This window comes from Marinobacter profundi (assembly GCF_002744715.1).
GTDB lineage: Bacteria > Pseudomonadota > Gammaproteobacteria > Pseudomonadales > Oleiphilaceae > Marinobacter > Marinobacter profundi.
In genome coordinates this window covers 459665-517335 of sequence record NZ_KZ319367.1, presented here as the reverse complement: position 1 = coordinate 517335, position 57671 = coordinate 459665, and the positions used below count along the sequence as shown (strand labels likewise).

Here is a 57671-nt window from a genome sequence, read left to right as displayed (position 1 = left end):
GGTGGTTACCTCGCCCTCGGGTTTGTTGTAGATGAGGACCCGGCGCACCACCTCGGCTGCGGCGGTAATGTCCAGCCGCTTGCCATCCAGCTCAAAACGGTCGGCGGTGGTCGCTTTCTGGCCGGGCGCAGCAGGTTCGCCGTTGACCATCAGCCGGCCGGTTTCCATCCAGCCTTCGATTTCGCGCCGGGATCCGACGCCGGCACGGGCCAGCAATTTCTGGATACGCTCTGCACCACCCGGTTTCGGGCTATCGGCTGCAGGCTTGGTTGATGCTGTCGGGCGATTCTTCGCCATGGTATTTCCTTAACTAAAAGCTGATGCCGCTGGCATCAGTGGAGTGTCTGATGATCGGCCGAGTCAGCATCACCGGCGTCATCGCCAGCAACGTCGTCCGGTTCGGGGGCCGGCCCGCCCGCTTCGAACTCGATCTCTGCCTGCATGTTCTTTTCGATTTCCCGGCCAATTTCCTCAAGGTCCCGCACTTCGGACAATGGCGGCAACTGGTCCAGCCCGGTCAGATTGAAATAGTCCAGGAACTGCCGGGTGGTGGCATACATTGCCGGGCGGCCGGGTACGTCACGGTGGCCAACCACCCTGACCCACTCCCGCTCCAGCAGGGTACGCACAATGTTACTGCTTACCGTAACACCCCGTATCTCTTCAATTTCGCCCCGGGTAATGGGTTGGCGATAGGCAATCAGCGCCAGGGTTTCCAGCAAGGCGCGGGAGTACCGCTGGGGTCGCTCCTCGAACAACCGTCCGACCCAGGGGGCGTATTCCTCACGGACCTGCAGCCGGTATCCGCTGGCCACTTTTTTCAGTTCGAACCCACGTCCGTCACAGGCGGCCGCCAGCTGGCACATTACGTGCTCCATCACCTGCCGGGCCGGACGCTCATGCTCGTCGAACAACTCTCGCAACTGGTCAAGATTCAGTGGCTTGCCGGCTGCAAGAAGCGCCGCCTCCGTAATTGCCTGGATCCGTCGCAGATTTTCTTCGTTCATATCGCTGTCAATCCTGCCAATTCACACGACCGCACCGACGTCCCAAGCGAGCAAGCACTCGGCGAGCGCCGACCGGTCAATTTGCCGCACGTGCCCGCAGATGGATCTGACCAAACACCTCAGTCTGCACGATCTCAACCAGTTGTTCCTTGATCAGCTCGAGGGTCGCAAGAAAGGTAACCACCACCCCCAGCCTGCCCTCTTCCGGAGTAAACAGACTCTCGAAACTGACAAAGCTGTCACCACTCAATACCGACAGGATGGCCGACATTCGCTCGCGGGTTGAGAGCTTTTCCCGCTCCACATGATGACTGGTAAACAGGTCAGCACGCATCAGGACACCCTGCAGGGCATACAGAATCTCCTTCAGGTCCACCTCGGGGTGGGGCTGGCTGTTCGGCAGCCTGGGCAGTGCGGCTGAACCGGCAAAGGTGTCCCGCTCCATCCGCGGGATTTCTTCCAGATCCTCGGCAGCCTTCTTGAAACGTTCATACTGCTGGAGACGGCGGATCAGCTCGGCCCGGGGATCGGACTCTTCGTCGTCCTCGCTCTCCTGGCGCGGCAGCAACATGCGTGACTTGATCTCGGCAAGGGTTGCGGCCATCACCAGATACTCCGCGGCGAGCTCGAAACGCATCGCCTCCACGGCACTAATGTAGTCCATGTACTGGCGGGTGATCTCGCTGACATCGATATCCAGGATGTTCATGTTCTGCCGCCGGATCAGGTAGAGCAGCAAATCCAGCGGACCTTCGAACGCTTCCAGGAACACCGCCAGCGCATCGGGCGGAATGTAGAGGTCTTTCGGGAGATCAACCAGCGGCTTCCCGGATACCCGGGCTAACGGCATACCGGACTGATCCGCCGAGCCGGACGCCACCGCAGGTTCCGTAACCTCCGCTGGCGCCGTATTGCTCATGGTGTCATCCGTCATGCTCACTCCATCTGTTCAGCCCGGCCAGGATAGCCGGGCTGGCCACCGGTTACCGGTAACCGAGCCCCATCGCCGCACGGACTTCTTCCAGGGTGTCCCGCGCTGCATCACGGGCCTGCTCGGCCCCCTCTTCAAGAATGGAGTGCACCAGGTCCCGGTTATTCTCGTACTCGCGGGCCCGCTCGTGAAGGGGCCGCTGCTCTTCGATAATGGCATCGATCAGCGGTTTCTTGCAGTCGAGGCAGCCAATGCCGGCACTGCGGCAGCCGGTCTGCACCCACTGCTGGGTATCGGCATCGGAGTAAATCTTGTGCATACCCCACACCGGGCATTTCTCCGGCTCCCCCGGATCAGTACGGCGGACCCGCTGGGGATCGGTCTGCATGGTGCGGATCTTGACGGCGACACTGTCCGGCGCTTCCCGCAGGCCGATGTAATTGTTATAGGACTTGGACATCTTCTGGCCGTCCAGCCCCGGCATCTTGGATTCCGGCGTCAGCAGCGGCTGCGGTTCCGGCAGGATCACCTTGCCGCCCCCTTCAATGTAGCCATACAGTCGCTCCCGGTCACCCAGGGAAATGTTCTGCTGCTCCTTGAGCAGAGCCCGGGCCGTTTCCAGTGCCTCCAGATCGCCCTCTTCCTGATACCGTTTCTTCAGGGTGCGATAGAGTTTGGCGTTCTTCTTGCCCATCTTCACGATGGCGCCCTCGGCCAGCTCCTCGAAGCCCGGCTCCCGGCCATAGAGATGATTGAACCGACGGGCAATCTCTCGGGTGATCTCCACATGGGACACCTGATCCGCACCCACCGGCACCTTGCCCGCGCGATACATCAGGATGTCCGCCGTCTGCAGCAGCGGGTACCCCAGGAAGCCGTAGGTCGCCAGGTCCTTTTCACGCAGTTTTTCCTGCTGGTCCTTGTAGGTTGGAATGCGCTCCAGCCAGCCCAGCGGGGTAATCATCGAAAGCAGCAGATGCAGCTCCGCATGCTCTGGCACGCGGGACTGGATAAACATGGTGGAGGACCCCGGGTTTACGCCGGCCGCCAGCCAGTCAATCACCATGTCCCATACGCTCTCCTCGATACCGGAGGGGTCGTCGTACTGGGTGGTCAACGCGTGCCAGTCTGCGACGAAGAAGAAGCACTCGAATTCATGCTGGAGTTTCACCCAGTTTTTCAGCACACCGTGATAGTGGCCGAGGTGAAGCTTGCCGGTGGGGCGCATTCCGGACAAAACCCGTTGCTGGGAATCTACAGAACTCAAAGCATGAACTCCTTCTGTTTGAATTGAGCCGACCCATCATAGAGCAGGCTGACCGGGCATTATAGTCTTATCCACCCGCCGCGTTAAGAAGCCATTGATTGCCGGCCCAAAACAAAAAGCCCCCGGGGCCGCGAGGCACCCGGGGGCTTTGAGGCGTACCGGAGGTAAAAACTTACCAGCCGGTCACTTCCTTCAGCGCCTTGCCGATTTCGGCCAGGCTGCGCACGGTTTTAACACCGGCGTCGTTCAGGGCGGCAAACTTCTCGTCTGCAGTGCCCTTGCCACCGGAGATGATGGCACCGGCGTGGCCCATACGCTTGCCAGGAGGCGCAGTTACACCCGCGATGTAAGACACCACCGGCTTGGTTACGTTCTCCTTGATGAAGGCCGCCGCCTCTTCTTCGGCGGTACCGCCGATTTCACCAATCATTACAATAGCTTCGGTCTGCGGATCTTCCTGCAGCAGCTTGAGAATGTCGATGAAGTTGGAACCCGGAATCGGGTCACCACCGATACCTACACAAGTGGACTGACCAAAGCCGAAGTCAGTGGTCTGCTTAACCGCTTCGTAAGTCAGGGTACCGGAGCGGGACACGATGCCCACCTTGCCGGGCTTGTGGATGTGGCCCGGCATGATGCCGATCTTGCACTCGCCCGGCGTGATCACGCCCGGACAGTTCGGTCCGATCATCCGCACGCCCTTGCGATCTACGTATTCCTTGGCGTACAGCATGTCGATGGTCGGGATGCCTTCAGTGATGCAGACGATCAGCTGAATGCCAGCATCGGCAGCTTCAATGATGGCGTCCTTACAGAACGGAGCCGGTACGTAGATAACAGTCGCTTCTGCACCGGTCTTCTCTACGGCGTCACGCACGGTGTTGAACACCGGCAGGCCCAGATGCTCGGTGCCGCCCTTGCCCGGGCTCACACCGCCAACCATCTTGGTACCATAGGCAATGGCTTGCTCAGAGTGGAAAGTACCCTGTGCGCCGGTAAAGCCCTGGCAGATAACCTTGGTGTCTTTATTGATCAGGATGCTCATTATTTACCCCCTGCGGCTTTAACGACTTGCTCTGCGGCATCCGCCAGACTGGTGGCGGCGATGATGTTCAGACCACTTTCCGCCAGAACCTTGGCGCCCAGGTCAGCGTTGTTGCCTTCCAGGCGGACCACAACAGGCACTTTAACGCCTACTTCTTTAACCGCACCGATGATGCCTTCGGCGATCATGTCGCAACGAACGATACCACCGAAGATGTTAACCAGAACGGCTTGTACCGCGTCGTCAGACAGGATGATCTTGAACGCTTCGGTAACGCGTTCCTTGGTCGCGCCGCCACCTACGTCCAGGAAGTTGGCAGGCTGGCCGCCGGCGAGCTTGATGATGTCCATGGTACCCATGGCCAGACCAGCGCCGTTAACCATGCAACCGATGTTGCCTTCCAGGGCGACGTAGTTCAGCTCCCAACGGGCAGCTTCTGCTTCGCGGGGATCTTCCTGGGAAGGATCGTGCATCTCGTGGATTTTCTTCTGACGGTACAGAGCGTTGCCGTCAACACCGAGCTTGGCATCCAGACAGTGCAGGTCGCCAGCCGGAGTGATCACCAGCGGGTTGATCTCAACCAGCGCCAGGTCGCACTCTTCGAACAGCTTGGCCAGACCCAGGAAGATCTTGGTGAACTGACCGATCTGCTTGCCTTCCAGGCCGAGTTTGAAGGCCAGTTCGCGGCCCTGGTACGGCTGAGCGCCTACCAGCGGATCGATTTCGGCTTTCAGGATCTTTTCCGGAGTTTCTTCGGCAACCTTCTCGATTTCCACGCCGCCTTCGGTAGACGCCATGAACACGATACGACGGGTGCCACGGTCAACAACCGCACCCAGGTACAGTTCCTGGTCGATGTCGGTGAGGGATTCAACCAGAATCTTGCTGACCGGCTGGCCTTTCTCGTCGGTCTGGTAGGTTACCAGGTTCTTGCCCAGCCAGTTCTCGGCGAAGGCACGGATCTCGTCCTTGCTCTTGACCAGCTTGACGCCACCGGCCTTACCACGGCCACCGGCATGAACCTGTGCTTTGACGACCCACGCATCACCACCGATTTCGGTAGCGGCCGCTACAGCTTCCTGAGGGGTATCGCAGGCAATGCCCTGGGATACAGGCAGGCCGTATTCAGCGAACAGCTGCTTGCCCTGATATTCATGCAAATTCATAGTTAATGTCCCGCTTTTTGATGGAGGATAACCACGTACGGAAATGAACCCGCTGAAGCGCCGTCTCTGGAGCTCCTCTTGCGAATTCGGCTTGGCGAACCGGGGATCACCTCAGCCCGCCGTGAGCGCAAACGAAAACCTGCCGTTTTTATGGCAGCGGGGCGCCGTCGTTGGCGCCCCCTGTTTCCTGTATTGCGTTACTTCTTCTTGCGACGGTTGGCAATGTGGATTGCGCCGCCGTTCACAGCCAGTGCTGCCTCGTGCACGGACTCGGACAGAGTCGGATGCGCGAAACAGGTCAGGGCCAGATCTTCTGCGCTGGAGCCGAACTCCATCGCGATCACGCCCTGGGCAACGATTTCGGATGCCTGCGGACCCACCACATGGAAGCCGAGGATACGATCGGTCTTCTCGTCAGCGATGATCTTGACCATGCCGGATGCCGCATTGGCAGCCATGGCGCGACCGTTTGCGGCGAACGGGAAGGTACCCACCTTGTAGGCCTCACCTTCTGCCTTCAGCTGCTCCTCGGTCTTGCCAACCCAGGCAACTTCCGGTGCGGTGTAGATCACGTTCGGGATGCAGTCATAGTTGACCTGCGGCTTGTGGCCGGCAATACGCTCGGCAACCATCACACCCTCTTCGGATGCCTTATGGGCCAGCATCGGGCCACGCACCACGTCACCTACCGCCCAGACACCCGGGGCTTCGGTCTTGCAGTTCTCGTCAACAAAGATAAACCCACGCTCATCCATCTTGACGCCGGAATCTTCCGACAGCAGGTTGTCGGTGTATGGACGACGGCCAACAGCCACAATCAGCTTGTCGACCTTCAGCTCCTGCTTGCCCTTGGCATCTTCGTAGGTCACGTTGACCAGCTTGCGCTTGACTTCGGCGCCGGTCACCCGACCACCGAGCACAATGTTCAGGCCCTGCTTCTGGAACTGCTTGAGTGCGTCTTTGGCGATCTGCTGGTCCACCGCCGGCAGGAAGCTGTCCTGGGCTTCCAGGATGGTCACTTCGGCACCCAGACGGGCCCAGACACTGCCCAGCTCCAGACCGATTACACCAGCACCGATGATGCCAAGGCGCTTGGGCACTTCGGTAAACTCCAGCGCGCCTTCGGAATCGGTGATGTAGCCTTCGGTCATCGGCGCAGGCGGGATCTCGATCGGCTTGGAACCGGTAGCGATGATCACGTTCTCTGCTTCGTAAGTCGTCGTCTTGCCGTCGTTAGCGGTAACTTCCACCTTGCGGTTGGCCAACAGCTTGCCGTGGCCCTGGATGGCGGTTACACCATTGGCCTTGAACAGCCCGGCGATACCACCGGTCAGCTGCTTAACGATGCCGGCCTTGCGCTCCATCATCTTGGCGACGTCCATCTGGACGTCCTTGACCATGATGCCCTGCTCGGCGTAATGGTGAGCGGTCTCCTCGAACTTGTGGGAAACCTCCAGCAGCGCCTTGGAGGGGATACATCCAACGTTGAGGCAGGTACCACCCAGTACCTGCTTGCCGTCTTCGGCAGTCCAGGACTCCACACACGCGGTCTTCAGGCCCAGCTGGGCTGCCTTGATGGCCGCTACGTAGCCGCCGGGGCCCGCACCAATGACGATTACGTCGTACTTATCAGACATTATTCAATCCTGTTTTCTGATTCGTTAAGTGTCAGGCTCAGACGTCCAGCAGAATGCGCGCCGGGTCTTCAACCATGTCCTTGATCGCTACCAGGAACTGCACCGCTTCCTTGCCGTCGATCATACGGTGATCGTAAGACAGGGCCAGGTACATCATCGGCAGGATAACAACCTGACCGTTAACCGCCATCGGGCGCTCCTGGATTTTGTGCATACCAAGGATAGCAGTCTGCGGCGGATTCAGGATCGGCGTCGACATCAGCGAGCCGAACACACCACCGTTGGAGATGGTGAAGGTGCCGCCCGTCATTTCCTCAATACCCAGCTTGCCGTCACGGGCCTTGGTGCCGTACTCGACAATCTTCTTCTCGATATCGGCCAGGCCCATGGCATCGGTGTCACGCAGCACGGGGACCACCAGACCACGGTCGCTGGACACGGCTACGCCGATGTCCTGGTAGCCGTGGTAAACCATGTCGTTGCCGTCGATGGACGCGTTAACCGCCGGGAACCGCTTGAGCGCCTCGGTAGCCGCCTTGACGAACAGGGACATGAAGCCCAGCTTGATGCCGTGACGCTTCTCGAAGCTGTCCTTGTACTGCTTGCGCAGATCCATCAGCGGCTTCATGTTGACTTCGTTGAAGGTGGTGAGCATGGCCGCGTTCTGCTGGGCACTGACCAGGCGCTTTGCAATGCTGGCACGCAGGCGGGTCATCGGTACCCGCTTCTCCGGACGCTCGCCGGCAGCCACTTCAACCTGTGGCATCTGGGCAGCAGGCTGGGCTACAGGGGCAGCGGACTTGCCGCTTTCAACGAAGTTCTGCACGTCTTCCTTGGTTACCCGGCCATCTTTGCCGGTGCCCTTGACCGCGTTCGGGTCGATATTGGCTTCTTCCGCCAGCTTGCGGGCCGCCGGGCTCAGGATGGCATCACCAGAGGCCGCGGAATTCTCTTCGGCCTGGGGCGCTGCAGCGCTCGCTTCCGCCGCGGCCGGCTTGACTTCGCCCGCTGCGCCTTCCTTGAACTGGCCGATCACCTCACCGCTTTCTACGGTGTCGCCTTCGCCTTTCAGGATCGCCTCGATCACACCGTCTGCCGGCGCGACCACTTCCAGAACCACCTTGTCGGTTTCGATATCGACAATCAGTTCGTCGCGGGCGCAGGCTTCACCAGGCTGCTTGTGCCAGGTCGCGACGGTACCCTCTGCGACCGATTCGGGAAAAACGGGGGCTTTGATTTCAATTGACATCTCGGATCCTTAATTCGGTAGCTCGTCAGATTTCGAACGCGTCGTTAACCAGGTTCTTCTGTTCTTCAATGTGCACGGACATATGACCACAGGCCGGAGCCGCTGAAGCCTCACGCCCTGCGTATTGCAGGTACAGCTTCGGGTTCTTCCGGTGCAGCGCGTTACGCATGTGATGCTGACTGCAGTACCACGCGCCCTGGTTCATGGGCTCCTCCTGACACCAGACCACGTGCTTGAGTTTGGTGTACTGACTCAGGAGTTCATCCAGGTCATCGGACGGGAACGGATACAGCTGTTCGATCCGCACAATGGCCACATCGTCGCGCTCATCAGCCTTCTTCTTTTCCAGCAAGTCATAATAGACCTTACCGCTGCAAAGAATAAGGCGGGTGACTTTCTTCGGATCGGACGGCTCTTTCTCAGGCAGAATGGTCTGGAAAGTACCGGAGGTCAGATCCTCGAGGTCGGAGGTTGCTTCCTTGTGACGCAGCAGGCTCTTCGGTGTGATGGCAACCAGCGGCTTGCGCAGCGGGCGCTTGACCTGGCGACGCAGCATATGGAACACCTGCGACGGCGTGGTCGGCACACATACCTGGATATTGTGCTCGGCACACAACTGCAGGTAACGTTCCAGGCGCGCCGAGCTGTGCTCGGGGCCCTGCCCCTCATAGCCGTGCGGAAGCAGCAGTGTCAGGCCGCACAGACGCCCCCACTTGTGCTCACCACTGGTAAGGAACTGGTCGATGACCACCTGGGCACCGTTGGCGAAGTCACCGAACTGGGCTTCCCAGACAATCAGCGCATTCGGCGTAGTGGTGGCGTAACCATATTCAAACGCCATAACGGCTTCTTCAGACAGCAGCGAGTCGTAGATTTCGAAACGCGGCTGATCGTCAGCAAGCTCTTTCAGCGCAATATGGGTAGTACCGTCCTTCTGGTTGTGCAGCACCGCGTGACGGTGGGAGAAGGTACCACGACCCACGTCCTGACCGGTCAGGCGAATCGGATGACCTTCATCCAGCAGCGTCGCGTAGGCCATCACCTCACCGTAACCCCAGTTGATGGGCAGCGCGCCGGCTGTCATCTTGTTGCGGTCATCAATGATCTTCGACACCTGACGCTGGATGCTGAAACCTTCAGGCACCTGGCCCAGCTTCTTGCCCAGTTTCTGAATGGTCTTCAGGGCAACACTGGACTTGCACTTGGCCGTCCACTCGTGACCCAGGAACGGAGTCCAGTCAACGTAGAGCTCCTTGTTAGGCTCCTTGACCAGAGATTTGACCACGTGCTCGCCGTTATCCAGCGCATCGCGGTACTCCAGCTCCATCTGCTTGACTTCTTCTTCGGTCAGCACCCCTTCGCTGATCAGATGATCCGCATAGATATTGCGGGTCGTCTTCAGCTTGCGGATCTTCTCATACATCAGTGGCTGGGTTGCCGCCGGCTCGTCGGCCTCGTTGTGGCCGCGGCGACGGTAACACACCAGGTCAATGACCACGTCGCGCTTGAACTCGTTGCGGTAGTCCATCGCCATCTGGGTAACGAACATGACCGCTTCGGGATCATCCGCGTTAACATGCAGAATCGGCGCCTGAACCATCTTGGCAACGTCAGTACAGTACTCGGTGGAACGAGCATCTTCCTGCTTGCTGGTGGTGAAGCCAACCTGGTTGTTGATGACGATATGGATGGTGCCGCCTACCCCGTAACCTCGGGTCTGGGACATCTGGAAGGTCTCCATCACCACGCCCTGGCCGGCAAACGCCGCATCGCCGTGCATGATGATCGGAACAACCTGACTGCCATCGGTATCGTTACGACGGGTCTGACGGGCGCGCACCGAGCCTTCAACAACCGGAGAAACAATTTCCAGGTGTGACGGGTTAAAGGCGAGAGCAAGGTGAACCTCACCGCCTTCGGTCATCACGTTGGAAGAGAAGCCCTGGTGATACTTCACGTCACCGGAGCCGGAATCCGCGAGCTTCTTGCCCTCGAATTCGTCAAACAATTCTTTCGGGTTCTTGCCGAGCGTGTTTACCAGCACGTTCAGCCGGCCACGGTGGGCCATACCCAGTACAATTTCCTTCGCGCCGTAGCTTCCGGCACGCTGGATCAGCTCATCCAGACACGGAATCAGGCTTTCGCCGCCCTCAAGACCAAAACGCTTGACGCCCGGGTAGCGGGAGCCCAGGTATTTCTCCAGGCCTTCGGCAGCCGTGAGGCGTTCGAGGAGGTGCTTGCGGGTCTTTGCTTCGTATTCCGGTCGTGAGCGGACCGGTTCCATGCGTTGCTGGAACCAGCGCTTGATGCGGGTATCAACAACGTGCATGTATTCCGCACCAATGCTTTCACAATAGGTTTTGCGGAGGCCTTCCACGATATCGCTGAGCTTCATGGCTTCCGAGCCGAAGTTCAGGGATCCGGTCTGGAATTCAAGATCCAGATCCGACTGGGACAAGTCGTGGAATGAAAGATCGAGATCTTCTACCTGAGGGCGTTGCCAGACGCCGAGCGGGTCCAGCTTGGACTCCTGGTGACCGCGGAAGCGGAACGCATTGATCAGCTGGAGAACGCGAACCTGCTTGCGATCAGCATCGGATGTGGCACTGGCGGGCACGCCACTGGCCAGAAAACGCTGATTGCGGGAGATGTGCTCAAACTGTTCGCGGATCGAGGAGTGGGCAATGTCACGACCGTGATGACCATCGACGCTGGGGAGCTTGTCGAAGTAGCTGCGCCACTCTTCGGGAACGGCATTGGGGTCTGTCAGGTAGGTTTCAAAAAGCTGTTCAACATAGGCCAGATTTCCACCCTGCAAGTGGGAAGTCTGCCATAACTGCTCCATTATGCTTTCATGCATTTTGAATAGCTCACCTTGGGCTGGTGCGGGGGGCTGATTATGGTCGGCCAGGGGTAAATCTCAGTCAATACGGGTTTTTACGGGATCGACTTTAGCCACCACAGTCAGCACGGATGTTTTCCGGTTCCCGGTGGTTTTTATACTCAGCAAAGCCGCGCAAAACCTTTTAAGTCCTGCAGCAGCCCGCGTAGTGTGCACCTCCCTAAGACCAATGACTATAAGCCTTTGGTTGAAGGCCCCGCATATTGCGAGGCCTTCGGGGGTGCTAACCTGTCAGAACAGTATAGCGTCTGGTTCTCTGACTGCTCGTCAGGTAGCCCGCTGCAGGAGCAGGTTACGAATGTGGCCGATTGCCCTTGTGGGGTTCAGGCCTTTCGGACAGACGCTGACACAGTTCATGATGCCGCGGCAGCGGAATACACTGAACGGGTCATCCAGGTTGGCCAGGCGCTCTGCCTGCGCGGTGTCCCGGCTGTCTGCCAGGAACCGGTAGGCCTGCAGCAGACCGGCCGGGCCGATGAACTTGTCCGGATTCCACCAGAAAGACGGGCAGGATGTGGAACAACAGGCACAGAGAATACACTCGTACAGACCGTCCAGCTTCTCCCGGTCTTCCGGCGACTGCAGACGCTCAATGGCGGGCGCCGGCTTGTCGTTCACCAGGTACGGCATGACCTTCTCGTACTGCTTGTAGAACAGGCTCATGTCGATGACCAGGTCGCGGATAACCGGCAGACCGGGCAGCGGGCGCAGCACCAGCTTGTTGTTCTTCACAACCTGGGACACCGGCGTGATACAGGCCAGACCGTTCTTGCCGTTCATGTTCATGCCATCAGAGCCACAAACACCCTCACGGCAGGAGCGGCGATACGCCAGCGACGGATCCTTTTCCTTCAGCAGGTTCAGGACGTCCAGGATCATCAGATCCTTGCCTTCCGGAAGCTCCAGCTCAACGTCCTGCATATAAGGGGCGTTGTCAGTTTCCGGATTGTAACGGTAAAGGCTTACCAACATTATGTGCTACCCCCTTAGTAAGTCCGGATTTTCGGTTCGAAGGTCGGAACCGTTTTCGGTGCAAAGTTGACGTCACGCTTGCCTACGCGCTTGTCCAGCGGGAAGTACACGGAATGCTTCAGCCAGTTCTCGTCGTCACGCTCAGTGAAGTCGTTACGGGCGTGGGCACCACGGCTTTCCTTACGCTCGTAAGCGGAAACCGCAGTGGCGTATGCCACCTCGAACAGGTTGTCCAGCTCAAGCGCCTCAATACGCGCGGTGTTGAAGGCGTTGCTGGTGTCAGCCAGCTTGGTCTTGCGCACACGCTCGCCGATTTCGTTCAGCAGCTTCAGACCCTTCTCCATGCTCTCGCCGTCACGGAATACACCGAAATACAGCTGCATGCAGTTCTGCAGGTCCTTACGAACCGCAGCCACTTCTTCACCCTCGGTGGCGCTATTCAGACGGTTCAGGCGGGCCATGGCACGCTCGATATCCGCCTCGCTGGCATCATCAACCGTGAAGCCGTTGCGCAGCTGCTCTTCGATATGCAGGCCAGCCGCACGACCGAAGACCACCAGGTCAAGCAGCGAGTTACCGCCCAGACGGTTGGCACCGTGAACGGATACGCAGGCCGCCTCGCCGCAGGCGAACAGGCCTTCAATCGGCTTGTCGTTACCGTTTTCGTCGAGGGTCAGAGCCTGGCCGCCAACGTTGGTCGGAATACCACCCATCATGTAGTGACAGGTCGGCACTACCGGGATCGGCTCTTTCACCGGATCCACGTGCGCGAAGGTACGGGACAGCTCACAGATACCCGGCAGACGCAGGTTCAGGGTTTCTTCACCCAGGTGATCCAGCTTCAGCAGTACGTGATCCTTCTCGGGGCCACAGCCGCGGCCTTCCAGGATCTCGATAACCATGGAACGGGCCACCACGTCACGACCGGCAAGGTCTTTGGCGTTGGGCGCATAACGCTCCATGAAACGCTCGCCTTCGGCGTTGATCAGGTAACCGCCCTCACCCCGGCAACCCTCGGTTACCAATGTACCGGCACCGTGGATACCAGTCGGGTGGAACTGCCACATTTCCATGTCCTGGACGGGGAAGCCGGCACGCAGTGCCATACCAATGCCGTCGCCGGTATTGATCAGGGCGTTGGTGGTAGAGGCGTAGATACGACCCGCACCACCAGTGGCCAGAACCGTAGCCTTGGACTTGATATAGGCAACGTCGCCGGTTTCGATCTCGATGGCAACAACACCCACCACCTGGCCCTTGGCATTCTTGACCAGATCTACGGCGTACCACTCATTAAGGAAGGTAGTGCCGCCTTTCAGGTTGGCCTGGTAAAGAGTGTGCAGCAGGGCGTGACCGGTACGGTCAGCGGCCGCACAGGTACGGGCCGCCTGGCCACCCTTGCCGTAGTCCTTGGACTGGCCACCGAACGGACGCTGGTAGATGCGGCCCTGCTCGGTACGGGAGAACGGCAGACCCATGTGCTCCAGCTCGAAAACCGCTTGCGGGCCCACGGAACACATGTACTCGATCGCGTCCTGGTCACCGATATAATCGGAACCCTTGACGGTGTCATACATGTGCCAGCGCCAGTCATCATTGGGATCCGCGCTGGCAATCGCACAGGTGATACCACCCTGGGCAGATACGGTGTGCGAACGGGTCGGAAACACCTTGGTGATACAGGCGGTTTTAACACCGGATTCGGTCAGCTGCAGCGCGGCACGCATGCCGGCACCGCCACCACCGATGACGATTGCATCGTAGGAAATGGTCTTGATGTTAGCCATTAATTAAAGCCCCCAAAGAATCTGTATGCCCCAGACCACATAGACGAACATGGTCAGACCACAGGCCGCCTGGACCAGGAACCGCGGAAGGGCTGCCTTGATATAGTCGGTGGTGACAGTCCACAGACCGATCCACGCGTGTCCGCCAATGGAAAGCAGAGCCAGCAGACTGAAAATACGGAACCAGGTCTGTCCGAACAGTGCACTCCAGACTTCGTAATTGACGTCAGTGGTCAGCACGAAGCCAAGCAGGAAGATGGTGTACAGAGCGAGTACGTAGGCGGTCACACGCTGGATCAGCCAGTCGTAGACACCGCTACGGCCAAGGTTAGTTACGCTGTTTACGCTGCCCATACCCAAACTCCTGCCAGAACGATGAGAATGACGGAAACCACAATCGTGATCTTCGCGGCGAGGCGACCACTCTGAAGGTCTTCACCAATGCCTGCATCCATGAACAGATGCTTGATACCGGCAACCAGGTGGTACAACAAGGCAGACAGAATGCCCCAGATGATCAGCTTTGCAAGGAAGCTGTCCAGCAGTTCACTCACACGATTGAAGCCTTCTTCCCCGGACAGGGTAAGATCAAGGCCATACAGCATGAACGCTACACCAACAAAAATGATGATGCCGCTGATCCGATGCAGGATGGACGTGATGGCTGGCAGTGGAAAGTGAAACTTGCCGAGATCGAGATTAACTGGTCGTTTGCTATTCACAGCGCTCTCACACTCTCTCTTTGCTCCACGGGCCGGGGAACCCCGGTGCGGATGGTTGGTATGTAAGGATCGTCGTACAGATACGAAACCGTGGCACGACTGGCTCAGGAGGGAGGAAAACCTTCTCGCACCGACCAGGCTGGCAGGCACCGAATGAAGGGATATCCCCGATTCCGGGCTACGGATTATAAGGAGTGGCCCCGTTAATTACAAACCGGCAACCCCGCAAAACCCCACCAAATCAGGGGCCAAAGGCAGCTATAAGGATGATTGACAAAACCGAATTGCACCGCAACACACTATTGTTTCTGCATTTACGTATTTACAGCGAATGTCAAATATCCGGTTTTCCAATCTCTTCCATTGACAAAAAAAGTCAACGCCCTATATTTTGCCGCCAGTTTTGCGATAATACGCGCCTGCTAGCGCATCCCAATGCTGATAAAGCTTCCAAAGCTGACAAAACAGGAGAGCACCATGACCGACAGGAAAGCCACGCTCTCGGTGGGTGACAAGTCCATTGAGTTACCGGTTTATTCGGGCACCGTCGGCCCTGACGTTATTGACGTTCGAGGCCTCGTCCAGGAAGGCGTTTTCACTTACGACCCCGGATTTGTCTCCACGGCGGCCTGTGAATCCGCTATCACTTACATTGATGGTGCAAATGGCGTTCTCCTGCACCGCGGTTACCCGATTGAACAGCTGGCCGACCAGTCAGACTACCTTGAAGTCTGCTACCTGCTCCTGAACGGTGAACTGCCCTCCCCGGAAGAAAACCAGCGCTTCCACGAAACCATCAAAAACCACACCATGCTTCATGACCAGATGCGCAATTTCTTCAACGGCTTCCGCCGTGACGCGCATCCGATGGCCATCATGTGTGGCGTAGTTGGTGCCCTGTCTGCGTTCTACCATGACCAGATGGACGTGACCGACGACGAGCAGCGCCAGATCACTGCGCATCGCCTGATCGCCAAGATGCCGACCATTGCAGCCTGGTGCTACAAGTACAGCATCGGCCAGCCATTCATGTACCCGCGGAACGACCTCTCCTACGCCGAGAACTTCCTGCACATGATGTTCGGCGTACCCTGCGAAGAGTACAAGCCCAACCCGGTGCTGGCCAAGGCGATGGACAAGATCTTCATCCTCCACGCTGACCACGAGCAGAATGCATCTACCTCCACCGTGCGGCTGGCTGGCTCCACCGGCGCCAACCCCTACGCGTGTATTGCATCCGGCATCGCGGCCCTGTGGGGCCCGGCTCACGGTGGCGCGAACGAAGCCGTCCTCGACATGCTGGCTGAAATCGGCGACGAGTCCAACATCGACGAGTTCATTGCCAAGGCCAAGGACAAGAACGATCCGTTCCGCCTGATGGGCTTCGGCCACCGCGTCTACAAGAACTTCGACCCCCGCGCCAAGGTCATGGCGGAAACTGCCCATGAAGTTCTGACCGAGCTCGGCCTGGAAAACGATCCGCTGCTGAAGATTGCCCAGCGCCTGGAAAAGATTGCCCTGGAAGACGAATACTTCGTGAAGCGTCAGCTTTACCCGAACGTGGACTTCTACTCCGGCATCATCCTGAAGGCGATCGGTATCCCGACCTCCATGTTCACCGTGATTTTTGCCATGTCCCGCACCATCGGCTGGTTCTCTCACTGGAACGAAATGGTGAGCGGCGACTACCGTATCGGCCGTCCGCGCCAGCTCTACACCGGCTCCCCGAAGCGGGACTACCCGGCGAAATAACTTCGCAAACTTGTAGAGCACATGCAAAAAAGCCGCTGATATCAGCGGCTTTTTTTTCGTCACCACACCCGGGCAGAATCGAACGGGGTTACCTGCGTTCCACGCCCCCACAGCTACAACCCGAACGGATAGGTCTCCGGAACGCCAGCCAGCGACCCCGCCGTAAACGGTGTGACCGCCCGGGTTTCATCAAACCAGATGTATTCGTCAAACTGCTCCGGCAGGCAGGCGTGAAAATAATGGCTCTGGCGCTCCGTCTGCGGACGATAGATGACACCAATCGCCCGTTCCAGGTGACGATCGCGAAGACGTTCGACGAGCGCGGCATCGGCATCCACCCGTAGCGGCAGCATGAAGCGTGAGATTCCGGATTCGTGGAACAGGTGCTCATAACTGTTCTTAAGAGCAGGCCTCACCTCTTTGATTTCCATAGGTGAATCCCAGTTGGATGCAGCCGCAACGGTACCGTGGTCCGTACCAAATCCAATGGAATAGACATCGGAACCAAACCGGGCCCGGCACAGCCGGCCGATATTGAATTCACCCCGCCTCCCCATATCCGTCGCGCCGGAATCCCCGACGTGGGAATTGTGGGCCCAGACCACTACCCCGCTCGCCTCGCCATGGTGTGCCAGCAGCGTCTCCAGGGTTTCAAACATGTGGGTATCACGGAGATTCCACGCATTGTGGGTACCGTAATACATGGTGCGGTAATACTCCTCCGCGTTAGCCACCAGACGGGCATTCTGCATGGCACTCAGAAAACGCTCGCTGTCGTGCTCGGCATAGTGCCGGTGATGGCGCTGCATCTCACGCAGCATCTCCATGACCGGCTCTTCACAGGTCTGATATTGCGGATCCAGTGCCGCCCTGGCATAGGTGGCCGGATCCGATTCAAACGGCTCCAGACAACCATAGCGCTGGCGTGCAACAGCCGCCAGCTGAGGATCGACATCTTCAAGGAACTCGAGAACAGCGCGAATGGAGGTGTAAAGACTGTAGAGATCCAGACCGTGAAAGGCGACCCGGTCGCCGGGCTCCAGGCGGGAATTGTGATCGCGCAGCCAGTCCACGAAGCCACGAACTTCGTCATTCCGCCACATCCAGGCGGGAAACCGGGAGAAAGCCATCCACTCGGAGGGCGGATATTCGGCATGGCGAACGTAGTGATCAATGCGGGCGGCGTCTGGCCAGTCCCCCTCGACGGCGACGAAAGAAAAATCCTTTTCTTCAATAAGTGCCCGGGTGATACGTTCCCGGGCCAGGTAGAACTCCGATGAACCGTGCGATGCCTCCCCCAACAGCACGATACGGCGATCCCCGATCCGCCTGAGCATCCGATCAAGCGGCATATCCTCGATGCTGTCAAACGGCTCTGCGGCGCGGGCGATCAACCGGGAAAGGTGCGGATCCCCGCCAGGCAAGTCTGCTTCGCGCGCTGCCCGATCAGCAACGGACGCACCACTCTTCCCTTTCATGTCGCGTCCTCCCTGCAAGAGGCTGTTGTTCAATAATAGTACAGATTTGCAGGGATAACCTGTCGATGACTTGCGCAGAAACTGAAAGTCACAAACCCGGCGGAACCAAATCGTCACCAGCCGCTCAAATTCTGACCAGGTCAGCTATGCTACCTGAGGGTGTGCAAAAGGAGGGAAATGCAATGCGTTATCTGGCAGCACTAGTGATCACACTGTTCATGGCAGGCACCGCGATGGCCTCGCAGTGCCCGTCTCTGGTCGGGAAAATCGACCAACAACTCCAGTCGGCCCAGCTCGACAGCGAGACTGAAGCCAACATCAAAGCGCTCCGCGACGAGGGCGAAGCCCTGCATAATCAGGGCAAACATGCCGAGTCAGTCAAAGTTCTCAAGGAGGCACTGGAAAAACTCGACGCCGCATCCTGACCCTTGGGCGCCAGCCGGTAAGGCAAAGCCAATGCTGGCTGGCGTCCAGCATAAAGTGTACCGGGTTGTGTACAGCTCGCCCGGACCGGTGGGTTGTGGCGGAAATACAGCCCGACATCGTCAGTGCTGCAACGCACAACAGTGAAGCGGGATAGCGATACAACGGCACAGTCATCCTCCCCGGATTGCGACACGCCAGGCAGGGCTCCGCCTGCAGCCTCAGAACTTTCTGATTTTTCTAAAAAATCCGGTTTTGTTAAAACTTTTGGGAATTAAACAAAGCTCTAACCTTTCGCCGGTATCGGTTGGCAACGATCTGTAACCGCATTTCCCGCCCACAAGCGATCATAACTGCGCTATCCTCGGTACTATCGGCTTTTCGGGGCATCGCCGCCTTACGCCTTGCAAAATCAAATACCTGACAAATCTGGAGAGCAACAATGACGATAACAGCTACCTTCATCGGACTCGGTGTAATGGGCTACCCGATGGCCGGGCACCTGGCCAGAGCGGGCCTTCAGGTGCGGGTCTGGAACCGCACCACCGCCAAGGCCGAGCAATGGGCAAGCGAATACCGGGGAACCGCCTGCAAGACGATTGCGGAAGCCGTTGAAGGCGCGGACTTTGTCATCACCTGCGTGGGCGCTGACAAGGATCTGGTTGAGGTGTTCGAGGGCGAGGACGGCATCATTGCCAACGCCCCGCGGGGCGCCATCCTTATTGACCACACCACTGCTTCAGCGGGCGTGGCCGAGCGGCTTTACGCATCCGCCCGTGAGGCGGGGATGGGCTTTATCGATGCGCCGGTTTCCGGTGGGCAACAGGGTGCGGAAAACGGCCAGCTCACCATCATGTGCGGCGGCAGCGATGAGGCCTATAGCAAGGCGGCCCCGGTGATGGAGCATTATGCCCGGGCGCTGAATCTGATGGGGCCGGCCGGCGCCGGCCAGAAAACCAAGATGGTCAATCAGATCGCGATTGCGGGGCTGGTTCAGGGTCTGTCGGAGGCCCTGCACTTTGCCGAGCAGACGGAACTGGATGTACGCAAGGTGGTGGAGGTGATTTCCAAAGGGGCGGCGCAGTCCTGGCAGATGGAAAACCGGTCCGGGACCATGATCGATGGCAAGTTCGATCACGGCTTTGCAGTAGACTGGATGCGCAAGGATCTCGGCATTTGCCTGGACGAAGCCCGCAAGGTCAATGCGACGCTGCCAGTCACCGCGCTGGTGGACCAGTTCTATGCCGATGTGCAGGCCATGGGGGGTAAACGCTGGGATACGTCGTCACTGATACAGCGGCTGCGCAAGTTTCGCTGACTACGCTGGCCGATCTCAAAAAAAAGCGGAATTTCCAGGAAATTCCGCTTTTTTAATCACTTTTCCGTGGAGATGACTACTTCTCCCGGACCTGCCATTTGCCATTCTCGTACCAGGCAGACCAGCCGGTGGCCTTGCCGTCTTTCTCGGTCATGACGTACTGTTCCTTCGACTTCCGGCTGTAGCGGATCACCGTCGGATTACCTTCCGGATCGGTTTCAGGAGCGTCCATCAGGTAATCGTACTTGGGGTCAATTTCCTTGCGATGGGGCTTGATCTCGCTCACCAGGGGTGGCCGGGTTTCCCGGTTCTTGGGGAACTTGCTGGCCGCCAGGAACAGGCCGGAGGCGCCGTCCCGTAGCACGTAGGTGTCATCCACCTTCTGGCACTGCAGCTCGGGCATCGGTACCGGATCCATCTTGGGGGGAGCCGGCTCGCCATTTTTCAGTAACTTGCGAGTGTTCTTGCATTCACTGTTGGTGCAGCCAAAGTACTTGCCGAAACGACCGGTTTTCAGCTGCATCTCGGAGCCGCACTTGTCACATTCCAGGGTCGGGCCATCGTAGCCCTTGATGCGGAATGTGCCCTCTTCGACTTCGTAGCCCGAACAGTCCGGGTTATTACCGCAAACATGGAGCTTGCGCTTCTCGTCAATCAGGTAACTGTCCATGGCGGTGCCACACTTCGGACAGCGGCGCTTCTTGCGCAACAGACGGGTTTCGCCCTCGCCTTCCACATCTTCGTCGGCGCTGACCACTTCATCACCCGGAATCAGGTTGATGGTGGTCTTGCAACGTTCCTTCGGCGGCAGTGAATAGCCGGAGCAGCCCAGGAACACGCCGGTACTGGCCACCCGGATCTGCATGTGGCGGCCGCAACTCGGGCACGGGATGTCGGTTTCGGTTGGCGTATTGGCACGCATGCCACCTTCGTCACTGCTTTCAGCGGTCTCCAGCTGCAAGCGGAACTTGCCGTAGAAATCGTTGAGGACTTTCTTCCAGTCCACTTCGCCCTCGGCGATCTCGTCGAGTTCGTCTTCCATCCGGGCGGTAAAATCGTAATCCATCAGGTTCGGGAAAGACTCGGTCAGACGTTCACTGACGATTTCCCCCATCTTCTCCGCATAGAACCTGCGGTTCTGCAGCCGCACGTAGCCGCGGTCCTGGATGGTGGAAATAATGGAGGCGTAGGTCGACGGCCGGCCGATACCCTGCTTCTCCAGTTCCTTGACCAGGCTGGCCTCGGTAAACCGCGGCGCAGGTTTGGTGAAGTGCTGGGAAGGATCGAGCTTTTTCAGGTCCAGCGTTTCGTTGACCTGGATATCCGGCAGCGCAACGTCCTCATCCTTCTTGGCGGATTGCGGTGCGGCCTTCAGGAAGCCGTCAAATTTGATGATCCGGCCCCGGGTACGCAGCTCATAATCACCGTTGGCGATAACAATGGAGGTGCTGAGAAACTCGGCATCGGACATCTGGCAGGCAATGAACTGGCGCCAGATCAGGTCATACAGCTTCTCGGCGTCCTTCTCGAGACCACTGATATCCGACGGGCGACGACTCACTTCGGTCGGGCGGATTGCCTCGTGAGCCTCCTGGGCGCCTTCCTTGCTGCCGTATACCCGCGGCTTCTCGGGCAGGTAGCGGTCACCGAACTGCTTCTGGATGAACTCGCGACAGCCGGTAATCGCGTCCTGACTCAGGTTGGTGGAGTCAGTACGCATGTAGGTGATGTAACCCGCCTCATACAGCCGTTGGGCCAGCATCATGGTTTTCTTGACGCTGAATCCCATGCGGTTACTGGCCGCCTGCTGCAGGGTTGAGGTAATAAACGGTGCCGACGGGCGGGAGCGGGTCGGTTTGTCTTCCCGCTTCGCCACCTTGAATGTGCCGGACTTCAGGCGGGCAACGTGTTCATTGCTCTGCTGTTCGTTTTCCGGCCGATAGGGCTTGTCATCGTAGCGGGTAACCTCGAAACGCACCGGCTCCTTGGCCTGCTGCGTACCCAGGTCGGCATGCAGTTGCCAGAATTCTTCCGGGATGAATTTGCGGATCTCCCGTTCGCGCTCGACAATCAGCCGCACCGCAACCGACTGCACCCGCCCTGCGGACAGCCCGCGAGCCAGCTTTGCCCAGAGCAGTGGGGACACCATGTAGCCAACAACCCGATCTAGAAAACGCCGGGCCTGCTGGGCATTCACCCGGTTGTTATCGAGATTGCCAGGATCGTTGAAGGCTTCCTTGATCGCCCGCTTGGTAATTTCGTTAAACACCACGCGACGATATTTATCCGGTTCGCCGCCGATGGTTTGCTGAAGGTGCCAGGCAATCGCCTCCCCTTCGCGGTCCAAATCCGTCGCGAGATAGATATGATCGGCAGACTTTGCCAGCCGCTTGAGCTCGCTGACCACTTTCTCCTTGCCGGGAAGAATCTCGTAGCGGGCCTGCCAGTCGTGGTCAGGATCGACGCCCATGCGGGCGACCAGCTGTTCCCGGGCCTTACGCTTTTTGTGAACCGCCTTTTCTTCCGGGCTCATTTTGCGGGTGGCCGCTGCCTGTTTGGCGCGCTCCTTGGGGTCGGACTGGGACCCGCTACCGCTGACCGGAAGATCACGAATGTGCCCGACGCTCGACTTAACAATAAAGTCAGAACCCAGGTATTTGTTGATGGTCTTCGCTTTCGCTGGCGACTCGACTATAACGAGACTTTTACCCATAACGGAGATCTGTATCCTTGGCGACAAATCGGTCAATTAATCAGCAAACCGTAAACTCGCTGTAAAATCAGGCGGCTAGAAAACAGACAAGCACCGCCTCAATATATAGGCACACTGTTTTACAGGGTCAAGAAAAGCAAGACAACCCATTCTTTGATTTCAGTCATGCTTTTTTTCACGGTGCGGAAACAGAGAGGCCCGGCGGTTGCCGGGCCTCTCGATCAAAGAGCGATCAGTTCCACAGGGGAAATCACAAACGCTCCCACACGGTGGCAATACCCTGGCCCAGGCCGATACACATGGTGGAAACACCATACTTACCGCCTTTCGCCTGCATGATATTGAGCAGTGTGGTGGAGATACGGGTGCCGGAGCAGCCCAGCGGATGGCCCAGGGCAATCGCGCCGCCGTTCAGGTTCACCTTCTCTTCCATAACACCCAGCAGTTTCAGGTCCTTGAGGACCGGCAGAGACTGGCCGGCAAAGGCTTCGTTCAGTTCCCAGAAGTCGATATCTTCGACTTTCAGGCCCGCACGCTTGAGCGCCTTCTTGGTTGCCGGAACCGGGCCGTAACCCATGATGGCGGGATCGCAGCCGGCAACCGCCATGCTGCGGATTCTGGCCATCGGCGTCAGGCCCAGGGCCTCGGCACGCTCTGCGGACATCAGAACCATCGCGGACGCACCGTCGGTCAGCTGCGAGGAGGTACCCGCAGTCACGGTACCGTTTTTCGGATCAAACGCGGGACGCAGTTGGCCGAGGGATTCGGCCGTGGTCTCCGGACGAATGGTCTCATCGTGCTCGATCAGCACCTTGAAGCCATTCTCGTCGTGACCTTCAATCGGCACGATCTCGTTCTTGAAGCGACCCTCAACGGTGGCTTCGTGCGCCAGGCGGTGGGAACGGGCGCCGAACTCGTCCTGCTGCTGACGGGTGATGCCGTGCATCTTGGCCAGCATTTCTGCGGTCAGGCCCATCATGTTGGACGCTTTGGCAGAATACTTGGACGCCGCGGGGTTATGGTCGAAGCCTTCGGTCATGGGTACGTGCCCCATGTGCTCCACACCACCGACCACGAACACATCACCGTTGCCGGTCATGATCGCCTGGGCAGCGGTATGGATTGCCGTCATGGCCGAGCCGCACAGGCGGTTGACGGTCTGGGCGGCAGACTCGTGAGGGATACGGGTCAGCAGGGAAATCTGCCGGGCCACGTTGAAGCCCTGCTCCTTGGTCTGGTTTACACAGCCCCAGATCACATCTTCTACTTCTTTCGGGTCGAGCTTCGGGTTGCGCTCGAACAGTGCTTCGATCAGCGCAGCCGACAGGGTTTCCGCACGCACGTTGCGGAAACAACCGTTTTTGGCACGACCCATCGGAGTCCGCACGCAATCGACGACGACAACGTCTCTCGGATTAAGGCTCATAGATCTTTCTCCGTTCGGAAATCTCGTTCAGGGTTAGCCAAAGAACTTCTTGCCAGTCTTGGCCATTTCACGCAGCTTCTCGGTCGGGTGATACAAAGGACCAAGATCTGCATACTTATCTGCCAGTTCGACGAACTTGTCGACGCCCATATCGTCGATATAACGCAGGGCACCGCCACGGAACGGAGGGAAACCGATGCCGTAGATCAGGCCCATGTCGGCATCAGCCGGAGACTCGACAATGCCGTCTTCAAGGCAGCGAACGGTTTCCAGGCACAACGGGATCATCATGCGGGCAATGATGTCGTCCTCTTCGAACTCCTTCTTGCCCTGCACCACCGGCTCCAGCAGTTTGTAGGTTTCTTCGTCAACAACCTTCTTCTGCTTGCCCTTGCGATCCAGTTCGTACTTGTAGAAGCCCACTTCGTTCTTCTGACCGTAGCGGTTGTTCTCGAACATGACGTCGATCGCGGTCTTCTCGGAGTGCTTCATGCGGTCCGGGAAGCCGTCGGCCATGACGTCGCCGGCGTGCTTGCCGGTGTCCATGCCAACCACGTCGAGCAGGTAGGCGGGGCCCATCGGCCAGCCGAATTTCTCCATGACCTTGTCAACTTTCTGGAAGTCGGCACCGTCACGCACCAGGCCGACAAAGCCGCCAAAGTACGGGAACAGGACACGGTTGACCAGGAAGCCCGGGCAGTCATTGACCACAATCGGGGTCTTGCCCATCGCCTTCGCATACGCCACGGTGGTGGCAATCGCACGGTCGCTGGTCTTCTCGCCACGAATGACCTCAACCAGCGGCATCATGTGTACCGGGTTGAAGAAGTGCATGCCGCAGAAGTTTTCCGGACGCTTCAGGTTCTTCGCCAGCAGGTTGATGGAGATGGTCGAGGTGTTGGATGTCAGGATAGCGTCATCGCGAACCATCTCTTCGGTTTCGCGCAGCACCGCATCTTTCACTTTCGGATTCTCAACAACTGCTTCAACAACCAGGTCTACGTTCTTGAAATCACCGTAGTTCAGGGTCGGCGTGATGGCGTTCAGCACGTCAGCCATCTGGTCCGGCTTCATGCGGCCCTTCTCGACGCGCTTGGCCAGCAGTTTCTTGGCTTCTTTCAGACCCAGGGCGATACCGTCCTGGTTGATGTCCTTCATGATGATCGGCGTGCCTTTGAGGGCAGACTGGTAGGCGACACCGCCACCCATGATGCCCGCACCCAGAACCGCAGCCAGTTTCACCTCGGAAGCTTCTTTTTCCCAGGCCTTGGCCTTCTTCTTCAGTTCCTGGTCGTTCAGGAACAGGCCAACCAGGCAGGCCGCCACGTTGGTCTTGGCCATCTTGGCGAAGCCCTTGGCCTCCACCTCGATCGCCTTGTCGCGGGTCAGGCCGGCGTGCTTCTGCATGACCTTGATGGCTTCGACCGGTGCCGGGTAGTTGCGACCCGCCTTACCGGCAACGAAGGCCTTGGAGATCTCGAATGCCATCATGCTTTCCATGGCATTCAGCTTGATCTTGCCCTTCTTTTCTTCACGACGGGCCTGGTAGTCCAGTTTGCCTTCGTTGCACTGGTTAATGATGGCCACGGCGGCCTCGACCAGCCGGCCCCCTTCAACCACTGCGTCAACGGCGCCGGTTTTCAGGGCTGCGTCAGCACGATTCTCGGTGCCACCACAGATCCACTCAACAGCGTTGTCCACACCTACCAGACGGGACAGGCGCACGGTACCACCAAAACCAGGGAAGATACCCAGCTTGACTTCCGGCAGACCGACTTTGGCTTTCGGGTCCATCACACGGTAATCGGTGGCCAGGCACATTTCGAAACCGCCGCCCAATGCCATGCCATTGATGGCCGTCACCGTAGGGAATGGCAGGTCCTCGACCGCACTGAATACCTCGTTCGCCTTGAGGTTGTTGGCTACCAGGTCTTCTTCCGAGCCGGCAAACATCTCGGTGAATTCGGTAATGTCGGCACCAACAATGAAGCTGTCCTTGGAGCTGGTGACCACCAGGCCCTTCAGGCTCTTCTGTGCTTTGAGTGCGTCAGTTGCGGCGCCCAGTTCTTCGATGGTGAGACGATTGAACTTGTTGACTGACTCGCCCTGCAAGTCGAAGTTCAACTGCGCGATCCCGCCTTCGATCTCTTTAACCGTGATGGCTTTACCTTCGTAAATCATCAACTGATCTCCAGTCTGTGTTTATTACTGCAGGCAGGCGCTCTACGTTCCGTTGGAGTACCTGCTGATGCAGCGAAATTTCGGTCACTGCCCGATCAACCGATCCAAAATTCATACAGTCGTTTGAATCGTGAGGGCACACGATGAAAAAAAACGGTCCGTTTGTCAATTTGTTTCTGCCACAGCACGCCAAAAGTTCCCCGGCACAGGGCACCCGCTCCCAATGCCGGTGAGCCGCCGTTATTATTTTTCAGCTCTGTGAGCCAGTCGTCCCGGAATTGACAAAAGGCTATGTCACCCATACCGGATTTTGGTTACAGTCAGATACACTGGGGGCCAAGAAAGCGCTTGCTTGGTTTTGTCAGTTACTTTAACTTCGATTTCAGACTTTAGTCGAAAGTGCCTGCCACGGACAGCCGTTCCCGCGCAGGCAGCCAGGAAAAAGCCCGCAAGGACTCACAATAATAAGATTGCTCAACCACGGAGTACTCATCCCATGAGAGACGCCAAGCTCGGAGTTCGCTCGCTGATAACCGCCCTGGTCCTGCTCGCTATCGCGTCGTTTAATGCCCGCGGTGACGAGAGCGCGGACTTCCTGGGTCATTTGCACGATTTTCGCGTCAAAAACTATGTGGCGCTGGATGCGTATTACCGGTTCAGTGCTTCCGGTGATACTGAAACCCTTAACGAAATTGTGGGCGCGGTCAACGAGGCCAATTCCACCATGGGCGCTCTGATAGACAGCACCGCGGGCGTGCTGAGCAGCGCCCAGGTTGAGGGGCTCAACGTGGAGTTCGACAAGTTCAAGGAACTGATGCGGCAGAACATCAACGACGTCAAGCAAACCGGCTACCCGGACCTGCGCCTGATGTCGGAAATGGCTGAGCAGGCCGCGGTGATGAACGACAACGCCAGTTCACTCTACAGAACGGCGCTCGAGAGCACCAAGATTACGCCCGACAAGCGGGTGGAGGCTGCGCGCTCCGCAGCGGTCACCCTTGCCCAGATGATGGCCAAGTATTCGGTTCGCTCGAACTCCTCGGTTACCCAGACGTTCCAGGGCACCGCCACCGATGAACCACTCGACGTTAAGGCCAAAGCCCTGGACAGCCTGCTGGCAGAGATTCGCAAGGGAAAAAGTACTGGGGAGCTGAAAGCACTTCTGGAAGACATCAGCTCGAAATGGGAGTTTATCCGGACCTCTTACATCAACTACAACGAGAACAACGTCTCGTTTGTAATCGACCGGTATTCCCGCGGCATTCTGGAAGGCCTGACTGCCACGATCAGCCTGCTCCAGTCGCAGGCCTGATCCATCCGGCAGGTCGTCCTTGCAGCGCAGGTTCCCGAAATCCGGCTACAATCTTGATACCGGTCAGTATCAACTGGCCGGATTCCTCCTAAATTACGCTAAACTGTCCTCAAGAATTGAAAACAAAGTCCGCGAAGGAGCGTTGCGATGTCGATTTACAGCAAAGTTATGGTAGCCATTGACCTGACCGAGGAGGCCCCGCAAGTCCTTGGCAAGGCACTGGAAGTCAGCAAAGCCCATGGTGCGGAACTGATGCTGGTGCACGTTGTCGAGCCGGTCGGCTATGCCTATGGTGGGGATATTCCGATGGACCTGAGCGAACTTCAGGATCAGCTCGACAAGGCTGCTCACGAACAGCTTCAGGCCTATGGCGACCAGTATGGGATCTCCAAGGAGAACCAGGTGGTCACCGTGGGCCGTCCGGAATCCGAAATTCATCGCCTCGCCAAGGAGCAAGGCGTGGACCTGGTCATTGTGGGCAGCCACGGCCGCCGCGGCATTCAGCTGCTGCTGGGCTCGACCGCCAACGGCGTCCTGCATGGCTCCGAGTGCGACGTACTCGCGGTCCGTATCAACTGATCGGGACCGGTGCCGGTCTGTAGTCCCCTACTGACCGGCCTGCTCTTCCAGCTCCATCCAGCGCTCGATCACCTGCTCCAGTTCGATTTCCTTTTGCGAGAGGGCGTCGAGGGTGGCCGCCACTTCGCCTGGTACTCCGTTATAGAAGTCCGGCGCGGATATCTTTTCCTGAAGACCCGCCACTTCGGTTTCCAGTTGCTCGATCTGCCCGGGCAGTTGCTCCAGCTCCAGTTTTAGCTTGTAACTCAGCTTACTGGCCTTTGGCCGGGGCTTTTCTGCCTGCACCGCGACCGACGGTTCCGCTTTTTTCACGGATTTCTCGGCCTTGGCGGGCTTGCTTGCTGCCGTTTCCGCCGGGAAACGACCACCCTGCCGGCGCCAGTCGCTGTAGCCACCCACGTATTCCCGCACCCGGCCGGAACCATCGAGGAAGATGGTGTCGGTCACCACATTGTCGAGAAACTCGCGATCGTGACTGATCACTATCACGGTGCCGGAAAACTCCACCAGCCGGGCTTCCAGCAACTCCAGGGTTTCCACGTCCAGGTCGTTGGTTGGCTCATCCAGCACCAGGATGTTAGCGGGCTTGCTGAACAGCTTGGCGAGCAGCAAGCGGGCACGCTCTCCACCACTGAACACCCGCACCGGTGAGCGCGCTCGCTCGGGAGTGAACAGGAACTCCTGCAAATATCCCAGAACGTGCTTGCTCTGGCCGTTGATTTCAATAAATTCGCGCCCCTCCGCCAGGTTATCGAGGGCATTGCGGGTCAGGTCCAGCTCACCCCGCAGCTGGTCGAAGTACGCCACCTCCAGGTTGGTTCCGAGACGGATTACCCCCTCGGTCGGCTTCAGATCTCCCAGTAACAGCCGCACCAGGGTTGTCTTGCCGGTACCGTTTTCACCCACCAAACCAATTTTGTCGCCTCGCAAAACAGCGAGGTTCATGTCCCGGATAATGTTGCGTCCATCCGGGTAGGAGAAGCCCGCTTCGAGTGCCTCTACCACGAGCTTGCCGGAACGGGCTGCATCTTCGATAGCAAAGCTTGCGGTGCCGCCACGCTCCCGGCGTTGCCGGTGCTCTTCACGCATGGCCTTGAGCGCCCTCACCCGTCCCATATTGCGGGTCCGGCGGGCCTTGATTCCCTGGCGGATCCAGGCTTCTTCCTGCTTCAGCCGCTTGTCAAACAAGGCGTTCTGCCGCTCTTCTTCCTCAAGTGCCTTTTCCTTGAGCTCCAGATAACGGTCATAGCTGGCGGCGAAGCTCACCAGCTTGCCCCGGTCCAGCTCGACAATACGGGTCGCGATCTTGCGGATAAAGGCCCGGTCGTGGCTGACAAACAAAATGGCACCGCGAAACTGCCCGAGAGCCTCTTCCAGCCAGGCGATGGCGGGTACGTCCAGGTGGTTGGTCGGCTCGTCCAGCAGCAGGATATCAGGCTCGGCAACCAGTGCCCGGGCCAACAGGACCCGACGTTGCCAGCCTCCGGACAGGGTGTTCAGCCGCTGATCGGGGTCGACACCATACTGGGCAAGGATTGCACCGACTTTCTGGTCAAGGCGCCAGCCATCCAGAGCCTCAAGCCGCTCCTGGACCTTCATCATCCGCTCCAGGCTGGTCTCGTCGGCAGCCTGGGACAAGGTATGGAATTCCGCCAGCAGCGCGCCGGTTTCCGGAAACGCGCCCGCCACCACTTCATAGGCAGTACGGGTATCTTCGGCGGGCAGGTTCTGCGGCAGGACACTGAGCACTGCCCCTTCCTCCAGACGGACAACACCGCCGTCCGGCGTCACCTCATCGGCCACGATCTTCAGCAGCGTGGACTTGCCTTCACCGTTGCGCCCGAGCAGACACACCCGCTCGCCGGATTCGATATTCAGTGAGGCGTTATCCAGCAGGGGGTGCATGCCAAAGGCCAGGGATACACCGTCAAGGGTCAGAAGTGGCACCTTGTTACTCCGTTTCAGAAAGGGTTACTGAATCACCAACACGGATTGTGCCCGGTGCTTCGTGAATGGCGTTCATGCCGAAGATCACCCCGTCCGGGGTGCGGCGATATTTGCCCAGGGTGCGCAGTGGCTGCAGATTGGGCGCCTGGACACCGGTATCCGGATCAACGGTGGTCATGATACAGCGGGAACAGGGCTTCACCAGTTCGAAGCGGGTGCTCCCGATCACCAGATTGTGCCAGTGGTCCTCAACCCATGGTTCGGCGCCCTCCACAACGATATTGGGGCGGAAGCGGCGGATATCCACTGGCTCCTCCAGCCTGCCGTTCAGTTCTTCAAGGGAAGCCAGGTTGACCACCAGAAAAGGAAAGCCGTCGGCAAAGCTGACCCGACGGTAATCGCTGACCCGGCTGGCATCCACCCGGCGGAAAGTGTCGTCCGGCATATAGACGAAGTGCAGAGGCTGGCCAAGGTAACGACTCAGCGCGGCAGACGGAGCCGGCTTGCCGTACAAGGCCTTCACCCAGTCCCGCCAGACCAGCACCCTGACCTCTTCATCACCCGGCTCCAGGTAGAAAGAACCCTCACCGGGGATATCGATGAACACCGTACCGTTTTCGATCCGGGTGTGGATCCGGGCCAGCTCAGGGTGGGTCCGCTGAGAGACAAAATTGCGCTCTGCGTCCACGATCATCCAGCGTCGGTCCTGCGCAGCCCCGAAATCATCCATTTCAAAAGCCTGGACCCGGATGCCCGCCAACGACTTGACCGGATAGATGAACAACGATTGGACTTTCATGACTGGCTCTCTCCGACAACAGCAAATATCAGTGTGCGACCGCGCCAATGAGGCGACCGGCACAACCATCGGTCTGGTGGGCAGAGAGTATAACCGAGAACGGGGGGTGTTTGTTCTGAAGAGCCGCAGTGCAGACAAAGGGGACAGACCTGACGTCTGTCCCCGGACGCCGGCAGCGTGAAAACAAAAAACCCGGCCGCTAAGGGCCGGGTTTTCAGAATCTGGAGCGGGAAACGAGATTCGAACTCGCGACCCCAACCTTGGCAAGGTTGTGCTCTACCAACTGAGCTATTCCCGCTGATATTGCCTGCTATAAGAGGCTGTTAAAAGCGCTCTTGGTGACAACGGATGCGGATTATACGGAGCACTTTTGCCGTGCGCAACACCCTTTTTACAATAATGGGCAATTTTCTTTGCAATCGTCTGTTTCGGTGACGCCAATGATAAGACTTACCATCCGCCTTATCACTTCCGTCACTTGCCGCTGGGGCAGCTCGTCACCGTACAGGAGACCGTCATAGCCCATCCCCAGCACGGCACTGACCAGCAAAGCGGCGTCCTGTCGCGGCGCCCGGGAGCCTACCCGACTGAGTAATCCGGCCAGCCCCGCAATCCAGGCATCGCGATAACACTGGGCCAGCGCTGCCAACTGGTCATCCCGCAGCGCCTCCATCAGAAACACCTGTTCGGCAAGGACCTGGTTCCTCCGGTTGGTAAACTGGTCGGCAATATGCGCGCTTGCTATCGCGGTCAGCCTGCGGGCGAGTGCATGCCGGCCTGGACCACCCCAGGCGAGCGTGGCGGATGGCGTACTATCCAGCACCAGGTTCACGGTGTCGTAAAATTGCTCCAGGTTACGCTGCGCTGTTTCAGCGAACAGCATGAAGGCATCGGTGATGAGTTCGTTGATGTCTCGGAAATAGTAGGTGGTTGATGCCAGGGGCACGCCAGCCTCGTGGGCTACGGTACGATGCTTGATTCCCCGGATACCCTCCTTGGCGGCGATGCGCAGGGTGGCTTCCAGAATCTGCCGGCGCCGAAGTTCGCTTTTCGCACGCACTGTCTTGCGGCCGCTGTAGCCGATGGACTCCTGCAGCGAGCGGGATTCCGGCAACTCATCCACTGCGGAACTGCCCCGTCCGTCTCCATACATCATGGCGATTCATCCCTCTGTAAGCTGGTAATTGCCTGTCGCGAATCACGATATTATGACCGCCAACTGCCCGTTAAACCTTGACGGGTTAGGCAAAAACCGGCTTTCTACTGGCCGAATCGGCGCCCGGTTTTCAGGTATTCGTCTTCCGCAGCGGTAGATTGTCGCTTCAGCGCGGCGTTGCGGTGTGGAAAGCGGCCAAAACGCACAATGATGTCGTGGTGGTCCCGGGCGGACTGGAGAAAGCTCCCCAGAAAATCACCGAGGATGCCGGATTCGCTCGCGGCGAGCTGCTCATAACACTCCACCGACAGGCGCTGGTCTTCCAAACGCTCGGAATGCTGCAATGGCATGTAAAGAAAGCCGCGCTGGACTGCCGGTAACTGCACATCCTGCCCTTTATCCATCGCGCGCCGGCAAAGATTACGGGCTTTGGAGTCGCTCTCAAAAGCGAGGGCTCCGCCGCGATAAATGTTGCGGGTAAACTGGTCCAGCAACAGAATCTCCGCAAGGCATCCGCCAGCGTCCTTGCGCCAGTGCTCCAGGGCATCTTCCGATGCCAGCAGTACCAGAGAAAGAAAACGCCGGCGGATTTCCTGATCAAAGGCCCGGTTACTGCAAAACCAGCGGTTACGATGGAACGCATCGGGCAGGCCTGCGTCATCAAGTTCGCCGAACCAGAAATCCAGAAGCTCTTTCCATCCGAACATAACCATATCCCGTTTTCGTTTCAGCATTCGGCACCGCTCAGCGATACCGCCTGTTAGACTTTACGAAGATCTATTATGGACTGATTATCACGGAGAGCTTCCATGCCCCGCAAACCCGCAGTAATTCTTCTGGCCCATGGCAGCAGTGACCCGCGCTGGCGCCAAACCTTTGAAAACCTGGCCGCGCCCACCCTGGCGTCGGTTGAAGGGGCCTCCATTGCCTACATGGAGCTCTGCGAGCCGTCGTTGCAGGAGGTGGTCAGGAACGGCCAGCGTCGTGGCATCGAGGAATTTTCAGTAGTTCCGCTGTTTCTGGCAGCAGGACGCCACCTGCGCAAAGACATTCCCGAGATGATCCGCGCCCTGGAGCAGGAGCTTGGAGTTTCTATCCACCTTACGCCGCCGGTGGGCGAAAGCCCGCTGCTCGGCCGTGCCATCTGTGAGGTTGTGGAACATACTCTGACCACCACAGGGAGGAACTGAATCATGGCTGACAGGATACTGCTCACCGGCGGAACCGGCTTCATCGGCCAACCGCTATGCCAGGCTCTTATCGCTCGCGGTTACCAGCTTACCGTGCTGAGCCGCCGCCCTGCAGCCGACGTCCGGGCGCGGTGCGGCGAGGTGGAGCCCGTGTCATCCCTGGAAGCCTTGCGCAACCACGAAGGTTTTCACGGCATCATCAACCTCGCTGGCGAGGGCATTGCCGACAAACGCTGGAGTGCCGCCCGCAAGCAGAAACTCAGAGACAGCCGGATTGCACTGACCAATCAGCTGGTGAACATTGCCAGAACCTGGACCACCCTGCCGGCGGTGCTGGTCTCCGGTTCTGCGGTAGGTTACTACGGAGACCAGGGCACCACAGAGGTAAGCGAAGAAACCCCGCCCCACGACGAGTTTACCCACCAGCTATGCCGGGACTGGGAGCAGGCAGCCCAGCAACTGGGCGTGGATGGCGTGCGGGTATGCCTGTCCAGGACCGGCGTCGTGGTTGGGCCGGATGGCGGGTTTCTCAAGCGCATGGTGCCGCCGTTCCGGCTTGGCCTGGGAGGGCGACTGGGGCGGGGCGACCAGTATATGCCCTGGGTCCACCGCACCGATGTAGTAATGGCACTGGTCTGGATGCTGGAACAGCAAGGAGCCAGTGGCCCCTACAACGTGGTCAGCCCCTCTCCGGTAACCAACGGTGCGTTTACCCGCTGCCTTGGGGGTGTTTTGAAGCGCCCCACCCTCGCTGCGGTTCCTGCCGCTGCGTTGAAGCTTATGCTCGGGGAAATGTCACGATTACTGCTCACCGGCCAGCGGGCTTATCCGGCTCGGCTCGGTGCAGCAGGTTTCGAATTCAGTTATACCAACCTTGAAGCAGCGCTCAAGGATGCGCTGGGATTGAAGTGATACCCGGAAAACTTTTTTGAAAAAACTGTTTGACAGGCCCGGGTGCCTTACTTAATATACGCGCCACCTCGACGAGGCAAGGTTTTGAAACTGATGCGTCCCCTTCGTCTAGTGGCCTAGGACTCCGCCCTTTCACGGCGGCAACAGGGGTTCGAACCCCCTAGGGGACGCCATTTTCACCTTACGCCTAAGCGTGTCGGTTTCCGTGTTTAGCATGGGCTCCATGACCGCCCTCTTTATGATGCTTCGAGTCTTTCATCACAAATACTCCGACGCCCACGAAGAACCCCACCATAAGCAATACGGTTACAATCCCGGCGATTACCACAGCATCCAGATACATAAGTCAGCTCTCCCGATTCGACTGATCAATTCACTGTGCTCAGGTTACGACTGTCGGCACATCCCCATCTTGACCTGCGTCAATCCTGATTAAGCCAACCGGTCCGCATCTTTACGGACAAGCTCGATTTTTTTCCCAGTTTTTCCTGTATTTGCAAAGCACAGCAAAGAAACTGCTGCTATAGTTCCGGTGTGTCCGCTTTGACGGGACATTGTTGTTTGTTGAACCAGTCCGGTCTCCCGGATTCAAGCACCACTCCGGGCAGATAAAAACCGGTCTGAAACAAGAACACGGCATGGACAAACCGTCGACACGCCTGCAACGCCTCCGATCCGGCTCACCGCTTTCAATCCGGATCCTTGCCTATATCCTGCTGTTCAGCATCCTGTTTACCCTGATTGCCTCCGCCCTTCAGACCTACGCGGACTTCCGGGAGCAGGTATCCGCCCTCGATACCCGCATGAAAGTGGTTGAGACCAGCTATTCCAACAGCTTGTCCCGCAGCCTGTGGGCACTGGATCAGAAGCTCCTGCAAATCCAGATGGAAGGCATCCTCACCCTGCCCGATATCGTCTACCTCAGACTGCGGGTCGAACCCAACTCCGAACTGGTGATGGGTGAACCGCCGGCCCGGGAAGACCGGGTGCGCCAACACAGCTTTACCCTGGTGCATGATGCCGAAGAAACATTCGAGTTGGGGGAACTGACCATAACGGCCACGCTCGAGAACATCTACGATGAGCTGCAGCGGCGAATCCTGATGATTTTGGCCACCGAGTTCCTCAAGACTTTCCTTGTTTCGGTTCTCATCGTCTGGATTTTCCAGTACCTGGTGACACGACACCTGTCCGCCATGGCCAATTACGCCAGACAGGTTTCCCTCCGCGCACCCCAGGCCCCACTGGTCCTGGACCGTCCGGATTCACCGGCAAACCGCAAGGACGAACTGGCGCGGGTCACGGAGGCCATCAACCAGATGCGGGAACGGCTGAACGAGGATTTTGCCCGCCAGCAGCAGGATGCCGGTGAGATCCGCAAGCTGTCCAAAGCCATCGAACAAAGTCCATCCTCGGTGATGATTTGCGACCGGCAGTGGCACATCGAGTTTGTGAACCAGAAGTTCACCCAGCTGACCGGTTTCGACCCCGCCGACCTCATTGGCAAGTATCCCGGCGAACTGACACGGGACACCATGATGCATCGGGAGAGTGAGCAGCTCTGGCAATCAATCCGCCTTCAGGTCCAGCGCGTGGGTGTCTGGCAGGGCGAGGTCAACAGCATTCGCCGTAACGGTGAACGGTTCTGGGAACAGTTGATCGCGACTCCGATCAAGGACAGCGATGGCGAGGCGACCCACTACCTGATCCTCGGCGAAGACATCAGCATCCGCAAACGCTACGAGCAGCAACTGTTGCGCCAGGCCAATTATGATGTACTTACCGGCCTGCCCAATCGCATGCTCGCCCTCGATCGCCTGAAACTGGCGCTGGCCCAGGCACGCCGTGAAAACAGCCTGATCGGCGTGATGTTCCTCGACCTGGACAACTTCAAACACATCAACGATACCCTCGGCCATGACGCCGGTGACAACCTGCTTATCGAGGCGGCGCGACGTATTTCCAGCTGCTTGCGAGGCACCAGTACCGTGGCCCGACTGGGCGGCGACGAATTCCTGGTCATCCTGCCGGGCCTGACCGACCCGGAGGGCACCACCCAGGTGGCCGAACGTATTCTGCAAACCTTCGCCCCGCCGTTCCTGCTGGGCGCCCAGGAAGTCTTCGTCACCACCAGCATCGGAATCGCGATCTATCCGACCGACTCCGACAGCACCAGCTCCCTGCTGCAGAACGCCGATGCCGCCATGTATGAGGCCAAGAGCAAGGGCAAGAGCGCCTACGAGCGGTTTGCCCCGCAGATGAAAGAAAGCTCCCATGAGCGGCTGCAAATGGAGTCGCGCATGCGGCGTGCCCTGGAACTCGACGAATTCCAGCTTTGTTTCCAGCCCATCGTGAGCACCAGCTCAGGCAACCTCCAGGCGGCCGAGGCGCTGTTGCGCTGGAACAACCCCACCATGGGACTGGTAATGCCCGACCGGTTCATTCCCCTCGCGGAAGAAACAGGTCTGATCATTCCCATTGGTGAGTGGGTACTGAAAGAAGCCTGCGCGGCGGCCGTGCGCTGGCAATCGATAACCGGCCAGCGGCTGGGCATTTCGGTGAACGTGTCACCCCGCCAGTTCCGCGACCCGGGCTTTGTTGCTGCCGTGATGAATGCCCTCGAACTTTCCGGCCTCGAACCGGAGCGACTCGAACTGGAAATTACCGAGCGCCTCATTCTGGATCACAGCATCGAAACCTCCGATATTCTCCACCGCCTGGACAGCGAGGGCATCCGGTTGTCCGTTGATGACTTTGGTACAGGGTTCTCGGCACTCAGCTACCTCAAGAGCTATCCGTTTGATACCCTGAAAATCGACAAATCCTTCATCCAGGACGTACTCAAGGAACAGGAGGACGCCTCGTTGGTCAAGGCCATCATCACCATGGCCCACAGCCTCGGGCTGACGGTGATTGCCGAGGGCGTCGAGATGGCGGAACAGATCGAGTTTCTCAAAGAACAGGAGTGCGATTTTGCACAAGGATATTTCTATAGCGAGCCGGCGCCCGATGCCCGCTTTGAGCAGTGGCTGCGGGATCGCCGGGCAACGGAGTCCTGAGCGTCATGTCCGCCCGGGGGCGAAGTCATGAATGATACGATCCTGGTCATCAATTGCGGCAGCTCTTCGTTGAAGATCGCCGTATTCGACGCCAGTTTTCAACGCCTGGGCAGCGCCTTGGCGGAACGACTGGGGCAGTCTGACGCCTTCGCCCGCAGTGACGACAACCAGCACTTCCACCTCAAGCCCGGCTCCGCTCACCGGGAAGCCCTCGGGGTTCTGGTGAGCCATTTCCAGAGCACCGGTCTGTTGCGGGGCCAGCCCTTGGCAATAGGCCATCGGGTTGTCCATGGTGGCGAAGCATTTCGCGAAGCCGTGGTCATTAACCCGCAGGTACTCGATACCATCGCCGCCTGCGCATCCCTCGCCCCACTGCATAATCCGGTCAACCTGCTGGGTATCGAGGCAACCGCCGAATTGTTCCCCGACGTAGCCCAAGTGGCCGTGTTCGACACCGCCTTTCACCAGACCCTGCCGGAGAAAGCGTTTCTGTACGCCCTGCCCACCCGTTTCTACCGGGACTGGGGCATACGGCGCTACGGTTTCCATGGCACCAGCCACCGCTACATGCTGTCGGAGACAGCCCGGCTGCTGGACAAACCCGAATCGGAGGTGTCACTGGTATCCGCTCATCTGGGCAATGGCTGCAGCATCACCGCCATTCGGGACGGTGCCAGCGTGGATACCAGCATGGGCCTGACGCCGCTGGAGGGCCTGGTGATGGGTACCCGCAGCGGCGATGTGGACCCCGGCCTGTTCGACTTTCTTGCGGGCAAGGGGCTTGATCCGGCGGAAGCCCATCGCATTCTCAACAATGAAAGCGGCCTGCTGGGCCTGTCCGGCCAGACCAACGACATGCGCACCCTCAGTGAAATGGCGGATCATGGCCACGCCCCCTCGGCACTGGCCATTGACGTCTTCTGCTTTCGCCTCGCCCGCTATATCGGCGCCATGATGGCGTCACTGAAGACGCTCGATGCGCTGGTGTTTACCGGCGGTATTGGTGAAAACAGTGCCCGCGTGAGGGCCACCACCCTCGCCCAGCTCGAATTGTTCGGCTTCCGGCTCGATGAAGAGCTCAACCGCCATCACGGGGCCTATACCGCAGGACGGATCGATGCGAGCACCAGCCGCCACCGGATTATGGTCATTCCCACCAATGAAGAACTGATGATTGCCCGGGAAGCCGTGGCGACAACCTCCGGCTGAGCGGACCTCTGCCGGACGGGACGACACCTGGCAACCACAAGGATATACCACCATGGCGAAGAACCTTTTTATTGCACCCACATCCCTGGATTCGGGGCTGACCTCCGTCTGCCTGGGCCTGCTCAGATCCCTTGACCGGGTTGGCGTTCGGGTCGGCTTCTACAAGCCCTTCAGTCAGCCGGCCCTGAGCGGAGAAGTCCGGGGCGAAACCGGTGAGGACACGTCGGTTGCGTTCATCAAGGCTCGCAGCCCCCTCACACCACCCAACCCGATCAGTCTGAAAGAGGCCCAGAAGCAGCTGAACAAGGGCCATTCCGACCTGTTGATGGAGACCGTCATCGGTGAATATCACAAGGTCGCCAGCACGGTTGACGTCGTTGTCATCGAAGGGCTAGTGCCGGACCGGACCGAAGCCTATGTTGCCAGGCTGAATGTGGAAACCGCCCGCAATCTGGGAGCGGAGGTCATTCTGGTGGCAAACCCCAGTGATGTAACCGTCGCAGAGCTTGATGAACACCTGGATTTTTCCGCCCGGCTGTTTGCCGATCCCGCTGATCCGGATGTGATCGGGGTGATTCTGAACAAGATTGGCGAACCGGAACGCTCCGAGTTTTCGCCACGTATCAATGATGCGCGCAATGAAGCAGTGCCGGACTATGCGAACGAATGCCAGGTTTTTTCCAGTGGCCGGTTTCGCTTGCTGGGGCAGATCCCCTGGCAGCCGGAACTGCTCGCCCCCCGGGTTTCAGACATCGCCCGCGATCTCTGTGCGCCGGTGCTGCATGAGGGGCAGATGCAAACCCGCCGGGTTCATCGTGTCAGCGTGTCGGCCCGCACCATTCGCAACATGACCGAAACCCTGCGGCCGGGTACCCTGATTGTGACGCCGGGTGACCGTGAGGACATCATGCTGGCCGCTGCCGTCGCAGCGCTTAACGGCGTCCCCCTGGCCGGGTTGATGCTGACCGGGGGACTGATGCCGGATGAGCGGGTCATCGAGTTGTGCCGACGCGCGCTCGATACCGGATTACCGGTGCTGCACGCCGACACCAACACCTACGAAACCGCCCACCGGCTAGCCAATCTGTCGTCCGCGATCCCGGTGGATGACCCTGAGCGGATCGAGCGGGCCATGGAAGCCGTGGCCAGTCAGCTTGACGCCGAGTGGCTGCAACAGCACCTGAGGGTTGAACGGAAGGACCGGTTGTCGCCCCCGGCGTTCCGCCACCGGTTATCCGAACGGGCCCGCGCAGCCAACAAGCGCATCGTGCTGCCCGAGGGTAACGAGCCCAGAACGGTGCAGGCCGCCATCATCTGTCACCAGCGCACGCTTGCCCGCTGCGTGCTGATTGGCAACCGTGACGAAATTGCCGCCGTTGCCCGTACCCAGGGCCTGACGCTCCCGGACGACCTCGAAGTCATCGACCCGAACCAGATCCGTAAGCACTATGTGGAACCTATGGTGCAGTTACGCAAGCACAAAGGGCTGGCGCCGGACATGGCCGAAGCCATGCTCGAAGACAATGTAGTGCTGGGCACCATGATGGTCGCCCTAGATGAAGCCGACGGGCTGGTATCCGGCGCAGTGCACACCACCGCAAATACCGTGCGCCCTGCCCTGCAACTGATCAAGACCCATGACCGGGCCCGGGTGGTGTCGTCGGTGTTTTTTATGCTGCTGCCGGAACAGGTGCTGGTGTACGGCGATTGCGCCATCAACCCTGATCCGAATGCGGAAGAGCTGGCCGACATCGCCATCCAGAGTGCGGAGTCTGCCGAGGCGTTCGGCATTGAACCGGTGGTAGCCATGATCAGCTACAGCACCGGCGAGTCCGGCACCGGCCACGACGTTGAAAAAGTGCGGGAGGCGACCCGGATTGCCCGGGAACTCCGCCCGGACCTGCTGATTGACGGCCCCCTGCAATACGATGCCGCCGCCATCGAAAGCGTGGCCCGGGCCAAGGCGCCCAACAGCAAGGTGGCCGGCAAGGCCACGGTCTTTATCTTCCCCGACCTGAATACCGGCAATACCACCTACAAGGCAGTACAACGCAGTGCCAACGTGGTGAGTATCGGGCCGATGTTGCAGGGGTTACGGAAACCGGTGAACGATCTGTCGCGGGGCGCACTGGTGGACGATATCGTCTTTACCATTGCGCTGACGGCGGTACAGGCAAAACAGGTGGAGGATGCGGGGCTGGCCTGAGCCCGCCCCGCACAAAAGTTTATCGGCTCTTCTTGCTCTTCATTCGCGGCTTGCCCGGACGCTTGCCGCGCTTCTCGTCGTTGTCCTTCTTGACCTTCTGACGCGGCGTCAGTCGGTTCACCTTGCCGGCAAACGGGTTTTCGCTGGACTTGAACTCGAAGCGAATGGGCGAACCGGTCACTTTGAGCACCTTGCGGAAGGTGTTCTCCAGATAGCGCTTGTAGGCACCGGGTAACGCATCCGTCTGATTACCGTGCACCACGATAATCGGCGGATTGGAGCCGCCCTGGTGGGCATAGCGCAGCTTGATGCGGCGCCCCTGGACCATCGGCGGCTGATGCTGCGAAATGGCATCCTCCAGAATGGCAGTCAAGCGGTTGGTAGGCCACTTGGCCATCGCCGACTCGTAGCAGTCGTGGACCGAATCGTACAGTACGCCGACGCCGGAGCCGTGCAGCGCGGAAATGTAATGCTTGTCGGCGTAATCAAGGAAGTCGAGTCGGCGCTTCACCTGCTCCTTCACCCGGGCCCGGTCCTCCGGATCCATGCCATCCCACTTGTTGACGGCAATCACCAGCGAGCGGCCGGCATCAAGGACAAAGCCGATCAGGTGAAGATCCTGATCCACGAGCCCTTCCCGGGCATCGATGACCAGAATCACCACGTGGGCATCATCGATTGCCTGCAAAGTCTTGATGATGGAGAACTTCTCAACCGTCTCGTTGACGTTCTTGCGACGGCGGACACCGGCGGTGTCGATCAGCGTGTACTGCTCGCCCTGCCGCTCATAGGGAATGTAGATGCTGTCCCGGGTGGTTCCGGGCATGTCGTACACCACCACCCGCTCTTCACCGAGCATGCGGTTAACCAGGGTGGATTTGCCCACGTTGGGGCGGCCAACAATACTGATGCGAATACCCGGATAACGGCCAGCAACATCCGCGTCAGGGTCGCTCTCCGGCTCCGGCAGCAACAACTCCAGCATGGAGCGGATACCGCGGTTGTGGGAAGCCGCGATCATGAACATGGAGTCGAAACCGAGACTGTAGAAATCCGCGGCAGCAATGTCCGGATCGCGTCCATCGGTTTTGTTGATGACCAGGTGGGCCTGCTTGCCACTGCGACGCAAGTGGTCGGCAATCATCTCGTCACCGGCGGTCAACCCCGCCCGGCCATCCACCAGGAACAGCACAATACTGGCTTCTTCAACAGCTTGCAGCGACTGCCGCGCCATTTCGGCATCGATACCTTCTTCATCACCGGTCAGACCACCGGTATCAATAACGATAAAGCGCTGGCCCTCGTAATTGCCCTCACCGTATTTACGGTCACGGGTAAGCCCCGGGAAGTCAGCGACAAGCGCATCCCGGGACCGGGTCATCTGGTTAAACAGGGTCGATTTGCCCACGTTGGGGCGCCCGACCAGGGCAATTACAGGGGTCATATGAGTCCGTTAAAAAAGTGACCCGGGCAGAGTTCTGCCCTGCCCGGGGGTTAGCGCTCAGTCGCGCTGTTTGAGTTCAAGAACGGCCAACCTGCCGCTGTTGCCGTAAACCAGCACCGAGTCGCCCAGCACCTGCATTGGCACTCTCAGCCCTTCATCATCGAATTCAAGCTGGCCCTGCAGGGAGCCATCCTCGGTGGAGAGCACGTGGATATAGCCCTCGAAGTCCCCTACCAGCAAGTAATCTCCCAGCACCACCGGCTGAGATGGCTGGCGCCAGGCAAGTTCGTCCCGGGTCCACACTTCCCGCCGGCTGTTGCCATCGTAGGCCACGATATCGCCGTTGGCCGAGGACAGGTAAATCTTGCCGTCGCCGACCATCGGCGAGTGCAGGCTCGATGCCTTGCGGCTCCAGATCTCCTGGCCGTTACGCAGGTCCACCAGGGCGAGTTTGCCTTGATAGCCCACCACCAGGGCCGCCGTTTCAAGAATCAGCGGCCGACTGGTGACATCAACCAGGCGCTCAAGTTCGGTACGCCCCTGGGGTTCGCCCACCGCGTACTGCCACAGCGGCTGTCCGTTGGCACTGGAAAGTGCCACCAGACGGCCATTGGCAAAGGACACCAGGGTGAATTCGGTTCCGACCAGCGGCGGCGCAGTCATCCGAAGGGTCAGCACAGGCACCACGCCGTCAAACTGCCAACGTTTCTCGCCCGAGGATGTATCAAATGCGAGCACTTTACCATCCGTAGTTTGCGCCACTACCACATTGCCATTGGACTGGGGCGCTGCAATCACCTCGTTGGGCAACGCCGCCTCCCACATAACCTTGCCCTCATCCCGGGACAGGGCCAGCAAACGCGCGTTACGGGTGACCACATAGAGTTGGCGGCCATCACCACCGACTCCGGCCAGTATGTCCCGCTTGAGCTCACGCTCCCAGGCGACCTTGCCGTTGTCCGGTGCCACAGCAACCAGTTCACCGTCAGCCGAGACGGCGTACAGCATGTCACCGGTATTCAAGGGCGTCAGGGACAGGAACTGTTCGTCGTGGCCATCGCCGACGCGCATACTCCAGACGGAGTCCAGCGCCACCGACGCGGAAATATCCGGAACCGGTGCGGGTTGCTCGACAATGTCATTGGAGCTGCAGCCTGCCAGCCCGATGATCACCGCTGGCGCCACCAGTCCCAGCAGACGGCGAAAGTTCGTCGCCAGGTGCCTCATGCACCCTCCCCGACACCGAGATCTGACAGTTTCAGTTCAAGAACGCCACTGCGGCCGGTGGAACTCTCACTGCGGGCAGCCAGATACGCCTCCCGCGCGCCGTCGCGGTCACCTTTTGCCAGCAGGATGTCACCGCGCAGTTCGGAGAACAGCGGCTTGAAGGTACCCGGATTCTCGGCACCCTCGAGCGTTGCCAGTGCCTCGTCGAGCTGACCAGCGGCAAATTGTGCGCGGGCCAGCCGGTTACGGATAACCAGGGCCAGCGGGCCTTGCTCGGCGGCATGACTCTGGGCCCAGCGCAGGCTCTCGATCGCTGCTTCAGGATCTTTTTCTTCCATCATCTGCTGACGGGCCAGGATCAGCATCCCGTAGGACGCATAAGCGCTGCCTTCAAAGTCTTTCCTGAGCTCGCCGGCCAGGTAACTGACCGTCTCCGCCCGCTTGTCATCGGACTGGTCGGAATAGGCATTCATCAGGTCGGCAAAGCGGGAAGCCGCCTGGGTACGCTGATCCATCTGGTGGTTCTGCCAGGCTTGCCAGCCAAACACGATGGCCAGTGCCGCACCGATACCGATCAGAAGGGAACTGCCGTTCTTCTTCCACCAGTCCTTGATCGCCTGAACCTGTTCTTCATCGGTACGCATGTCAGCCATAATGACTCCTGTAATAGTGTTTTTATGAGTAATCGGGGGCCGGTCCGACTTAACGGGCCAGCAAGGCCGTCAGGGTATCGACCAGTGCGTTACGGCGAACTTCCTGCTGACCGTCTTCAGAGCGCAGCGCCTTCAGCCCGGCCGTACCGGCGGCAATTTCGTTATCGCCCAGGATCACGGCATAGCGGGCACCGCTGCGGTCTGCCTTCTTCATCTGGCTTTTGAAACTGCCACCCCCGCAATGGGTAACCACCACCGCGGACGGCAGGCCATCCCTTAATTGTTCCGCCACCGCCATCGCGGCCGGCACCGCATTATCACCCATTGCCGTGATATAGACATCGGCGTCACCATTCACCGACCCGGGCACCAGCTCCAGGGTTTCCAGCAGCAGAATAAGCCGCTCGAGGCCCATGGCAAAGCCCACCGCAACTGTTGGCTTGCCCCCCAGCTGTTCAACCAGGCCGTCATAGCGCCCGCCGGCACAGATGGTCCCCTGGGCACCCAGGCTTTCAGTTACCCACTCGAACACGGTTTTGCCGTAGTAGTCCAGGCCACGCACCAACTGCGGATTAACGGTGTACTCGATACCGGCAGCATCCAGCAATTCCCGCAGACGGGCAAAATGCTCCACGGATTCGGCATCCAGGAAGTCCGCCAGGCTTGGTGCATTTTCCAGGATCTTGCGGGTCTCCGGGCTTTTGCTGTCGAGAATCCGTAGCGGGTTGGTTTCCATCCGGCGCTGGCTGTCCGCATCCAGCTCGCTGCGGTAGCCGTCAAGGTAACTGACCAGGGCATCCCGATAAGCCTTGCGGGCAGCGGAGGTACCGATGGAGTTGATCTCCAGGCGGGCATGGCCGGACAGACCCAGAGCCTTCCACAACCGGGCGGTCAGAATCAGCAACTCGGCGTCGATGTCCGGGCCAGGCATACCAAAGCACTCCACCCCGATCTGGTGGAACTGGCGGTAACGGCCCTTCTGGGGACGTTCATGACGGAACATCGGGCCGGTGTACCAGAGCCGACGGGTCTGATTAAACAGCAACCCGTGCTCTTCGGCGGCACGGACGCAGCCGGCGGTACCTTCCGGACGCAGGGTCAGGCTGTCGCCGTTGCGGTCCTCGAAGGTGTACATCTCTTTTTCGACAATATCGGTTACTTCACCGATCGAGCGCTTGAACAGATCGGTCTGCTCAACCACCGGCATACGGATTTCCTGGTAGCCATACTGACGCAAAAGCTGCCTTACCGTAGCTTCCACATACTGCCAGACCGGTGTCTGTTCGGGCAGGATATCGTTCATCCCGCGAATTGCCTGAATTCTAGCCAAGTTAAACCTTACCTTGTGTTCTGTTGGTGCGAGAAACGCGATCAGCTGTCGGAGCGGGCGATAATAGCCTCTTCCTGCTCCTTGCGGCGGGCAACCTCTTCGCGGATCAACTGTTCGAGATCATCCGTCAGGGTCGCGTTGTCGAGTTTGCGGTCCGGGCGGCCGTGCAGGTAAAACAGGTTCTTCGGGCTGCCGCCGGTGAGGCCGATATCGGCTTCCTTGGCCTCGCCCGGGCCATTGACCACGCAACCGATGATGGCGACATCCAGCGCTGTGTTGACGTCTTCCAGACGGGCTTCCAGATCGTTCATGGTCTGGATGACATCAAAGTTCTGGCGGGAACAGCTCGGACAGGCAATGAAATTGATGCCGCGACTGCGCAAACGCAGGGACTTCAGAATATCGTAGCCAACCTTGATTTCCTGGACCGGGTCGGCCGCCAGGGAGACCCGGATGGTGTCGCCAATGCCATCCATCAGCAACATGCCAAGCCCGATAGAGGACTTCACGGTACCGGACCGGAAACCGCCGGCCTCGGTGATGCCAAGGTGAAGCGGCTGCTCGATCTGGGATGCGATTTGCCGGTAGGCGGCGACCGTCATGAAAACTTCCGACGCCTTGAGGCTGACCTTGAAGTCCTGGAAGTCGTGGCGGTCCAGGATCTCGATATGTCGCATGGCGGATTCCACCAGCGCTTCGGCAGTCGGCTCACCGTATTTTCTCTGCAGATCTTTTTCCAGGGAGCCGGCATTGACCCCGATCCGGATCGGGATATTGCGGTCACGAGCGGCACTGATCACCGCGCTGACCCGGTCCTCGCGACCGATATTGCCGGGATTGATCCGCAGGCAATCGACCCCGAGTTCGGCCACCCGAAGGGCGATTTTGTAATCGAAATGGATATCAGCCACCAAGGGCACATTCACCTGGGCGCGAATCTGACCGAACGCTTCAGCGGCGTCCATGGTCGGTACGGAGACCCGGACAATATCGGCGCCGGCGTCCTCCAGCGCACGAATCTGCCCCACTGTGGCAGCCACATCGCAGGTGTTGGTGTTGGTCATGCTTTGTACGGCAATCGGCGCATCACCGCCGACCGGAACATTGCCCACCATAATTTGGCGGGAACGGCGCCGTTTGATTGGAGACTCGTGTTTCATAGGATCAGACCAGTAAAAATATCGATTCTTGGGGTTCAGCGGTCAAGAGAGAACTCGGCCCGGTTGTTCACTACCCGGACATCTCCCAGATCCACCGGCTCACCATCAAAAGTAATCGCACCAACGGCATCGACGGCACCAATAACGAGCCTGAGCGGTGCAGCCCCGGTAACCGCAAGCCGGTCACCGGCCCGCTGTAGGGAACTGGCAAGTCGGTCGCCATTGGCATCGGTAATCCGTACCCAGCAATCCGCGACAAAAGACATCTCCAGGCTCGCCTGGGTGGTACCGAGATCCGCTTCTACCTCTTCTGCCAGAGCCGGCTCTACCGATTCGGTGACTACCGGCGCTGCAACCGTTGCCTCACTGGCCCCGTTCTGTTCGAAGTCCGCAGCGGCTTCGCCCTCCCCGGAAACCGGCGGGACCTCTTCGACACCAATCAGCGCCGAGGGTTCACCGGCGCCAGAGTCCACGACTTCCGCATCCGTCGCGGAGTCTGTGGTAGCGGGTTGCGGGGCAGAGGTTTCGGCCGCCGGTGGTTCCGGAGCGGGCGATTCCGCCTGGCTCAACGGTTCCGTGGTCACGGGGGCACTCTCATTCGGGCTGTCGGACCCGCTTTCTGCGGCGTCCGCACCAGACTCGGCCGGAGGCTGAACCTCACTACTCTGCCCTGGCAGCACGGCGCCGCGATCCAGCCAGCGAACGCCAAAGTAACCCAGCAAGGCCAGAACCAGAATCAGCAGTACGACGCGGGCAATCTGACGCTTGCGTCGCTTGCGGCGCTGGATATCCACCAGAGGATGGGCTTCCTGGGCGCGGACTTTTTCTTCCCGCAGCGGCTCGAGCTCCTGGTCCAGCCGCTCGATCAGCCGGTCAGCATCAAGCCCGACCTGGGCGGCGTAACTCCGTACGTAACCCTTGAGGAAAAGTTCCGTATCAATCTGCCGGAAGTTGCTGTTCTCGATCGCATCAATGATGGCCGGGCGAAGGTGCAGCACCTCGGCCACCCTGGCGACGGTCAGCCCCCGTTTCTCCCGGGCCGCCCTTAGCTGGTGGCCGGCTGTGGCTGACAGAGTCTCTTGTGGAGTTTCTTCATTGGCCATTGGAAATCAGCGCCCTGTATTGTTGGTATTCAACTGAGTCCGGATAGTTATTCTTCAGCTGCAGGGCCAGGCTTGATTCCCGGTCCCGGTCGCCAAAATGACGGGCAATCCTGATACCGGTGAGCAGGCTCTCAGGTGAGTGAACCATCCGTGGATTGCGCGCCATCATATCTGTCAGCTGACCGTAATAAGCCCCTGCCCTGTCATACTCGCCGAGATCCGTCAGGGTTCGCGACAGGGCAAGCAACGAACGGACATCGCCTCGGCCCAATTCCAGTGAACGACGGTATGCGTCGGCTGCCGCCTGGAGATTACCGAGCCGCTCCTCGGCCATCCCGAGATTGAAGAAAACAGAAGAGCGCTCGTCGTAACTGGTGTTCTCACTGGCCCGACGAAACTGTTCCCGAGCCTCCTGGTAGCGTCCTTCGCCGTAGAGAAAGGCACCGTAGTAGGCTCGGCCACGGGTATAGGAGGCATCGTTGGAAAGCGCCTTGCGGAAGGCATCCTCGGCATGGCCCGTTTCCCCCTCGGAGCGGTAGACCAGTCCCATGGCAGAGAGTGCCGGTGCACTCTGGGGGTCCAGCTCGAGCGCCCGCTCAAGGTGGGTGCGGGCGCGCTCAGTATTGCCTTGGGCGATATAGGCGGTCCCGAGCTGAACGAAGCTGTCGACCGCATCGTCGCGATCTGCCTCGCGAGAGAAACGGCTGTCGGAAGTGGTCACACACCCGGAAAGAAAACCCGCCAGTAACAGTAGTGCGAGGAAATACCGCTTTGCTGAACTAAGCCTGTACATCACTGGAACGCTTTCCTTTTCTCGTTGGTTCGTTACCTGTCAGGGCGTAATCTGCTGAACCGCAATATACCTCTGGCTCCGCCGGGTCCGGTCCTCAACGCGTCCGACCAGCTGGCCGCAGGCCGCATCAATGTCGTCACCCCGTGTGGTCCGTATGGTGGCGATATAACCCGCCTCATTCAGCACCGCCTGGAAACGGCGGGTGGCGTTCATGCTCGGCCGCCTGAAGTCACTTTCCGGAAACGGATTGAACGGGATCAGGTTGATCTTGCAGGGCAATCCCTTGAGCAGTTGCGCGAGTTCGCGGGCATGCTCGGGCTGATCGTTCGTCCCTTCAATCACTGTGTACTCGATGGTCGCCTTGCGCTTGTCCGGCAACCGTGCCAGATAACGCCGGGTTGCAGCCAGCAACTCCGCAATCGGGTACTTTTTATTTAATGGTACCAACTGGTTACGCAATTCATCATTGGGCGCATGTAACGAAATGGCCAGTGAAACATCGGTAACTTCTCCCAGCCGGTCGAGGGCCGGAACTACACCGGAGGTGCTCAGGGTTACCCGACGCTTGGAGATACCGTAGGCAAGATCCTCCATCATCAGGTTCATGGCATCCACCACGTTGTCGAAATTGAGCAGGGGTTCACCCATACCCATCATCACCACGTTGGTGATCGGACGCTCTGCATTCGGTTCGAAGGGCATGAAGGCCTTGCGGGCAACCCAGACCTGGCCGATGATTTCCGCTGCAGTCAGGTTACGGTTGAAGCCCCGCTTGCCGGTCGAGCAAAAGGTGCAGTCCAGGCTGCAGCCAATCTGCGAAGACACACACAGGGTGCCCCGCTCGCCGTCCGGAATCAGCACGGTTTCAACGCTGTTGCCATTGTCCATGCGCATGACCCACTTGCGGGTACCGTCTTTGGAGGTTTCGTCGTACACCACCTCAGGGCCACGAACTTCAGCAATTTCCTTGAGCCGGTCCCGCAGGGCCTTGCTCATATTGGTCATTTGATCGAAGTCATCGGCACCCCGCTGGTGAATCCACTGCAACACCTGGGTTGCGCGGAAACGCTTTTCCCCCAGGGACTCAAAAAAGGCCTCAAGCTTGGCCTTGGGCATCCCCAGCAGGTTGATTTTTTCAGCGGCGGCTGTCATTTCATAACCTCAATCAAATAACCAATACGGGGCGGATCGCTCCGCCCCGTTCAGCACAATCAGCCGCGCGGGCAGATTTCGCTGTCATTGAAAAAATATGCGATTTCACGCTCTGCAGAAGCTGCAGAATCGGAACCGTGCACCGCGTTCGCGTCGATGGAAGAAGCGAAATCGGCACGGATGGTACCGGCAGCTGCTTCCTTCGGGTTGGTCGCGCCCATCAGGTCACGGTTCTTCAGAACCGCACCTTCGCCTTCCAGTACCTGAACAACAACCGGACCGGAGGTCATGAAGGCAACCAGGTCAGCAAAGAACGGACGCTCTTTGTGCTCGGCGTAAAAGCCTTCAGCCTGCTCCTGGGTCAGGTGCTGCATCTTGGCAGCGACAATGCTCAGGCCGGCTTTCTCAAAACGGCTGTAGATTTCACCGATCACATTCTTGGCTACTGCGTCGGGCTTGATGATAGAGAGCGTGCGCTCGATTGCCATGGTATTTCTCCAGATTGGTCAGGATAAAAATTCAGGAGTGGGATTATACGCAGTCCGGGGCCTACTGCCTACCGGACTGCACGCAGACGGGTCACAACATCAACCACTTGGGAGGCCGCGAAATCCACCTCCTGTTCGGTAGTGAAGCGTCCGAGGGAAAATCTCAGGGCCCGGTGGGCCTGCTCGTCACTGAGCCCTATGCCGCGCAGCACATAGGACGGCTCCAGGGTGGCAGAGGCGCAGGCTGAACCGGACGAGACCGCGATATCCCGCAGCCCCAGCATCAGCGATTCCGCTTCGACCCCGGCAAACGACAGATTCATGATGCCCGGCACCCGGTAACGATCACTGCCATTGAGAGAAACGCCATCCAGTTCTGCCAGCCCGGCGAGAAACCGGGCACGCAGCCGTTCAAGTGTCTCGATTTCAGCATCGAGATGCTCGGCAGCCACCTCGAACGCCTTGCCCATTCCGGCAATCTGATGGGTTGGCAGAGTGCCGGAGCGCATTCCCCGCTCGTGGCCACCACCGTGGATCTGGGCTTCGATACGGACTTCCGGAGCGCGCCGAACGTAGAGCGCACCCACCCCTTTGGGGCCATAGACCTTGTGGCCGGATAACGACATCAGATCAACCGGCATACGCGCCACATCCACCGGCAACTTGCCCGCGGCCTGGGCGGCATCGACGTGGAACAGCACACCCCGCTCCCGCAGCAGGTTGCCAATGGCAGCAATATCAGTGATCGTGCCCAGCTCGTTATTCACCATCATCAGGCTGACCAGCGTGGTGCGACGGGTCAGTGCGGCTTCCACCTGAGCCAACTCGATTTGCCCATCCGCTGCCGGCTGGAGCCAGGTAACTTCGCAGCCGTGGTCTTCGAGCCACTTACAGGTGTCCAGCACCGCCTTGTGCTCAATCGCCGAGGTAATGATGTGGGGGGACTGATGGCCGGCTACCGCGCCCTTGATCGCCAGGTTATCCGACTCGGTCGCGCCCGACGTCCAGACAATCTCCCGCGGATCGGCACCTATCAGGTTCGCCACCTGGCGTCGCGCCGTCTCTACCGCGGACTCCGCCTGCCAGCCGTAGCCATGGGAGCGTGATGCAGGGTTGCCGAAAACTCCATCTGCGGTAAGGTACTTCATCATCTCGTCAGCAACGACCGGATCAACGGGGGTCGTCGCTGCGTAATCCATATACACAGGCTTTTTCATAGTCTGGAGATCGTTAGCTTCAGGCCGGCGCCCGGTCAGCGAGGCGCTCGGTGTTGATTGTCTGGGATTCATCATTGCCCTGACGCAGATTCTGGCGCGCGGCGACCACCTGGATTTCGCGATTCTTCATCAGGTCCGCAAGGCTGATTTCACTCAAAAACTGGTGAATCTGATTACTCAGGTCGGACCAGAGATGGTGGGTCAGGCATTTTTCGCCGTTCTGGCAATCGCCCCTGTTACCACAACGGGTAGTATCCAGGGATTCATTGACGGCATCCACGACCTGCGAGATGAACACCTCGTCAGTCCCGCGACTCAGCCGATAACCACCGCCCGGGCCGCGCACACTGACCACCAGCTTGTGTTTGCGGAGTCGCGAAAACAGCTGCTCAAGGTAGGAAAGGGAGATTTCCTGCCGCGCCGAGATATCTGCCAGACTGACCGGACCCTGGTCACCGTGAAGGGCCAGATCAAGCATGGCCGTTACGGCATAACGGCCCTTAGTGGTCAGTCGCATATCGTAAGCCTCGGCATGGCACGGATTCTGGATTTGCGGTCCCCGAGTATGAATTGACCTAGCAAATCAGTCAAGTATTCAGCGGGGGTCGTTGCGCTCATCGCGCACACAATCAAAATCCTGCTCATCCAGCGGCGGCAACTCGCCATCCCGGTATTCACTGTTCACCTTGCGAATGGCCTTGCACATGTTCTCGATGCGGTCGTCAACTGCATGCATATGATCCAGCAGGCTGCGCATCGCACGGGCAACCGGATCGGGCATCTCTTCGGTAACCCCGTAGGCGTCAAAGCCCATCCGTTCCTCCATGTCCCGGCGCCGGGCTTCGTCAGGATCCTGCCGCTTGACAATAATCCGGCCAGGAATTCCCACCACCGTAGCGCCGGGCGGCACTTCTTTGGTGACCACCGAGTTGGATCCGATCTTGGCCCCCTCACCCACTTCGAACGGACCAAGAATCTTGGCACCTGCACCCACCACCACGTTATTGCCAATGGTCGGATGCCGCTTGCCCTTGTTCCAGGTGGTACCACCGAGAGTCACCCCCTGATACAGCGTGACGTCGTCACCAATGACGGTGGTCTCGCCAATCACCACCCCCATACCGTGGTCAATGAAGAATCGGCGGCCGATCGTCGCACCGGGGTGGATCTCGATGCCGGTAAACCAGCGCGAAATGGTCGAAACCGTGCGGGCCAGCCACTTCAGCCCGAGATTCCACAGCCAGTGCGCCAGGCGGTGCAGCAACAACGCATGCAGCCCGGGATAGTTGGTCAGAACTTCAAAGGTATTCCGTGCCGCCGGATCACGGTGAAAAACACTGCGGACATCTTCTTTCAAACGTTCAAACATGCTTGTCTTCCTGTTCCCGTGACGCCGCCGGTGACGTGGATTCACCCGCTCCGGCAGCCGGCTTTCCTGCTGCCTTCTGTACCGCCGTCAGTATGCCTCTGAGAATATTCACTTCCATTTGGTCCAGCCCGGCCCGCTGAAACAGCCTGCGCAGCCGGGTCATCAACTGGCGCGGCTTGTCACGGCGGTGAAAGTCCACATCAACCAACACCTGTTCCAGGTGCTCGAAGAAACCCTCCACGTCGCGAACCGGTGCCGGTGCAACGTCCCAGCCCTCGTCGCCCGGAGCCGTCATTGAACCGAGGTAAGGCCGCTGCTCCCCTTCTTCAAGGCTGCGCAGATAATCCATGCGCAACTCATAGCACAGCACCTGTACCGCCATCGCCAGGTTAAGGGAGCTGTAATCCGGATTCGACGGAATATGGATGTGAAAATGACATCGTTGCAGCTCCTCGTTGGTCAAACCGCTGTTCTCCCGGCCAAAAACCAGGGCAACGTCACCACCGGCTGTCGCCTCATGCGCCTTGCGGGCGGCTTCGGGTGGCGGAATCACCGGCCAGGGCACCTTGCGCCCGCGGGCACTGGTTCCCATCACCATCACGCAGTCAGCAAGCGCCTCATCCAGGCTGCTCACCACCCGCGCACCGTCCAGCACATCCGCTGCACCGGATGACCTGGCATAGGAGGTCTCATCGGGAAACGACACCGGGCTGACCAGCCAGAGGTTCGACAACCCCATGTTTTTCATGGCCCTGGCCACCGCACCAATGTTCCCGGAATGAGAGGTTTCCACAAGGACAATCCGGATCCGTGTACTCAGCAATTCGGACCCTTCCCCCGGCAGCGCAGGCTTATGCATGTTGGCATGTACTCTGTTCAGTGAATCAAGGCGACATATGATAGCAGAACCTGACAGCCCCCGGCTGCTCCGGAATACCCGAAAGCCCCATCCGTGCTATTGCGGAGGAAAAAACATACAAGGGGTTAGCGCCTTTTGATATGATACGCAACCTTCACAAACCCAGGTATTGAACAGTCAGATGCAACCAGCAATTAAAATGGCCCTGCGCGTCGCCCGCCAGGGTTCCGATTATCTGAAAGCACATTTCGAGCGTCAGGAACCCAGTGAGCGGGACGAGGCCGAACGCCGACGTCAGCTTGATCGGGTGGAACAGTCCCTGTACGACAACTTTGCCGAGCAGCTTCAGAAGGCCTACAAGGACCATGTGATTTCACCGCTGAACGACGCGGATGCGGGCGCCAACGACAAAACCTGGCATATCTTTGCCGTTCTGGGACGGGAAAACTTCCTTCGTGGCATCCCCGAGTTCGCCCTCGCCCTGGTCCAGAAGAAAGCCAATCGCACCGAGAACGTGCTGCTGGTCAACCCGATCACCGGTGAGGAATACTCGGCCAGCCGTGGCCACGGAGCCGCCCTCAACAGTCGCCGCATCCGTACCGGTACCGCGGCGCAAAAAGAGAAGGCAGCAGTTGCAAGCAACCTGCTGGACCAGGCACGCGGCTCCGACGACCCGCTGCTGTGGGGTGAAATGGCCGCTGTACTGGCACAACAATCCGGCATGTTCCGCACCAGCGGCTGCGTATCCCTGGACATTGCGCGGGTGGCCGCAGGCCAGCTCGACGCGGCGGTCATTTTCCGTCCCCAGGCCGAAGATATGACAGTTGCCGTTGCGGTTGCCCAAGAGTCCGGCGCACTGACCGGCGATTTCTCGGGCAACCCATCCAGCGGTCAGAGCCGTCAGCTGGTGGTTGCCAACCCCAAGCTGTTCAAGGAACTGCTGAAATCCCTGCATCCGTTCCGGGGCCGCCTGCCCCGCTGATCCCCGTTTCAGGATCAGCCTATACCGGTTAACACCGGCATAAAAAAGCCGCGCTCTGCATCACAGGCGCGGCTTTTTTGATGGCGATGACCAGTCCTGAATAAGGTTTACATCCGGTTCAGCCACTCTGGCGGCTGCTCTTCCTCTTCCGCCCCGGCCACACCCTCTTTCGGCGGCACGATCAGGTCTTCCCGGGTTACACCCAGGGTGATCAGCAGGTTGGCGGACACATAGATCGACGAGTAGGTACCCACAACCACACCGATGATCAGCGCGAGAGCGAAGTTGTTGATCGCCTCACCACCCAGTACATACAGGGCAATCAGCACCACCAGGGTGGTACCGGAGGTGTTGATGGTCCTTCCGATCGTCTGGTGGATGGATTCGTTGATAATATGTTCGGAATCCCCTACCCGCATCTTGCGGAAGTTTTCCCGGATACGGTCAGCCACAACAATGGTGTCGTTGAGGGAGTAGCCGATAACCGCCAGCAGTGCCGCCAGCACTGTCAGGTCAAAGGTCCACTGGAACAGGGCAAAGACGCCCAGAATGATGATGACGTCGTGGGCCAGCGGCAGCACCGAGGCGATACCGAACTTGAACTGGAACCGCATACCCACGTAAATCAGTACCACGGCCAGTGCTATCAGCAGGCCCAGGCCACTGTCTTCTTTGAGTTCATCCCCCACCTGGGAACCGACAAACTCTGAACTCACCAGCTCCAGCTTGTCCCCGCCAGCGCCCAGGGTACTGGCAATCCGGTTGGCCAGCTCATCATCATCGGCGGCGGCCAGGCGCACCAGCACCGTGGTATCCGTGCCGAAGTTCTGCACGACGAAATTGTCATAGCCGGCGTCCGCCAGGGCCGCTCTCACGTCCGGAAGCGAAGGCGCCACTTCGTACTCCAGCTCCACCGATGTGCCACCAGTGAAATCAAGGCCGTAATTAAGGCCACGAACCGCAAGCAGGGCGATGGAAGCAATTACCAGAACAACAGAAACTACGAAAGCAATCTTCCGTATTCCCATGAAATCAATAGGCTTCTTATCAACTTCAGACATTGGCGAGCTTCCCTCCGATCGACAGCTTTTCGACCTTCCGGCCGCCGTATACGAGATTGACAATACTGCGACTTACCATCAGCCCGGTGAACATGGAGGTCAGAATACCGAGACAAAGGGTAACTGCGAAGCCCTTGACCGGACCCGACCCCATGGCGAACAGGATCACCGCGACCAGCAACGTCGTAATGTTGGCATCGAAGATGGACACGAAGGCGCGCGAATAACCGGCATTGATCGCCGACTGGGGCGGCACACCCGCTCGCAGCTCTTCACGGATGCGCTCGAAGATCAACACGTTGGCATCCACCGCCATACCCACCGTCAGAACGATACCGGCAATACCCGGCAGCGTCAGGGTCGCCGACAGGATCGACATGCAGGCGATCAGCAGCATCAGGTTCAGGGTCAGGGCGACGTTGGCCACCAGACCAAATCCGCGGTAATACACCAGCATGTAGAGCAGTACCAGCGCAAAACCCAGCACAACCGACATGGTGCCGGCATTGATGTTCTTCTGCCCCAGGCTCGGACCGATAGTACGCTCCTGGACAAAGTACATGGGTGCAGCGAGCGAGCCTGCACGCAGCAGCAAGGCGAGCTCGGCCGCTTCCGGAATGGAATCCAGCCCGGTAATGCGGAAACTGCTGCCCAGCGCCGACTGAATGGTAGCCAGACTGATGATGCCCTTCTCAACCACACGATTCTCTACAGTGGTCACTTCACCATCAATCACACGCTGCTCGGTTTCAGTCTTGTACTCGATAAACAGCACCGCCATACGCCGCTTGATCGCGTTGCGGGTAGCCCGGTTCATCAGGTCACCGCCCACCGCGTCCATGGTGATGTTGACCTGGGGCTGACCGTTCTCATCAAAGGCCTGCTGGGCATTGGAAACATTGTCACCGGTCACGATGACGTCGCGTTCAAGACGGGCACTGCGACCCGGCTGGTCGCGGAAGTCGTAAGCCTCGGTAGTCGCCGCGGAGGCATCCTGGCGCGCCTCGAGGCGGAACTCCAGGTTAGCGGTTGCTCCAAGTACCCGTTTAGCCTGGGCGGTATCCTGCACACCTGGCAATTCAACGATAATGCGGTCTGCACCCTGGCGCTGCACCAGCGGCTCAGCCACCCCGAGTTCGTTAACCCGATTGCGGATGGTGGTGAGGTTCTGCTCCAGAGCGTATTCCTGGATCTGCCGGACCTCAGCCTCGGACAGCGTGAGCGTGAGCAGATAGTCATCACCCGCACGCTGCTCATCCAGCAGGAACTGATTGTACTGACGCTGGAGCAGGGTGAACGCTTCACTGCGGGAAGCCTCATCACGGAACTTGAGGACGATATTGCGGTCCCCCTCGACATCGCCACCGAGGTAGCGGATGCGCTCCTCACGCAGATCCTGCTTGACCTGGCTGGACATGGCTTCAAGGCGCTGCGCGAGCGCAGTTTCCATATCCACCTCAAGCAGGAAGTGAACACCACCACGCAGGTCGAGACCCAGCTTCATCGGGCCCGCCCCCAGGCTTCTCAGCCAGTCCGGGGTGGATGCTGCCATATTGAGGGCAACCAGATAATCGGACCCCAGCGCTTCCTGCACGACCGGCCGGGCCTTGAGCTGTGCCTCGGCATCCAGCAACCGGATAAGCGCATCACGCCCTCCGAGTTCCGCGGATTTAACCTCAATCCCGGCGGACTGGAGTGCGGATACGGCCTTGTCGAGCGTTCCCTGGCTTACATCGGTGCTGCTTCGGGCACCGGTAACCTGCACGGCATAATCGTCGGGAAACAGGTTCGGCAAGGCATAGACAAACCCGACCGCGAGGGCGATCAGGATGACCAGGTTTTTCCAGAGCGGATACTTGTTCAGCATGGGGTCCCTTTTTGACCGGCTGTCACTTTCAGCGTGGCGTTCTCAGGTCGCGAAAACGACCTGGCTCAGATGTCCTTCAGGGTGCCCTTCGGCAGCGCGGCCGCAACAGCAACTTTCTGGACCTTGATTTCCACGTTGTCGGCAACTTCGATCACGATAAAGTCATCGGTGACTTTGGTGATACGGCCGGCAACACCGCCGGAAGTCACCACTTCGTCGCCCTTGTTGAGACCGGACATCAGGTTCTTGTGCTCTTTGGCGCGCTTGGACTGCGGACGCCAGATCAGGAAGTAGAAAATCAGGATAAAGCCGGCGAAGAAGATCACCTGCCCCATCACACCCATACCCTGGGGGGCCGCATCCTGGGCCATGGCCAGGCCAGGCAGGACAGCCATCATCGCAGCGGCCAGCAGTTTCATTGTTTTCATCGGTACATCTCCGTTTTTCAGGTCACAAGTTGTTTTGGGTGGCCTTCAGGCCGCGCCCGTCAGCCGCCAAGCGGTGGTACTGTTTCGCCGCGGCGGGCATAGAAGGATTCAACAAAGTCCGACAATGTACCTGCTTCAATAGCGCCACGCAATCCGGCCATAAGGTTCTGATAGTACCGGAGGTTATGGATGG

General features: G+C 58.9%; 50 protein-coding genes and 2 tRNA genes (2 of these 52 running past the window's edge). 12 read left to right on the top strand and 40 right to left on the bottom strand.

The genetic code is table 11. The features are described 5' to 3' along the window. From rluB to sdhC, 13 genes are all read right to left on the bottom strand, one after another. Positions 1-297 carry the 5' end (the start) of a 23S rRNA pseudouridine(2605) synthase RluB gene (rluB, locus tag CLH61_RS02300; protein WP_099613078.1) on the bottom strand. It extends 843 nt beyond the left edge of the window, so only the first 297 of its 1140 coding nucleotides appear in the window; its start codon is at positions 295-297; its stop codon lies off the left edge, out of view. Between the two features lie 35 nt (positions 298-332). Continuing rightward, positions 333-1007 (bottom strand): SMC-Scp complex subunit ScpB, encoded by a 675-nt coding sequence (gene scpB, locus CLH61_RS02295; RefSeq protein ID WP_099613077.1) that lies wholly within the window; start codon positions 1005-1007, stop codon positions 333-335. Between the two features lie 76 nt (positions 1008-1083). Next, positions 1084-1941: a segregation and condensation protein A gene (locus tag CLH61_RS02290; protein ID WP_228152499.1), complete on the bottom strand. Its 858-nt coding sequence runs from the start codon at positions 1939-1941 to the stop codon at positions 1084-1086. A gap of 49 nt (positions 1942-1990) precedes the next feature. After that, the gene (locus CLH61_RS02285) at positions 1991-3205 is read right to left on the bottom strand and encodes a tryptophan--tRNA ligase (RefSeq protein ID WP_099613076.1); all 1215 of its coding nucleotides are present in this window, start codon (positions 3203-3205) and stop codon (positions 1991-1993) included. Between the two features lie 172 nt (positions 3206-3377). Beyond that, positions 3378-4250 carry a succinate--CoA ligase subunit alpha gene (sucD, locus tag CLH61_RS02280; RefSeq protein WP_099613075.1) on the bottom strand — a complete coding sequence of 291 codons (873 nt, stop codon included), beginning with the start codon at positions 4248-4250 and terminating at the stop codon, positions 3378-3380. Then, positions 4250-5416 carry an ADP-forming succinate--CoA ligase subunit beta gene (gene sucC / locus CLH61_RS02275; protein ID WP_099613074.1) on the bottom strand — a complete coding sequence of 389 codons (1167 nt, stop codon included), beginning with the start codon at positions 5414-5416 and terminating at the stop codon, positions 4250-4252. Before sucC ends, sucD begins: the two co-directional genes overlap by 1 nt. Positions 5417-5613: 197 nt before the next feature. Then, positions 5614-7053, bottom strand: a complete 1440-nt coding sequence (gene lpdA, locus CLH61_RS02270; protein ID WP_099613073.1) for a dihydrolipoyl dehydrogenase — start codon at positions 7051-7053, stop codon at positions 5614-5616. Positions 7054-7090: 37 nt separating this feature from the next. After that, positions 7091-8302 (bottom strand): 2-oxoglutarate dehydrogenase complex dihydrolipoyllysine-residue succinyltransferase, encoded by a 1212-nt coding sequence (odhB, locus tag CLH61_RS02265; RefSeq protein WP_099613072.1) that lies wholly within the window; start codon positions 8300-8302, stop codon positions 7091-7093. Between the two features lie 25 nt (positions 8303-8327). Then, positions 8328-11162 carry a 2-oxoglutarate dehydrogenase E1 component gene (locus CLH61_RS02260; protein ID WP_099613071.1) on the bottom strand — a complete coding sequence of 945 codons (2835 nt, stop codon included), beginning with the start codon at positions 11160-11162 and terminating at the stop codon, positions 8328-8330. A gap of 309 nt (positions 11163-11471) precedes the next feature. Continuing rightward, positions 11472-12176, bottom strand: a complete 705-nt coding sequence (locus CLH61_RS02255) for a succinate dehydrogenase iron-sulfur subunit (RefSeq protein WP_099613070.1) — start codon at positions 12174-12176, stop codon at positions 11472-11474. 14 nt (positions 12177-12190) lie between these two features. Beyond that, positions 12191-13963 (bottom strand): succinate dehydrogenase flavoprotein subunit, encoded by a 1773-nt coding sequence (gene sdhA, locus CLH61_RS02250; RefSeq protein ID WP_099613069.1) that lies wholly within the window; start codon positions 13961-13963, stop codon positions 12191-12193. Between the two features lie 3 nt (positions 13964-13966). Further along, the gene (gene sdhD, locus CLH61_RS02245) at positions 13967-14317 is read right to left on the bottom strand and encodes a succinate dehydrogenase, hydrophobic membrane anchor protein (protein WP_099613068.1); all 351 of its coding nucleotides are present in this window, start codon (positions 14315-14317) and stop codon (positions 13967-13969) included. After that, positions 14305-14685 carry a succinate dehydrogenase, cytochrome b556 subunit gene (sdhC, locus tag CLH61_RS02240; protein ID WP_099613067.1) on the bottom strand — a complete coding sequence of 127 codons (381 nt, stop codon included), beginning with the start codon at positions 14683-14685 and terminating at the stop codon, positions 14305-14307. The genes sdhD and sdhC overlap by 13 nt, the downstream gene beginning before the upstream one ends. Positions 14686-15162: 477 nt before the next feature. Here sdhC and gltA point away from each other — a divergent pair, with 477 nt between their 5' ends. After that, positions 15163-16437 (top strand): citrate synthase, encoded by a 1275-nt coding sequence (gene gltA, locus CLH61_RS02235; protein ID WP_099613066.1) that lies wholly within the window; start codon positions 15163-15165, stop codon positions 16435-16437. A gap of 113 nt (positions 16438-16550) precedes the next feature. Here the strand turns inward: gltA and CLH61_RS02230 are convergent, their stop codons facing one another. Continuing rightward, a complete protein-coding gene (locus CLH61_RS02230) occupies positions 16551-17915 on the bottom strand; it encodes an erythromycin esterase family protein (protein WP_099613065.1) in 1365 nt (454 codons plus the stop codon). Between the two features lie 182 nt (positions 17916-18097). Here CLH61_RS02230 and CLH61_RS02225 point away from each other — a divergent pair, with 182 nt between their 5' ends. Beyond that, positions 18098-18340, top strand: a complete 243-nt coding sequence (locus CLH61_RS02225) for a hypothetical protein (RefSeq protein WP_099613064.1) — start codon at positions 18098-18100, stop codon at positions 18338-18340. 440 nt (positions 18341-18780) lie between these two features. Further along, the gene (locus CLH61_RS02220) at positions 18781-19656 is read left to right on the top strand and encodes an NAD(P)-dependent oxidoreductase (RefSeq protein WP_099613063.1); all 876 of its coding nucleotides are present in this window, start codon (positions 18781-18783) and stop codon (positions 19654-19656) included. A 76-nt stretch (positions 19657-19732) separates the two neighbouring features. On the opposite strand, the gene topA is transcribed toward CLH61_RS02220, so the two are convergent. From topA to fadB, 3 genes are all read right to left on the bottom strand, one after another. Then, the gene (gene topA, locus CLH61_RS02215; protein ID WP_099613062.1) at positions 19733-22369 is read right to left on the bottom strand and encodes a type I DNA topoisomerase; all 2637 of its coding nucleotides are present in this window, start codon (positions 22367-22369) and stop codon (positions 19733-19735) included. A 250-nt stretch (positions 22370-22619) separates the two neighbouring features. After that, the gene (gene fadA, locus CLH61_RS02210) at positions 22620-23795 is read right to left on the bottom strand and encodes an acetyl-CoA C-acyltransferase FadA (RefSeq protein ID WP_099613061.1); all 1176 of its coding nucleotides are present in this window, start codon (positions 23793-23795) and stop codon (positions 22620-22622) included. 33 nt (positions 23796-23828) lie between these two features. Next, entirely contained in the window at positions 23829-25976 is a 2148-nt protein-coding gene (fadB, locus tag CLH61_RS02205; RefSeq protein WP_099613060.1) for a fatty acid oxidation complex subunit alpha FadB, read from the bottom strand. 496 nt (positions 25977-26472) lie between these two features. Between fadB and CLH61_RS02200 the strand changes: the two genes are divergently transcribed. Together CLH61_RS02200 and CLH61_RS02195 are read left to right on the top strand one after the other, a co-directional pair. Continuing rightward, a complete protein-coding gene (locus tag CLH61_RS02200; protein ID WP_099613059.1) occupies positions 26473-27288 on the top strand; it encodes a hypothetical protein in 816 nt (271 codons plus the stop codon). Positions 27289-27435: 147 nt separating this feature from the next. Then, the gene (locus CLH61_RS02195; RefSeq protein WP_099613058.1) at positions 27436-27867 is read left to right on the top strand and encodes a universal stress protein; all 432 of its coding nucleotides are present in this window, start codon (positions 27436-27438) and stop codon (positions 27865-27867) included. A 27-nt stretch (positions 27868-27894) separates the two neighbouring features. Here the strand turns inward: CLH61_RS02195 and CLH61_RS02190 are convergent, their stop codons facing one another. The 5 genes from CLH61_RS02190 to CLH61_RS02170 form a co-directional block, all read right to left on the bottom strand. Continuing rightward, positions 27895-29814 (bottom strand): ATP-binding cassette domain-containing protein, encoded by a 1920-nt coding sequence (locus tag CLH61_RS02190; protein ID WP_099613057.1) that lies wholly within the window; start codon positions 29812-29814, stop codon positions 27895-27897. Between the two features lie 4 nt (positions 29815-29818). After that, positions 29819-30613 (bottom strand): MOSC domain-containing protein, encoded by a 795-nt coding sequence (locus tag CLH61_RS02185; RefSeq protein WP_099613056.1) that lies wholly within the window; start codon positions 30611-30613, stop codon positions 29819-29821. A gap of 222 nt (positions 30614-30835) precedes the next feature. Then, positions 30836-30911, bottom strand: a tRNA-Gly gene (locus CLH61_RS02180). A gap of 93 nt (positions 30912-31004) precedes the next feature. Then, positions 31005-31769 (bottom strand): TetR/AcrR family transcriptional regulator, encoded by a 765-nt coding sequence (locus tag CLH61_RS02175; RefSeq protein WP_099613055.1) that lies wholly within the window; start codon positions 31767-31769, stop codon positions 31005-31007. A 104-nt stretch (positions 31770-31873) separates the two neighbouring features. Continuing rightward, positions 31874-32476, bottom strand: a complete 603-nt coding sequence (locus CLH61_RS02170; protein ID WP_099613224.1) for a DUF924 family protein — start codon at positions 32474-32476, stop codon at positions 31874-31876. Between the two features lie 102 nt (positions 32477-32578). Between CLH61_RS02170 and CLH61_RS02165 the strand changes: the two genes are divergently transcribed. From CLH61_RS02165 to CLH61_RS02155, 3 genes are all read left to right on the top strand, one after another. Further along, positions 32579-32959, top strand: a complete 381-nt coding sequence (locus tag CLH61_RS02165; RefSeq protein ID WP_099613054.1) for a sirohydrochlorin chelatase — start codon at positions 32579-32581, stop codon at positions 32957-32959. A gap of 3 nt (positions 32960-32962) precedes the next feature. Then, positions 32963-33871 (top strand): TIGR01777 family oxidoreductase, encoded by a 909-nt coding sequence (locus CLH61_RS02160; RefSeq protein WP_099613053.1) that lies wholly within the window; start codon positions 32963-32965, stop codon positions 33869-33871. A gap of 97 nt (positions 33872-33968) precedes the next feature. Beyond that, positions 33969-34044: transfer RNA gene (locus CLH61_RS02155), tRNA-Glu, on the top strand. A gap of 14 nt (positions 34045-34058) precedes the next feature. On the opposite strand, the gene ccoM is transcribed toward CLH61_RS02155, so the two are convergent. Next, positions 34059-34214, bottom strand: coding sequence for a cytochrome c oxidase subunit CcoM (gene ccoM, locus CLH61_RS18665; protein WP_407657541.1), 156 nt, complete (start codon positions 34212-34214; stop codon positions 34059-34061). Between the two features lie 295 nt (positions 34215-34509). On the opposite strand from ccoM, the gene CLH61_RS02150 reads away from it, so the two are divergent. The 3 genes from CLH61_RS02150 to pta are packed head-to-tail and all read left to right on the top strand — an operon-like array spanning position 34510 to position 40345. Next, entirely contained in the window at positions 34510-36930 is a 2421-nt protein-coding gene (locus tag CLH61_RS02150; protein WP_099613052.1) for a bifunctional diguanylate cyclase/phosphodiesterase, read from the top strand. A gap of 27 nt (positions 36931-36957) precedes the next feature. Beyond that, positions 36958-38139 (top strand): acetate/propionate family kinase, encoded by a 1182-nt coding sequence (locus CLH61_RS02145; protein WP_099613051.1) that lies wholly within the window; start codon positions 36958-36960, stop codon positions 38137-38139. 52 nt (positions 38140-38191) lie between these two features. Next, positions 38192-40345, top strand: coding sequence for a phosphate acetyltransferase (gene pta, locus CLH61_RS02140; protein WP_099613050.1), 2154 nt, complete (start codon positions 38192-38194; stop codon positions 40343-40345). A 19-nt stretch (positions 40346-40364) separates the two neighbouring features. Here the strand turns inward: pta and der are convergent, their stop codons facing one another. From der to trmJ, 13 genes are all read right to left on the bottom strand, one after another. Continuing rightward, positions 40365-41789 carry a ribosome biogenesis GTPase Der gene (gene der, locus CLH61_RS02135; protein ID WP_099613049.1) on the bottom strand — a complete coding sequence of 475 codons (1425 nt, stop codon included), beginning with the start codon at positions 41787-41789 and terminating at the stop codon, positions 40365-40367. Positions 41790-41846: 57 nt separating this feature from the next. Continuing rightward, positions 41847-43016, bottom strand: a complete 1170-nt coding sequence (bamB, locus tag CLH61_RS02130; protein ID WP_099613048.1) for an outer membrane protein assembly factor BamB — start codon at positions 43014-43016, stop codon at positions 41847-41849. Further along, positions 43013-43669 (bottom strand): YfgM family protein, encoded by a 657-nt coding sequence (locus tag CLH61_RS02125; protein WP_099613047.1) that lies wholly within the window; start codon positions 43667-43669, stop codon positions 43013-43015. The genes bamB and CLH61_RS02125 overlap by 4 nt, the downstream gene beginning before the upstream one ends. Before the next feature lie 49 nt (positions 43670-43718). Next, positions 43719-44999 (bottom strand): histidine--tRNA ligase, encoded by a 1281-nt coding sequence (gene hisS / locus CLH61_RS02120; protein WP_099613046.1) that lies wholly within the window; start codon positions 44997-44999, stop codon positions 43719-43721. Positions 45000-45040: 41 nt separating this feature from the next. Next, positions 45041-46159, bottom strand: coding sequence for a flavodoxin-dependent (E)-4-hydroxy-3-methylbut-2-enyl-diphosphate synthase (gene ispG, locus CLH61_RS02115; protein WP_099613045.1), 1119 nt, complete (start codon positions 46157-46159; stop codon positions 45041-45043). A gap of 35 nt (positions 46160-46194) precedes the next feature. After that, positions 46195-47262: a RodZ domain-containing protein gene (locus tag CLH61_RS02110; protein ID WP_099613044.1), complete on the bottom strand. Its 1068-nt coding sequence runs from the start codon at positions 47260-47262 to the stop codon at positions 46195-46197. Beyond that, a complete protein-coding gene (gene pilW, locus CLH61_RS02105) occupies positions 47252-48055 on the bottom strand; it encodes a type IV pilus biogenesis/stability protein PilW (RefSeq protein WP_099613043.1) in 804 nt (267 codons plus the stop codon). Before pilW ends, CLH61_RS02110 begins: the two co-directional genes overlap by 11 nt. Before the next feature lie 39 nt (positions 48056-48094). Continuing rightward, a complete protein-coding gene (gene rlmN / locus CLH61_RS02100; protein WP_099613042.1) occupies positions 48095-49207 on the bottom strand; it encodes a dual-specificity RNA methyltransferase RlmN in 1113 nt (370 codons plus the stop codon). 59 nt (positions 49208-49266) lie between these two features. After that, complete coding sequence (gene ndk, locus CLH61_RS02095; RefSeq protein WP_099613041.1) at positions 49267-49695, bottom strand: nucleoside-diphosphate kinase; 429 nt, start codon at positions 49693-49695, stop codon at positions 49267-49269. A gap of 68 nt (positions 49696-49763) precedes the next feature. Then, a complete protein-coding gene (locus tag CLH61_RS02090) occupies positions 49764-50912 on the bottom strand; it encodes an IscS subfamily cysteine desulfurase (protein WP_099613040.1) in 1149 nt (382 codons plus the stop codon). A 19-nt stretch (positions 50913-50931) separates the two neighbouring features. Next, positions 50932-51429, bottom strand: a complete 498-nt coding sequence (gene iscR / locus CLH61_RS02085; protein WP_099613039.1) for a Fe-S cluster assembly transcriptional regulator IscR — start codon at positions 51427-51429, stop codon at positions 50932-50934. 78 nt (positions 51430-51507) lie between these two features. Further along, positions 51508-52281 carry a serine O-acetyltransferase gene (cysE, locus tag CLH61_RS02080; protein ID WP_099613038.1) on the bottom strand — a complete coding sequence of 258 codons (774 nt, stop codon included), beginning with the start codon at positions 52279-52281 and terminating at the stop codon, positions 51508-51510. After that, the gene (gene trmJ / locus CLH61_RS02075) at positions 52274-53140 is read right to left on the bottom strand and encodes a tRNA (cytosine(32)/uridine(32)-2'-O)-methyltransferase TrmJ (protein WP_099613037.1); all 867 of its coding nucleotides are present in this window, start codon (positions 53138-53140) and stop codon (positions 52274-52276) included. Before trmJ ends, cysE begins: the two co-directional genes overlap by 8 nt. Positions 53141-53321: 181 nt before the next feature. Between trmJ and CLH61_RS02070 the strand changes: the two genes are divergently transcribed. After that, entirely contained in the window at positions 53322-54122 is an 801-nt protein-coding gene (locus tag CLH61_RS02070; RefSeq protein WP_099613036.1) for an inositol monophosphatase family protein, read from the top strand. Between the two features lie 107 nt (positions 54123-54229). On the opposite strand, the gene secF is transcribed toward CLH61_RS02070, so the two are convergent. From secF to tgt, 4 genes are all read right to left on the bottom strand, one after another. Then, positions 54230-55183 (bottom strand): protein translocase subunit SecF, encoded by a 954-nt coding sequence (gene secF / locus CLH61_RS02065; protein WP_099613035.1) that lies wholly within the window; start codon positions 55181-55183, stop codon positions 54230-54232. Continuing rightward, complete coding sequence (gene secD, locus CLH61_RS02060) at positions 55176-57050, bottom strand: protein translocase subunit SecD (protein WP_099613034.1); 1875 nt, start codon at positions 57048-57050, stop codon at positions 55176-55178. Before secD ends, secF begins: the two co-directional genes overlap by 8 nt. A gap of 65 nt (positions 57051-57115) precedes the next feature. Beyond that, positions 57116-57478 (bottom strand): preprotein translocase subunit YajC, encoded by a 363-nt coding sequence (gene yajC, locus CLH61_RS02055; RefSeq protein WP_099613033.1) that lies wholly within the window; start codon positions 57476-57478, stop codon positions 57116-57118. 59 nt (positions 57479-57537) lie between these two features. Then, positions 57538-57671, bottom strand: the 3' end of a protein-coding gene (gene tgt, locus CLH61_RS02050) for a tRNA guanosine(34) transglycosylase Tgt (protein WP_099613223.1). 985 nt of this gene lie beyond the right edge of the window; 134 of the gene's 1119 nt are visible here — the last part of the coding sequence; its start codon lies off the right edge, out of view; the stop codon is at positions 57538-57540.

What these genes read in the sequence shown, in the direction of transcription:
- scpB (WP_099613077.1), bottom strand. Translation starts at nt 1,007, where the DNA reads ATGAACGAAGAAAATCTGCGACGGATCCAGGCAATTACGGAGGCGGCG.
- CLH61_RS02290 (WP_228152499.1), bottom strand. Translation starts at nt 1,941, where the DNA reads ATGACGGATGACACCATGAGCAATACGGCGCCAGCGGAGGTTACGGAA.
- sucD (WP_099613075.1), bottom strand. Translation starts at nt 4,250, where the DNA reads ATGAGCATCCTGATCAATAAAGACACCAAGGTTATCTGCCAGGGCTTT.
- sucC (WP_099613074.1), bottom strand. Translation starts at nt 5,416, where the DNA reads ATGAATTTGCATGAATATCAGGGCAAGCAGCTGTTCGCTGAATACGGC.
- lpdA (WP_099613073.1), bottom strand. Translation starts at nt 7,053, where the DNA reads ATGTCTGATAAGTACGACGTAATCGTCATTGGTGCGGGCCCCGGCGGC.
- odhB (WP_099613072.1), bottom strand. Translation starts at nt 8,302, where the DNA reads ATGTCAATTGAAATCAAAGCCCCCGTTTTTCCCGAATCGGTCGCAGAG.
- CLH61_RS02260 (WP_099613071.1), bottom strand. Translation starts at nt 11,162, where the DNA reads ATGCATGAAAGCATAATGGAGCAGTTATGGCAGACTTCCCACTTGCAG.
- CLH61_RS02255 (WP_099613070.1), bottom strand. Translation starts at nt 12,176, where the DNA reads ATGTTGGTAAGCCTTTACCGTTACAATCCGGAAACTGACAACGCCCCT.
- sdhA (WP_099613069.1), bottom strand. Translation starts at nt 13,963, where the DNA reads ATGGCTAACATCAAGACCATTTCCTACGATGCAATCGTCATCGGTGGT.
- sdhD (WP_099613068.1), bottom strand. Translation starts at nt 14,317, where the DNA reads ATGGGCAGCGTAAACAGCGTAACTAACCTTGGCCGTAGCGGTGTCTAC.
- gltA (WP_099613066.1), top strand. Translation starts at nt 15,163, where the DNA reads ATGACCGACAGGAAAGCCACGCTCTCGGTGGGTGACAAGTCCATTGAG.
- CLH61_RS02230 (WP_099613065.1), bottom strand. Translation starts at nt 17,915, where the DNA reads ATGAAAGGGAAGAGTGGTGCGTCCGTTGCTGATCGGGCAGCGCGCGAA.
- CLH61_RS02225 (WP_099613064.1), top strand. Translation starts at nt 18,098, where the DNA reads ATGCGTTATCTGGCAGCACTAGTGATCACACTGTTCATGGCAGGCACC.
- CLH61_RS02220 (WP_099613063.1), top strand. Translation starts at nt 18,781, where the DNA reads ATGACGATAACAGCTACCTTCATCGGACTCGGTGTAATGGGCTACCCG.
- topA (WP_099613062.1), bottom strand. Translation starts at nt 22,369, where the DNA reads ATGGGTAAAAGTCTCGTTATAGTCGAGTCGCCAGCGAAAGCGAAGACC.
- fadA (WP_099613061.1), bottom strand. Translation starts at nt 23,795, where the DNA reads ATGAGCCTTAATCCGAGAGACGTTGTCGTCGTCGATTGCGTGCGGACT.
- fadB (WP_099613060.1), bottom strand. Translation starts at nt 25,976, where the DNA reads ATGATTTACGAAGGTAAAGCCATCACGGTTAAAGAGATCGAAGGCGGG.
- CLH61_RS02200 (WP_099613059.1), top strand. Translation starts at nt 26,473, where the DNA reads ATGAGAGACGCCAAGCTCGGAGTTCGCTCGCTGATAACCGCCCTGGTC.
- CLH61_RS02195 (WP_099613058.1), top strand. Translation starts at nt 27,436, where the DNA reads ATGTCGATTTACAGCAAAGTTATGGTAGCCATTGACCTGACCGAGGAG.
- CLH61_RS02185 (WP_099613056.1), bottom strand. Translation starts at nt 30,613, where the DNA reads ATGAAAGTCCAATCGTTGTTCATCTATCCGGTCAAGTCGTTGGCGGGC.
- CLH61_RS02175 (WP_099613055.1), bottom strand. Translation starts at nt 31,769, where the DNA reads ATGATGTATGGAGACGGACGGGGCAGTTCCGCAGTGGATGAGTTGCCG.
- CLH61_RS02170 (WP_099613224.1), bottom strand. Translation starts at nt 32,476, where the DNA reads ATGTTCGGATGGAAAGAGCTTCTGGATTTCTGGTTCGGCGAACTTGAT.
- CLH61_RS02165 (WP_099613054.1), top strand. Translation starts at nt 32,579, where the DNA reads ATGCCCCGCAAACCCGCAGTAATTCTTCTGGCCCATGGCAGCAGTGAC.
- CLH61_RS02160 (WP_099613053.1), top strand. Translation starts at nt 32,963, where the DNA reads ATGGCTGACAGGATACTGCTCACCGGCGGAACCGGCTTCATCGGCCAA.
- ccoM (WP_407657541.1), bottom strand. Translation starts at nt 34,214, where the DNA reads ATGTATCTGGATGCTGTGGTAATCGCCGGGATTGTAACCGTATTGCTT.
- CLH61_RS02150 (WP_099613052.1), top strand. Translation starts at nt 34,510, where the DNA reads ATGGACAAACCGTCGACACGCCTGCAACGCCTCCGATCCGGCTCACCG.
- CLH61_RS02145 (WP_099613051.1), top strand. Translation starts at nt 36,958, where the DNA reads ATGAATGATACGATCCTGGTCATCAATTGCGGCAGCTCTTCGTTGAAG.
- pta (WP_099613050.1), top strand. Translation starts at nt 38,192, where the DNA reads ATGGCGAAGAACCTTTTTATTGCACCCACATCCCTGGATTCGGGGCTG.
- der (WP_099613049.1), bottom strand. Translation starts at nt 41,789, where the DNA reads ATGACCCCTGTAATTGCCCTGGTCGGGCGCCCCAACGTGGGCAAATCG.
- bamB (WP_099613048.1), bottom strand. Translation starts at nt 43,016, where the DNA reads ATGAGGCACCTGGCGACGAACTTTCGCCGTCTGCTGGGACTGGTGGCG.
- CLH61_RS02125 (WP_099613047.1), bottom strand. Translation starts at nt 43,669, where the DNA reads ATGGCTGACATGCGTACCGATGAAGAACAGGTTCAGGCGATCAAGGAC.
- ispG (WP_099613045.1), bottom strand. Translation starts at nt 46,159, where the DNA reads ATGAAACACGAGTCTCCAATCAAACGGCGCCGTTCCCGCCAAATTATG.
- CLH61_RS02110 (WP_099613044.1), bottom strand. Translation starts at nt 47,262, where the DNA reads ATGGCCAATGAAGAAACTCCACAAGAGACTCTGTCAGCCACAGCCGGC.
- pilW (WP_099613043.1), bottom strand. Translation starts at nt 48,055, where the DNA reads ATGTACAGGCTTAGTTCAGCAAAGCGGTATTTCCTCGCACTACTGTTA.
- rlmN (WP_099613042.1), bottom strand. Translation starts at nt 49,207, where the DNA reads ATGACAGCCGCCGCTGAAAAAATCAACCTGCTGGGGATGCCCAAGGCC.
- ndk (WP_099613041.1), bottom strand. Translation starts at nt 49,695, where the DNA reads ATGGCAATCGAGCGCACGCTCTCTATCATCAAGCCCGACGCAGTAGCC.
- CLH61_RS02090 (WP_099613040.1), bottom strand. Translation starts at nt 50,912, where the DNA reads ATGAAAAAGCCTGTGTATATGGATTACGCAGCGACGACCCCCGTTGAT.
- iscR (WP_099613039.1), bottom strand. Translation starts at nt 51,429, where the DNA reads ATGCGACTGACCACTAAGGGCCGTTATGCCGTAACGGCCATGCTTGAT.
- cysE (WP_099613038.1), bottom strand. Translation starts at nt 52,281, where the DNA reads ATGTTTGAACGTTTGAAAGAAGATGTCCGCAGTGTTTTTCACCGTGAT.
- trmJ (WP_099613037.1), bottom strand. Translation starts at nt 53,140, where the DNA reads ATGCATAAGCCTGCGCTGCCGGGGGAAGGGTCCGAATTGCTGAGTACA.
- CLH61_RS02070 (WP_099613036.1), top strand. Translation starts at nt 53,322, where the DNA reads ATGCAACCAGCAATTAAAATGGCCCTGCGCGTCGCCCGCCAGGGTTCC.
- secF (WP_099613035.1), bottom strand. Translation starts at nt 55,183, where the DNA reads ATGTCTGAAGTTGATAAGAAGCCTATTGATTTCATGGGAATACGGAAG.
- secD (WP_099613034.1), bottom strand. Translation starts at nt 57,050, where the DNA reads ATGCTGAACAAGTATCCGCTCTGGAAAAACCTGGTCATCCTGATCGCC.
- yajC (WP_099613033.1), bottom strand. Translation starts at nt 57,478, where the DNA reads ATGAAAACAATGAAACTGCTGGCCGCTGCGATGATGGCTGTCCTGCCT.